The 41,719-nt window shown below is 70.8% G+C and carries 42 protein-coding genes and 2 tRNA genes; 22 read left to right on the forward strand and 22 right to left on the reverse strand.

From position 1 onward, the window contains the following. On the forward strand, positions 1 to 772 hold a 772-nt coding region (locus Q0R63_RS07335; RefSeq protein ID WP_295695835.1), incomplete at its 5' end, for a site-specific integrase. Positions 773 to 779: 7 nt separating this feature from the next. On the opposite strand, the gene Q0R63_RS07340 is transcribed toward Q0R63_RS07335, so the two are convergent. Continuing rightward, positions 780 to 853, reverse strand: a tRNA-Ile gene (locus Q0R63_RS07340). A gap of 141 nt (positions 854 to 994) precedes the next feature. On the opposite strand from Q0R63_RS07340, the gene Q0R63_RS07345 reads away from it, so the two are divergent. After that, positions 995 to 3,094: an acyltransferase family protein gene (locus Q0R63_RS07345; RefSeq protein ID WP_295695837.1), complete on the forward strand. Its 2,100-nt coding sequence runs from the start codon at positions 995 to 997 to the stop codon at positions 3,092 to 3,094. Positions 3,095 to 3,141: 47 nt separating this feature from the next. On the opposite strand, the gene Q0R63_RS07350 is transcribed toward Q0R63_RS07345, so the two are convergent. Beyond that, positions 3,142 to 5,040 carry a glycoside hydrolase family 15 protein gene (locus tag Q0R63_RS07350; RefSeq protein WP_295695839.1) on the reverse strand — a complete coding sequence of 633 codons (1,899 nt, stop codon included), beginning with the start codon at positions 5,038 to 5,040 and terminating at the stop codon, positions 3,142 to 3,144. A 222-nt stretch (positions 5,041 to 5,262) separates the two neighbouring features. Here Q0R63_RS07350 and Q0R63_RS07355 point away from each other — a divergent pair, with 222 nt between their 5' ends. The 7 genes from Q0R63_RS07355 to Q0R63_RS07385 all read left to right on the forward strand — a co-directional run bounded on the left by Q0R63_RS07355 (position 5,263) and on the right by Q0R63_RS07385 (position 10,921). Next, on the forward strand, positions 5,263 to 5,796 hold the full coding sequence (locus Q0R63_RS07355; RefSeq protein WP_295695841.1) for a CAP domain-containing protein: 534 nt from the start codon (positions 5,263 to 5,265) through the stop codon (positions 5,794 to 5,796). Between the two features lie 67 nt (positions 5,797 to 5,863). Further along, a complete protein-coding gene (locus Q0R63_RS07360) occupies positions 5,864 to 6,577 on the forward strand; it encodes a hypothetical protein (protein ID WP_295695843.1) in 714 nt (237 codons plus the stop codon). A 243-nt stretch (positions 6,578 to 6,820) separates the two neighbouring features. Next, on the forward strand, positions 6,821 to 7,549 hold the full coding sequence (locus tag Q0R63_RS07365) for an amino acid ABC transporter ATP-binding protein (protein WP_295695920.1): 729 nt from the start codon (positions 6,821 to 6,823) through the stop codon (positions 7,547 to 7,549). A 94-nt stretch (positions 7,550 to 7,643) separates the two neighbouring features. Beyond that, the gene (locus Q0R63_RS07370; RefSeq protein WP_295695846.1) at positions 7,644 to 8,483 is read left to right on the forward strand and encodes a glutamate ABC transporter substrate-binding protein; all 840 of its coding nucleotides are present in this window, start codon (positions 7,644 to 7,646) and stop codon (positions 8,481 to 8,483) included. A 99-nt stretch (positions 8,484 to 8,582) separates the two neighbouring features. Then, complete coding sequence (locus tag Q0R63_RS07375) at positions 8,583 to 9,248, forward strand: amino acid ABC transporter permease (RefSeq protein ID WP_295695848.1); 666 nt, start codon at positions 8,583 to 8,585, stop codon at positions 9,246 to 9,248. Then, positions 9,245 to 10,165: an amino acid ABC transporter permease gene (locus Q0R63_RS07380; RefSeq protein WP_295695850.1), complete on the forward strand. Its 921-nt coding sequence runs from the start codon at positions 9,245 to 9,247 to the stop codon at positions 10,163 to 10,165. Before Q0R63_RS07375 ends, Q0R63_RS07380 begins: the two co-directional genes overlap by 4 nt. A 228-nt stretch (positions 10,166 to 10,393) precedes the next feature. After that, the gene (locus tag Q0R63_RS07385; RefSeq protein ID WP_295695852.1) at positions 10,394 to 10,921 is read left to right on the forward strand and encodes a flavodoxin/nitric oxide synthase; all 528 of its coding nucleotides are present in this window, start codon (positions 10,394 to 10,396) and stop codon (positions 10,919 to 10,921) included. 39 nt (positions 10,922 to 10,960) lie between these two features. On the opposite strand, the gene Q0R63_RS07390 is transcribed toward Q0R63_RS07385, so the two are convergent. The 4 genes from Q0R63_RS07390 to Q0R63_RS07405 form a co-directional block, all read right to left on the reverse strand. Further along, a tRNA-Asn gene (locus tag Q0R63_RS07390) sits at positions 10,961 to 11,033 on the reverse strand. 127 nt (positions 11,034 to 11,160) lie between these two features. Then, on the reverse strand, positions 11,161 to 11,679 hold the full coding sequence (locus Q0R63_RS07395; RefSeq protein WP_295695854.1) for a hypothetical protein: 519 nt from the start codon (positions 11,677 to 11,679) through the stop codon (positions 11,161 to 11,163). Beyond that, positions 11,679 to 13,634, reverse strand: coding sequence for a DNA primase (dnaG, locus tag Q0R63_RS07400; protein WP_295695856.1), 1,956 nt, complete (start codon positions 13,632 to 13,634; stop codon positions 11,679 to 11,681). The genes Q0R63_RS07395 and dnaG overlap by 1 nt, the downstream gene beginning before the upstream one ends. A gap of 221 nt (positions 13,635 to 13,855) precedes the next feature. Beyond that, a complete protein-coding gene (locus Q0R63_RS07405) occupies positions 13,856 to 14,500 on the reverse strand; it encodes a TetR/AcrR family transcriptional regulator (protein WP_295695858.1) in 645 nt (214 codons plus the stop codon). A 156-nt stretch (positions 14,501 to 14,656) separates the two neighbouring features. Here Q0R63_RS07405 and Q0R63_RS07410 point away from each other — a divergent pair, with 156 nt between their 5' ends. Beyond that, complete coding sequence (locus Q0R63_RS07410) at positions 14,657 to 16,111, forward strand: MFS transporter (protein ID WP_295695860.1); 1,455 nt, start codon at positions 14,657 to 14,659, stop codon at positions 16,109 to 16,111. Between the two features lie 111 nt (positions 16,112 to 16,222). On the opposite strand, the gene Q0R63_RS07415 is transcribed toward Q0R63_RS07410, so the two are convergent. The 5 genes from Q0R63_RS07415 to dusB are packed head-to-tail and all read right to left on the reverse strand — an operon-like array spanning position 16,223 to position 20,628. Beyond that, entirely contained in the window at positions 16,223 to 16,918 is a 696-nt protein-coding gene (locus Q0R63_RS07415) for a hypothetical protein (RefSeq protein WP_295695863.1), read from the reverse strand. Positions 16,919 to 16,920: 2 nt separating this feature from the next. Continuing rightward, positions 16,921 to 18,156, reverse strand: coding sequence for a deoxyguanosinetriphosphate triphosphohydrolase (locus Q0R63_RS07420; protein WP_295695865.1), 1,236 nt, complete (start codon positions 18,154 to 18,156; stop codon positions 16,921 to 16,923). Positions 18,157 to 18,174: 18 nt separating this feature from the next. Continuing rightward, entirely contained in the window at positions 18,175 to 18,702 is a 528-nt protein-coding gene (locus tag Q0R63_RS07425; protein ID WP_295695867.1) for a DUF3806 domain-containing protein, read from the reverse strand. A gap of 23 nt (positions 18,703 to 18,725) precedes the next feature. Continuing rightward, positions 18,726 to 19,391 carry a YdeI/OmpD-associated family protein gene (locus tag Q0R63_RS07430; protein ID WP_295695868.1) on the reverse strand — a complete coding sequence of 222 codons (666 nt, stop codon included), beginning with the start codon at positions 19,389 to 19,391 and terminating at the stop codon, positions 18,726 to 18,728. A gap of 1 nt (position 19,392) precedes the next feature. Then, positions 19,393 to 20,628, reverse strand: coding sequence for a tRNA dihydrouridine synthase DusB (gene dusB, locus Q0R63_RS07435; RefSeq protein WP_295695869.1), 1,236 nt, complete (start codon positions 20,626 to 20,628; stop codon positions 19,393 to 19,395). Between the two features lie 157 nt (positions 20,629 to 20,785). Between dusB and Q0R63_RS07440 the strand changes: the two genes are divergently transcribed. The 5 genes from Q0R63_RS07440 to Q0R63_RS07460 are packed head-to-tail and all read left to right on the forward strand — an operon-like array spanning position 20,786 to position 26,033. Beyond that, positions 20,786 to 22,375 carry an ABC transporter substrate-binding protein gene (locus Q0R63_RS07440; RefSeq protein WP_295695871.1) on the forward strand — a complete coding sequence of 530 codons (1,590 nt, stop codon included), beginning with the start codon at positions 20,786 to 20,788 and terminating at the stop codon, positions 22,373 to 22,375. Continuing rightward, a complete protein-coding gene (locus Q0R63_RS07445; protein ID WP_295695873.1) occupies positions 22,359 to 23,456 on the forward strand; it encodes an ABC transporter permease in 1,098 nt (365 codons plus the stop codon). Before Q0R63_RS07440 ends, Q0R63_RS07445 begins: the two co-directional genes overlap by 17 nt. Beyond that, positions 23,453 to 24,325 carry an ABC transporter permease gene (locus tag Q0R63_RS07450; RefSeq protein WP_295695875.1) on the forward strand — a complete coding sequence of 291 codons (873 nt, stop codon included), beginning with the start codon at positions 23,453 to 23,455 and terminating at the stop codon, positions 24,323 to 24,325. Before Q0R63_RS07445 ends, Q0R63_RS07450 begins: the two co-directional genes overlap by 4 nt. Next, positions 24,322 to 25,260: an ABC transporter ATP-binding protein gene (locus tag Q0R63_RS07455; protein ID WP_295695877.1), complete on the forward strand. Its 939-nt coding sequence runs from the start codon at positions 24,322 to 24,324 to the stop codon at positions 25,258 to 25,260. The genes Q0R63_RS07450 and Q0R63_RS07455 overlap by 4 nt, the downstream gene beginning before the upstream one ends. Next, positions 25,257 to 26,033, forward strand: coding sequence for an ATP-binding cassette domain-containing protein (locus Q0R63_RS07460; RefSeq protein WP_295695879.1), 777 nt, complete (start codon positions 25,257 to 25,259; stop codon positions 26,031 to 26,033). The genes Q0R63_RS07455 and Q0R63_RS07460 overlap by 4 nt, the downstream gene beginning before the upstream one ends. Positions 26,034 to 26,192: 159 nt before the next feature. Here Q0R63_RS07460 and Q0R63_RS07465 read toward each other — a convergent pair whose 3' ends face one another. The 7 genes from Q0R63_RS07465 to Q0R63_RS07495 form a co-directional block, all read right to left on the reverse strand. Beyond that, positions 26,193 to 27,056 (reverse strand): alpha/beta hydrolase, encoded by an 864-nt coding sequence (locus Q0R63_RS07465; RefSeq protein WP_295695882.1) that lies wholly within the window; start codon positions 27,054 to 27,056, stop codon positions 26,193 to 26,195. Next, the gene (locus Q0R63_RS07470; protein WP_295695884.1) at positions 27,047 to 27,655 is read right to left on the reverse strand and encodes a response regulator transcription factor; all 609 of its coding nucleotides are present in this window, start codon (positions 27,653 to 27,655) and stop codon (positions 27,047 to 27,049) included. Before Q0R63_RS07470 ends, Q0R63_RS07465 begins: the two co-directional genes overlap by 10 nt. Beyond that, positions 27,652 to 28,950 (reverse strand): histidine kinase, encoded by a 1,299-nt coding sequence (locus Q0R63_RS07475; RefSeq protein WP_295695886.1) that lies wholly within the window; start codon positions 28,948 to 28,950, stop codon positions 27,652 to 27,654. Before Q0R63_RS07475 ends, Q0R63_RS07470 begins: the two co-directional genes overlap by 4 nt. Positions 28,951 to 29,008: 58 nt before the next feature. After that, on the reverse strand, positions 29,009 to 29,848 hold the full coding sequence (locus Q0R63_RS07480; protein ID WP_295695889.1) for an ABC transporter permease: 840 nt from the start codon (positions 29,846 to 29,848) through the stop codon (positions 29,009 to 29,011). Beyond that, positions 29,845 to 30,813 carry an ABC transporter ATP-binding protein gene (locus Q0R63_RS07485; RefSeq protein ID WP_295695891.1) on the reverse strand — a complete coding sequence of 323 codons (969 nt, stop codon included), beginning with the start codon at positions 30,811 to 30,813 and terminating at the stop codon, positions 29,845 to 29,847. Before Q0R63_RS07485 ends, Q0R63_RS07480 begins: the two co-directional genes overlap by 4 nt. A 68-nt stretch (positions 30,814 to 30,881) precedes the next feature. Further along, on the reverse strand, positions 30,882 to 31,457 hold the full coding sequence (locus Q0R63_RS07490) for a HEAT repeat domain-containing protein (protein ID WP_295695893.1): 576 nt from the start codon (positions 31,455 to 31,457) through the stop codon (positions 30,882 to 30,884). 37 nt (positions 31,458 to 31,494) lie between these two features. Then, the gene (locus Q0R63_RS07495) at positions 31,495 to 32,901 is read right to left on the reverse strand and encodes a glycine--tRNA ligase (RefSeq protein WP_295695895.1); all 1,407 of its coding nucleotides are present in this window, start codon (positions 32,899 to 32,901) and stop codon (positions 31,495 to 31,497) included. 107 nt (positions 32,902 to 33,008) lie between these two features. On the opposite strand from Q0R63_RS07495, the gene Q0R63_RS07500 reads away from it, so the two are divergent. From Q0R63_RS07500 to Q0R63_RS07520, 5 genes are read left to right on the forward strand one after another with little or no spacing between them, the layout of a single operon-like run. Beyond that, the gene (locus tag Q0R63_RS07500; protein WP_295695897.1) at positions 33,009 to 33,296 is read left to right on the forward strand and encodes a DUF6703 family protein; all 288 of its coding nucleotides are present in this window, start codon (positions 33,009 to 33,011) and stop codon (positions 33,294 to 33,296) included. A gap of 57 nt (positions 33,297 to 33,353) precedes the next feature. Then, the gene (locus Q0R63_RS07505) at positions 33,354 to 34,310 is read left to right on the forward strand and encodes a metal ABC transporter substrate-binding protein (protein WP_295695900.1); all 957 of its coding nucleotides are present in this window, start codon (positions 33,354 to 33,356) and stop codon (positions 34,308 to 34,310) included. Next, the gene (locus tag Q0R63_RS07510; RefSeq protein WP_295695902.1) at positions 34,301 to 35,155 is read left to right on the forward strand and encodes a metal ABC transporter ATP-binding protein; all 855 of its coding nucleotides are present in this window, start codon (positions 34,301 to 34,303) and stop codon (positions 35,153 to 35,155) included. Before Q0R63_RS07505 ends, Q0R63_RS07510 begins: the two co-directional genes overlap by 10 nt. Next, complete coding sequence (locus Q0R63_RS07515) at positions 35,148 to 36,125, forward strand: metal ABC transporter permease (protein WP_295695904.1); 978 nt, start codon at positions 35,148 to 35,150, stop codon at positions 36,123 to 36,125. Before Q0R63_RS07510 ends, Q0R63_RS07515 begins: the two co-directional genes overlap by 8 nt. Continuing rightward, positions 36,125 to 36,517, forward strand: a complete 393-nt coding sequence (locus Q0R63_RS07520) for a Fur family transcriptional regulator (protein ID WP_295695906.1) — start codon at positions 36,125 to 36,127, stop codon at positions 36,515 to 36,517. The genes Q0R63_RS07515 and Q0R63_RS07520 overlap by 1 nt, the downstream gene beginning before the upstream one ends. 21 nt (positions 36,518 to 36,538) lie before the next feature. Here Q0R63_RS07520 and Q0R63_RS07525 read toward each other — a convergent pair whose 3' ends face one another. Continuing rightward, positions 36,539 to 37,000, reverse strand: a complete 462-nt coding sequence (locus tag Q0R63_RS07525; protein WP_295695909.1) for a MarR family transcriptional regulator — start codon at positions 36,998 to 37,000, stop codon at positions 36,539 to 36,541. A 70-nt stretch (positions 37,001 to 37,070) separates the two neighbouring features. Here Q0R63_RS07525 and Q0R63_RS07530 point away from each other — a divergent pair, with 70 nt between their 5' ends. Then, positions 37,071 to 37,529, forward strand: coding sequence for an SgcJ/EcaC family oxidoreductase (locus Q0R63_RS07530; RefSeq protein ID WP_295695911.1), 459 nt, complete (start codon positions 37,071 to 37,073; stop codon positions 37,527 to 37,529). A gap of 17 nt (positions 37,530 to 37,546) precedes the next feature. Here Q0R63_RS07530 and Q0R63_RS07535 read toward each other — a convergent pair whose 3' ends face one another. After that, complete coding sequence (locus Q0R63_RS07535; protein WP_295695913.1) at positions 37,547 to 39,040, reverse strand: NAD(P)/FAD-dependent oxidoreductase; 1,494 nt, start codon at positions 39,038 to 39,040, stop codon at positions 37,547 to 37,549. 151 nt (positions 39,041 to 39,191) lie between these two features. Between Q0R63_RS07535 and Q0R63_RS07540 the strand changes: the two genes are divergently transcribed. Beyond that, positions 39,192 to 39,911 (forward strand): hypothetical protein, encoded by a 720-nt coding sequence (locus Q0R63_RS07540; protein WP_295695915.1) that lies wholly within the window; start codon positions 39,192 to 39,194, stop codon positions 39,909 to 39,911. 2 nt (positions 39,912 to 39,913) lie between these two features. On the opposite strand, the gene Q0R63_RS07545 is transcribed toward Q0R63_RS07540, so the two are convergent. Together Q0R63_RS07545 and recO are read right to left on the reverse strand one after the other, a co-directional pair. Beyond that, positions 39,914 to 40,711, reverse strand: a complete 798-nt coding sequence (locus Q0R63_RS07545) for an isoprenyl transferase (protein WP_295695917.1) — start codon at positions 40,709 to 40,711, stop codon at positions 39,914 to 39,916. Further along, positions 40,708 to 41,598: a DNA repair protein RecO gene (gene recO / locus Q0R63_RS07550; RefSeq protein WP_295695919.1), complete on the reverse strand. Its 891-nt coding sequence runs from the start codon at positions 41,596 to 41,598 to the stop codon at positions 40,708 to 40,710. The genes Q0R63_RS07545 and recO overlap by 4 nt, the downstream gene beginning before the upstream one ends. Positions 41,599 to 41,719: the final 121 nt, after the last annotated feature.

Here is a 41,719-nt window from a genome sequence, read left to right on the forward strand (position 1 = left end):
CTCGAGCGTTCGTCAGGCGCACCGGGTGTTCTCCCTGATGCTGACTCTGGCCGTCCGTGACGGCCGGATCATGCGGAACCCAGCCGAGGGTGTGCGGTTGCCGCGAGCGCGAAAAGTCGAGAAGAGGTTCCTGACGCACGAGCAGGTGACGGAGCTTGCCGATGCCGCGGGAGAGTACCGGCTCGTCGTCCTGATCCTGGCCTACTGCGGCCTGCGGTACGGCGAGCTGGCCGCGCTCCGGGTCGGCCGTGTCGACCTGTTGCGGCGCCGGCTCGAGGTCGGGGAGTCCGTGACCGAGGTCGGTGGTCGCCTGGTGACCGGGACACCGAAGTCTCACCAGCAACGGTCGGTCCCTGTCCCCCGGTCCCTGGTCGACGACCTCGCCGTGCACATGGCCGGCAAGGCACCCGACGAGTACGTGTTCACGAGTCCGACCGGTTCGGTGCTGCGCCTGATGAACTTCCGCCGACGGTGTTTCGACCGAGCGGCCGTCGTGGCGGGACTCGAAGGACTCACACCGCACGAACTGCGCCACACGGCGGCGTCGCTCGCGGTGAGCGCCGGCGCGAACGTCAAGAGCGTCCAACGGATGCTCGGCCACGCCAGCGCTGCGATGACGTTAGACGTCTACTCAGGCCTCTTCGACGACGACCTCGACGCGGTGGCCGAGCGGCTGGACGAGGCCGCGGCTTTTGCTCGTGTGCCCCGAGTGTGCCCCGAGGCGTCCGTGGCGGACCTAGCCGAGAGGCGCATAGGCCTCTCACCTGCGTAAACATCCGTGGGGCAGGTGGGGCTTGAACCCACGACCGACGGATTATGAGTCCGCTGCTCTGACCGACTGAGCTACTGCCCCAGCGGCGAGCACGCGGCATACGGCTTGAGGGTCGTATGCCGGGGGGCACGGCGCCGGGGTGAGCCTATCGGGCCCTGACACGCATCGCGGGCGGGCCTCGGGTGCCCAGGACGCCCGGGTCCGGCCGTCTACACTGTGCCGGTGCACCAGCCCCTCCCGACGACCGAGGCTGCCGCCACGGGTCCCCACCGGGGGAAGGGATTCCGGCCCGACGTGCAGGGGCTGCGCGCAGTCGCCGTGGGCTTGGTCCTGCTCAGTCACGCGCACGTGCCGGGGGTCGCGGGAGGCTACGTCGGGGTCGACGTGTTCTTCGTCATCTCGGGCTTCCTCATCACCGGGCTGCTGCTCGGTGACGTGGCGCGCGGGCGGGTGCACTTCACGACCTTCTACGCCCGCCGGGCCCTGCGGATCCTGCCAGCGGCGACCCTGGTCATCGTCGCGACCGCGATCGCGTCCATGCTCGTGCTCAACCCCCTGCGGGCGCGGGCAGTCCTGCTCGACAGCGTCTGGGCGGGCTTCATCGCCGCCAACCTGAAGTTCGGCAGCGACGGCACCGACTACTTCGGCACCGCCGACACCTCACCCCTGCAGCACTTCTGGTCGCTCGCGGTGGAGGAGCAGTACTACCTGGTCTGGCCGGCCGTCCTCGCCCTCGCGGTGACGATCGTGCCCACCGTGTGGGCGCGCCATCGCAGCACCTATCCCGGGCTCTCGTCCGGCAGCCGACGGGTGGGGAGCCACCGACCGCAGTCGGGCGGGGACGGGGTGCCCCGGGTGCGGGTCGTCGTGCTGCTCGTCGTCCTCGGCGGTACGTCGCTCGCCTGGTCGGTGCACCAGACTCCGCTCGAGCCGACGACGGCGTACTTCTCGACCTTCGCGCGGGCGTACGAGCTCGTGCTGGGCGCACTCCTCGCCACCGTGGCGCCGTACCTCGAGCGGGTGCCCGAGCGGGTGCGGGCCGCCCTCACCTGGCTCGGCCTCGCCGGCATCGTCGTCGCCGCCCTCGCCTTCACCGACACCACGCCGATGCCGGGCACCGCCGCACTGCTCCCGACGCTCGCCACCGTCGCCGTGCTGGCCGGTGGGGTGGGCACCCCCCGCGCGGGCGCGCACCGGCTCCTCGGGTCGACCCCCTTCCGATTCGTCGGCGACATCTCCTACTCGCTCTACCTCTGGCACTGGCCGCTCCTCGTGCTGGGCGCGGCCTACGTCGGTGGTGAGCTGCGACTGCGGCAGTCCGCGCTGCTCCTGGTCGTGGCAATGGTCCTCGCGACCCTCTCCTACCACCTCGTGGAGAACCCCGTGCGGCGGCTGCCGCTCGTGCGCGGGACGGCTCGGCGCCGCCGCTCGCTGCTGCTCTGGCCGGTGGCGCTCGTGCTCGTCGTCGCGACCGCTGCCTCCGGCAACGCCAGGCTGCCGCAGCAGGCCACTGTAGGCACCGGGCAGGCCGCGACGGCAGACCCGCCCGGAGGGGCCGAGGTACGCAAGGCCGTGCTCGCGGCCCGCGCGGGCGAGCCGATCCCCGCCAACCTCTCCCCCACCATCGCCAAGATCCCGACCGAGCAGACCACCATCGGCGACTGCAGCGGCTACCACAAGGAGTCCAACACCATCTGCCAGTTCGGCGACGCGTCGTCGCACCGGACGATGGTGCTCTTCGGCAACAGCCACGCCGTCGCCTGGGTCCCCGCCTTCCAGTCCGTGGCGAAGCAGCAGGGCTGGCAGCTCTTCCCCGTCGTCAAGGAAGCCTGCGACTTCGGGGAGTACCTCGGCAGCGACCGCAACGCCCAGTGCGGGGTCTGGTACACGTGGGCGCTCGGCCAGCTCGCGACGATCCATCCTGACCTGCTCGTCGTCAACGCCTACGACCAGGGTCCCGGCTGGGAAGCGGCGACGGAGCAGATGCTCACCGACCTGTCGAAGGTGGCTGGCCGGGTCGTCGTTCTCGCCGACGCTCCCGGGCAGGCGAAGAAGCCGGTCGACTGCCTGCAGCAGGATGGCGCGACGCTCGCCACCTGCACCTCCGCGGAGAGTGACGCGATCGTCACCAGCCGCGCTGCCCAGAAGGCGATGGCCGCCAGGCACGGTGTCGCGTTCGTCGACGTCTCACCGTGGTTCTGCTGGGACCGCTCCTGCCCATCGGTCGTCGGCAACCGCGTGGTCCTGGTCGACATCGGCCACATGACCCGCACCTACTCCCTGCACCTCGCCCCGCTGCTCGTGCCAGCGCTGCGGCTCTAGCCGCTGCCCGCGGCCCCAGCGAACCGGGTCAGGCGAAGCTGCGGTCGTCATGACGGGCTCTCGTTCTCCTCGTCCCGGATCACGTGCAGGACGGCATTGATGAGGGCGAGGTGGGTGAAGGCCTGCGGGAAGTTGCCCAGGTGCTGGCCGGTGTTGGCGTCGATCTCCTCCGCGTAGAGCTCGAGCGGGCCGGCGAAGGCGAGCAGCTTGGCGCAGAGCTCGTGCGCCCGCTTCGTCTCCCCGATCTCGGAGAGCGCGGAGACCAGCCAGAACGAACAGATCGTGAAGGTGCCCTCGTCCCCGGTGAACCCGTCGTCGGTCTCCTCGACCCTGTAGCGCAGCACGAGCCCGTTGTCGGTGAGCTCGTCGGCGATGGCCAGCACCGTGGCCCGGACCCGCTCGTCGTCCGGCGGGAGGAAGCGCAGGAGCGGGGCGAGCAGCAGCGACGCGTCGAGGGCGGTACTGCCGTAGTACTGGGTGAAGACCCCCCGCGAGTCGACGCCGTGCGTGAGGATGTCCTGCTTGATCTCCTCGGCGGCCTGCTCCCAGATCGCTGCCTCGGCCGACTGCCCGATCATCGAGGCGAGCTTGGCACCGCGGTCGACGGCGACCCAGCACATGATCTTCGACGACGTGAAGTGCTTCAGCTCGCCGCGCACCTCCCAGATGCCGGCGTCCGGGTCGCGCCAGTTCTTCAGGGCGGCGTTCACCTGGTTGCCGAGGATGGGCCAGATCCGGCTGTCGAGGTGGTCGGCCGCGCGCGAGTGGAGGTAGACGGAGTCCAGGAGCGCGCCCCAGACGTCGTGCTGCTGCTGGGTGCTCGCGGCGTTGCCGATGCGGACGGGGCGCGAGTTGGCATACCCGGGCAGGTGGTCGAGCTCGGACTCCACGAGGTCCCGCTCGCCGCCGACGCCGTACATGATCTGGAGGTCCTCGTCGCGTTCGGCGAGGTCGGCGATGAAGGAGAAGAAGTCGACCGCCTCCCAGTCGAAGCCGAGGGAGTACATCGCCCAGAGCGCGAAGGTGGCGTCACGGATCCACGAGTAGCGGTAGTCGTAGTTGCGCCCCCCACCGAGCGTCTCGGGCAGTGACGTCGTCGCGGCTGCGGCGATCGCGCCGGTCGGGGCATAGGTGAGCCCCTTGAGCGTGAGGGCGCTGCGCTGCAGGTGGCTGCGCCACGGGTGATCGGGGAACTGCCCGCGGGCCAGCCAGTGCTGCCAGTGGTGGGCCGTCCACACCTGGCGTGCGTAGGCATCGGCGTAGTCCAGCGGCGGCTCCTTGCTCCCCCACGAGAGCGCGACGTAGCGCACGTCACCCTCCTTGAGCATGGTCCGGGCCGTGGCCTGACCCCCCTCGAAGCCCAGCCGCAGGTCCGTCGTCAGGGTCAGGGTCGGGAGTCCCTCGATCGCGGCCACCGTCCGCGCCTGGTGGTACATCTTGTCGGTGTACTCCCAGCGCACCTTCTCCCGGCCGTAGTCGAGCACCGGCTCGCACTCCATAACGATCTGCACGTCGCCCGAGACGCACCGCAGCGTGCGGAGCAGGATGTGCTCGGCGTCGTAGTCGGTCGGGGTGCGCCGGTGCGTGTGCGACATCTCGTCCTCGTGGCGCCACGGCCCGATGAGCAGGGCGTCCCGCACGATGACCCAACCGCTGCCCGAGCCCCAGCTCGTCTCGAGGATCATCGTGCCCGGCAGGTAGCGCCGGGCGGCCGGCACCATCGTGTCGGCCGGAGCGATCCGGAAGTGGCCTGCGTGACCGCCGAGGATGGCCCCGAAGACGCTCGGCGAGTCCATCCGGGGCAGGCACATCCAGTCGATGGACCCGCCGGGGGCGAGCAGCGCGGTCGCCTCGCCGTCGGAGAGGAACCCGTAGTCGCCGATGGGGACCGTCCGCGAGCTGCCGAGGGTGATGCCGTCGTGCGCAGGGCGCGTGGATCCACTCATGCGTCGATGATCCCCTCCGGCTGGGGCACCCGCCACAGGGCGTCCACGGACGGTGAAGGATCGGTCAACGGAAGGTATAGAGAAGGTGAAAGAGACGGAGATCACCAGCGATGTCCGATTCAACCGATTCGGCATCATCCGTTTGGCCGCACCACGAAATCGTTCGCCCCACTTCACCCAGAACAACCGATCCGTCGGGCGGAGGGGTCCGAAACTAGTTACATGATCAACTTCCCGAAGTCCCGAATCGCTTCCGTCCTCCTCGCCTCCACGGCCCTCGCCGCGACCGCCACCGCCCTGACCGTGGCCCCTGCCGCGGCCGCCGCGTCGCCGAAGGCCAGCTCTGCCTACAGCGCGTCCACCGCGTCCTCCGTGCGCGTCGTCTCCCCCACCTCGTATGCCGCCCGCCTCGTCACCCTCACCAACCAGGCCCGCGCCAAGGCTGGGCTCCCCGCCCTCAGCACCTCCTCGTGCCTGCCTCCCGTCGCCACCCGCTGGGCCGGCTCGATGGCCAAGAGCCAGCAGATGACCCACCAGAGCCTCGACAACCTCGCGGCGGCCTGCCCCGGATGGCGCACCGTGGGCGAGAACATCGCCAAGGGCAACGTCTCCGCCGACGTGCTCTTCACCGCCTGGATGAACTCGCCGGAGCACAAGGCCAACATCCTGCGCTCCAAGTTCAACCAGCAGTCCGTCGCCGTCGTCCGTGACTCCAAGGGCTTCTACTGGGTCTCCGTCGAGTTCGCCCTGCGCTGACTCCGACCTGACTGCCTGCCGGGTCGGTTTTAGGTTAGGCTTACCTAACTACCGACGAAGGGGAGTCATGGACACGTCCTCCCGGACAGGCAGCGTGCCTCGCAGCCTCGCCGAGCTGGCCCGCACGACCCTCTCCAGCGCGAGCTCCGCCTCGCTCTTCGTGACGGGCATCGCCCAGGCCCCCGCCGGGCAGGACGTCATCGACCTGCTCGAGCAGGACGGGACGCCGACCTTCCCGTGCCTCCCGGACTCCGCGCTCGCCGGCGCCGTGGGGTCCCCGGCCCGGCTCACCGTCGAGGACGCCCGCGCCCACCCGGCCACCGTGTCGGTCGTCCTCACCGGCCGGCTCGTGCTGGCCGGCGGCGGCCGCGCTCACGCCGACGGACACCTCCTCGTCGCACTGGCGGTCACCAGGGTCGTCGTGGAGTACGACGACCTTTCGTCGCCCACCGTGGTGCAGCGCGAGCTCCCCGTGGACGCCTACCTCGACTTCGAGCCGGACCCGCTGGTGACGAGCGCGAGATCGCTGATGGCCCACCTCACGCACTGCCACCAGGCGGACCTGCGGGCGTATGCCGCGACCGTGGCCGACTGCTCCGTCGATGACGTCGCCGGCGCCTGCCTCAGCGAGCTGGACCCGTGGGGGGTCCAGCTCGCCTGGGTCGACGTCGACGGTGGTGGCCGGGTGGAGCTCCTCTTTGCGCGGCGGGCAACCACCCCCGACATGCTCATCGCGCTGCTGCGCCAGCGGCTCGAGGAGACTCGCCCGGCGGCATACTGAGGTCCTCGGGGTCGTGAGGTCCTCGGCCGCCGGGGCCCGTGCGCCGGAGCAGCTGCGGCGTCGTCCGGCGGTCGCCGTAGCGCGACTTGCTCACAATTCGATGACCGTTGGCTGACAGTTGCCCGAGAACGTGGTCCCGGCAGGTAGGTTGCCGGAATGAGCGACGCCCCGTGGGACCACAGCCCGGCTCCGGCGACCCCGCCGTCCCCCGCGCCCTCCCACTCCGTCGTGACCCGCGCACCGATGGTCGAGATCGTCGGGGTCGACAAGTACTACGGCGACCTGCACGTCCTCCAGGACATCGACCTCACCGTCGGCAAGGGTGAGGTCGTGGTCGTCCTCGGCCCGTCCGGCTCCGGCAAGTCGACGCTCTGCCGCACGATCAACCGGCTCGAGACCTTCGAGTCCGGGTCGATCAGGATCGACGGCCAGGAGCTGCCCGAGGAGGGCAAGGCCCTGGCCCAGCTGCGGGCCGACGTGGGGATGGTCTTCCAGAGCTTCAACCTCTTCGCGCACAAGACGATCCTCGAGAACGTCACGCTCGGCCCGATCCGGGTCCGGAAACGGAGCAAGGCCGAGGCGGACAAGCGCGCCACGGAGCTCCTCGAGCGGGTCGGTGTCGCCCATCAGTCGGAGAAATATCCCGCCCAGCTCTCCGGTGGTCAGCAGCAGCGCGTCGCGATCGCCCGCTCCCTCGCGATGGACCCCAAGGTGATGCTCTTCGACGAGCCCACCTCGGCACTCGACCCCGAGATGATCAACGAGGTCCTCGACGTCATGGTCGAGCTGGCCAGGTCCGGGATGACGATGATCGTCGTGACCCACGAGATGGGGTTCGCGCGCCGGGCGGCCGACCGGGTCGTCTTCATGTCCGACGGTCAGATCGTCGAGGCCGCCGAGCCCGAGGTCTTCTTCACCCACCCCCGGTCCGAGCGCGCCAAGGACTTCCTCGGCAAGATCCTCTCGCATTGAGGGATGCCGATCCGACTGTCCTGCAAGCACATTCACCCCCGATGTTCGCCGATCGGTGCCGGACGGGGCCGCTCGCACAACCAGGAGGAACCAGATGAAGTTCGGACGCATCAGCGCCATCGCCGTGGCGGCCCTGACGGCCACCAGCCTCGCGGCCTGCGGTAGCGGCAGCCCCGGCACCGGGTCGACAGGAGGGGCCGCCGGCGGTGCCGGACAGACCGTGAAGGTCGGCATCAAGTTCGACCAGCCGGGTCTCGGACTGAAGAGCGGGTCCACCTACGAGGGCTTCGACGTCGACGTCGCCAACTACGTCGCCAAGGAGCTCAACTACACGCCGCAGTTCGTCGAGGCCATCTCCTCGCAGCGCGAGACGCTGATCTCGACGGGCCAGGTGAAATACATCGTCGGCACCTACTCGATCACCGACACGCGCAAGGCGAAGGTCTCCTTCGCCGGCCCGTACTTCGTCGCCGGCCAGGACCTGCTCGTGAAGTCCGACGAGACGGCGATCACCGGCCCCGACACGCTGACCGGCAAGAAGCTCTGCTCGGTCAAGGGCTCGACCTCGGCGTCCAACCTGCAGAAGAAGTACCCCGGCGTCCAGCTCCAGGAATACAACACCTACACGCTGTGCGTCGACGCCCTCAAGGCCGGAAACGTCGACGCGTTGACGACCGACAACACCATCCTCGCCGGGTATGCCGCTCAGGCCGCCAACAAGGGCCAGCTCAAGGTCGTCGGCACGACGTTCTCGACCGAGAACTACGGCGTCGGCCTGAAGAAGGGCGACACCGCCTTCTGCACGCAGGTCACCACGGCACTGGCCACGTTCATCAGCTCCGGCGAGTGGCAGAAGTCGGTCGACAAGTGGCTGGGCCCGGCCGGCTTCAAGCCGGGCGCGGGCAACCCGCCCACCGCGGCTGCCTGCTCCTGACTCAACGGCCGGCGGTGTGCCGGGTGCTCGGCCGAGCACCCGGCATACCCCGCACTGGGCTGACCTGTCCCACCACCACCCCTTGCGGAAAGGCACTCCATGGGTGAGCTGTTCGCGACCTACCCGATCCTTGCGGCATTCGGCATGACGCTCCTGCTGACGTTCTTCGCGGCCATCGGTGCAGCCGTGCTCGGCACGCTCGTGGCGGTCCTGCGGGTCTCGCCGGTGCCGCTGTTCCAGAAGGTCGGTGCGCTCTACGTCAACGTCTTTCGCAACACCCCGCTGACGCTGATCATCATCGCGAGCAACATCGTGATGATCGTCAACCTCGGCTTCAGCTTCACCGAGGACATCGCTCGCGACAACGTCTACTGGGCGATCATCGGGCTGACCGTCTACCACGCCGCGTTCGTCTGCGAGTCGCTGCGCAGTGGGGTGAACACCGTGCCGGTCGGCCAGGCCGAGGCCGCCCGGTCCATCGGGCTGACCTTCGGTCAGAGCCTGGTCCAGGTCCTGCTCCCCCAGGCCGTGAGGGGCGCGATCACCCCGCTCGGCAACACCCTCATCGCGCTGGCCAAGAACACCACCGTCGCGACGGCGATCGGGGTGGCCGAGATCAGCGGCCTGCAGAAGACCATGACCGAGGACCGTATCGACCTCATCCTGCCGATCATCCTCGTCGTGGCCGCCGGGTTCGTCGTCATCACGCTGCCCATGGGACTCGCCACGAGCTGGCTGTCCGGCCGGCTGGCGGTGAAGCGGTGACCGACTCCATCCTGTTCGACGCTCCCGGCCCGAGGGCGCGGGCGCGACACCGGATCGGCGGCGTGGTGGGCGGCCTCGTGGTCCTCGCCTTCCTCGCCTTCGCCCTCTGGAAGCTCGGCGAGAAGGGCCAGCTGCAGGCGGACAAGTGGAAGCCGTTCATCGGGGTGAGCGTCAACGACATCGACGCCAACCTCTGGGTCGACTACATCGTGCCCGGGCTCCTCAACACCCTCAAGGCGGCGGCGATCTCGATCGTCCTCGCCCTCGTCTTCGGGCTGGTCTTCGGGATCAGCCGGATGTCGCACGTGGCGGTGGTCCGCTGGGTCTGCACCGTCGTGATCGAGCTCTTCCGGTCGGTGCCGGTCCTGGTGATGATGATCGCGGCCTTCTACTACTTCAGCTTCAACAACGTCTTCGTCAGCGACGTCAACGCACTGGCCGCGGTGGTCACCGGCCTGACGCTCTACAACGGCTCGGTCGTGGCGGAGCTGCTCCGGTCGGGTGTCGCCAGCCTGCCCCGAGGGCAGTCCGAGGCCGGGCTGACGATCGGCCTGACGTCGGGCCAGACCCTGCGGCAGATCGAGCTGCCGCAGGCCGTCACCGCCATGCTCCCCGCTCTGGTGGGCCAGCTCGTGGTCGTCCTCAAGGACACCGCGCTCGGCCAGATCATCACCTATCCCGAGCTGCTCAACACCTACCAGCAGATCGGCTCGACCTGGTCCAACATCGTGCCCGCGATGTTCGTCATCGCGCTGATCTTCATCGGCATCAACTACACCCTCTCCGTGGTGGCGGGTCGCGTCGAGCGACGACTGCGGGGACGGGGCCGGGCGACGGTCAAGCGAGTCGGCGGAGTCGGCGGCGGCGGCGCCGTGCCGCCGCTCGTCCTCGAGCGGGCACCCACCCGGAGCGCCTGAGCCGCCGTCAGCGCCTCGTTGGTGAGGATCGGGTGGACATGACCACGCCCTGACGGGGTGATCTCCACCCGATCTCTTCCGGCCCCGATCCCCCCGCGCCGCCGCCGTGGGATCCGGGACAGGCGGTCCGGTCGAGGGCCCAAGGTCCCTGTGGGGGCGGGACGATCCTGACCATGCTGGAGAGGAGTCCGACCGTCGGTCGTGACGCGCTCAGGAAGGGATCAGGTCATGAAGGCACTCGTCGTCGACGAGTCTCTGTTCGGCAACAGCGAGAAGGTGGCCCAGGCCATCGCTACGGGGTTGGCCACGACGCTCGAGGTCGAGCTGGTCGAGGTCACCGCCGCTCCCCCGGTGATCGACGAGCAGCTGGATCTCGTGGTCGCCGGCGGGCCGACGCATGCCTTCTCGATGACCAAGCAGTCGACCCGCGAGGAGGCCTTCAGCAAGGGCGCCACCCACGGGACCGCCGCGGTGGGACTGCGCGAGTGGCTGGGTCACCTGGAGAGGGGGCGACACTCCGCGCCGGTGGCGACGTTCGACACCCGCGTCGGCAAGGTCCGCCATCTCCCGGGTTCTGCGGCGAAGGGAGCGGCGAAGCTCGTCCACAAGCTGGGCTACCGCTCGGCCGGCCCACCCGAGAGCTTCTACGTCGAGGGCGTCGAGGGCCCGCTGGTCGACGGCGAGCTCGACCGGGCCCGCGCCTGGGGCGAGGGCTTGGGGGCCGATGTCTCCGCAGGCAGCAGAGCCCCGTCGTGAGCCGGTCGACCTGGCTCAGGCCAGTGCCCTCTGACATTGCTCCCCCGACTGGACTCGAACCAGTAACCTGCCGATTAACAGTCGGCTGCTCTGCCAATTGAGCTACAGGGGAACGGCCGTGAGGCCGCGCGCTGGTGCGCCGGGCAAGGTTAGCAAAGGTCCGGGGCCAGAGTGAAAACGACCGGGCGTGCGGTCGGGGCGGGCTTGGGCAGCACGTCGGTGAGGGGCGCGCCGACCGGTCAGGACGGCATACCGACCTGTTCGCGCAGGAAGGCGAAGGCGATCGCGCAGGCCGCCTCGACCTCGGGGTCGTCGCCCACTCCCCGGCCGAGGACCACCTGCTCGATCAGGTCGCCGGTCGCGAGGTCCTGGCGGATGACAGCGCGGCCGGTGCGGCGGCCCGACAGCGGCAGCTCCTGGGTGAGGACGACGCTGGCCTGGACCCGCTCGCGCAGCGTCTGGAGGAACAGCGCCTCGTCGCCGAGCCGCCACTGACCCGGCCGGCCGCGGTCGGCCCACGTCACGGTGAGCAGGCTGCTCTCACCGTCCCACGACCCTCGGTCGACATCGTGCCAGGGCCGCCGCCAGACGACTCCGTCGCTCGGGTGCACCAGCACGAGCGCGTGGTTGGTGCAGACCAGCCACACGCCGGAGTCGGTGTCGCTCGCGGCGGAGAGGAGCTTCTCTCCCCTACCGAGCTCGAGTGCCGCCGTGATCTCGTCGGGGGTGGTCGCCTTGCGGCCGAAGGGCAGGCGCATCAGTCCTCTTCCTGGGTGCGCAGCACGGCGAGCTCGCGCTGGAGGGTCTGGAGCTCGACACTGAGCTCGCGTTGGTGGGCGGGGTCGGCCTCACCGGACGTCCCGAGCCGGCGCAGCTGGCTCAGCGCCTCGGAGATGCGGCGGGTCAGGGACATCTCGCGCAGCCGCATCGTCAGCGACGCGACGTAGCGCCGCCCGGGCTGCCCGGTCGTCTTGTCCATCATCACCGGGAGGGTGGCCACGGCGAGCTCGGAGACGAGCCCGTGCACCGCGCTCGGCGCCGCCTGCGTCACCGCCGCGGTCCAGGCCGCCGACGAGAGGTCGCGCGGCAGCAGTCCGGCTCCGACGACCCCGTCGAAGACCGCCCGGTGCGCCGGTGCGCCGAAGGCCGACGGGTCGACAGCCTCCAGCTCGGCCTGCGGGACCAGGTGGGGGAACTGGAGGATGACCTGGAGCAGCTGCCGCTCGAGCAGGACCACGGGGTCGTGCAGGTCGGGCCGCGGCAGGAGGCCGGCGAGCTCGGCCGCGGTCGGCTCGAGGGTGGCCTCGTTGGGCTCCGGGTGGCTGCGTCTGTCCCGACCCTGCTCCCCCGCCCCGTATGCCGGCTTGGCACCGGCCTTGGCCGCCCGGCTGACCTCTCCGGTGACCTGCTCGACCTCGACGCCGAGCAGGCCGGCGAGCACCCGGGAGTACTCCGGCCGGAGCGACCGGTCGCGGATGCTGGCGACGATGGGGGCGGCGGCCCGCAGGGCCTGGATGCGCCCCTCGGCTGTGTCGAGGTCGAAGCGCCGCAGCGTGGTCCGGACGGCGAACTCGAACATCGGCACGGCGTCCTCGACCAACGCACGGACCGCGATCTCGCCCTGCGCCTGGCGCAGCTCGCACGGGTCCATGCCCGACTTCTCGACGGCGACGAAGGACTGCGAGGCCCAGCGCTGGTCCTCGCCGAAGGCCCGCATCGCCGCCTTCTGCCCGGCCGCGTCCCCGTCGAAGGTGAAGATGACCTTGGCCGGCGCGAGATCGGCCTCGTCGCGCATGATCCGGCGCAGCGTCTTGATGTGGTCGACGCCGAAGGCCGTGCCGCAGGTGGCGATCGCGGTCTCCACGCCGGAGACGTGGCAGGCCATGACGTCGGTGTAACCCTCGACGACGACGGCGGTGCGGTCGCGGGCGATGGCCTTCTTGGCGGCGTCGAGACCGTAGAGGACGGTCGACTTCTTGTAGATCGTCGTCTCGGAGGTGTTGAGGTATTTCGCCTCGATGCGGTCGTCGTCGAAGAGGCGCCGGGCGCCGAAGCCGACGCAGTCGCCGGTGATGTCGCGGATCGGCCAGACCAGCCGGCCGCGGAACCGGTCGTAGAGGCCGCGGCTTCCCCGCCCGGCAAGGCCGCCGAGGACGATCTCGTCGTCGGTGAAGCCCTTGGCCCGCAGGTGACGGGTGAGGTCCTCGCCACCTCGGGGGGCGAAGCCGACGCCGAACAGCTTGGCCGCCTCGCCGTCGAAGCCACGCTCGCGCATGAAGTCGCGCCCGGCGCGGGCGGCGGCGTTGGTCGTGTCCAGGAGCTGATCGGCGTAGTACTCCTGGGCGACCCGGTGCTCCTCGATCAGCCGCGAGCGCTTGCCGAGGCCCTCCTCGCGGGAGCCGACGCCGTCCTCGTAGGTCAGCGTGAAGCCGATCTTGTGCGCGAGCCGCTCGACGGACTCGGCGAAGGTCAGGTGCTCGAGCTTCTGGACGAAGGAGATGACGTCGCCGCCCTCCCCGCAGCCGAAGCAGTGATAGGCCCCGACGGCTGGCCGGACGTTGAAGGACGGGCTCTTCTCGTCGTGGAAGGGACACAGCCCCTTGAGCGAACCCGGGCCGGCGGAGCGCAACGTGACGTGCTCGCGCACGACGTCCTCGATGGAGGAGCGCTCTTTGACGGCGGCGACGTCGTCCGCCCTGATCCGTCCCGCCACGCGCGCTCCTCTTCGGTGCCCTCCGGTCGTCCCGAGTCTAGGTGCTGGCTACGACACCCCGCTTCTTGCTTCACGAGTGACCGAATCAGGGCGTCCGAGCCATGATTCGGGTACGTCAGAAGCAACAAGCGGGGTCGTATGCCGTCCCGACCGGGCCGCGCGGCCCCCCTCGGCGGCAGTGGGTCCGGTAGCGGGTCCGGTAGCGGGTCGTCAGCGGGTCGTCAGCGGGGGCGGAGGCCGTCGATCGCGAGGTCGACGACCTTGTCGCGCTGTGCCTCGTCGGGAAAGGCGACACCGGCGACGCCGGAGACGAGGCGGACGACCTCCTCGATCTCGACGTCGGCGCGCACCACCTCGGCGGCCTGGGCGCGCACCAGCAACGGACGGCCGGCGGCATACAGGAGGGTGCGGCACTGCAGGAAGACGCCGGAGCTGCCGGGGTCGCGGTTGAGGCCCTCGATCAGCGCCTTCTTGGTGCCGACGTAGGCGACGTAGCGGTGCAGCCACTGGACCAGTCCCGGCCAGGCGTCGGCGGTCAATGCCTCGCGCGCGGCCTCGACCATGGCCTCGACCTCGCCCACGTAGACCGCCTCGATGAGGTCGTCGCGGGTCGGGAAGTTGCGGTAGAGCGTCCCGATGCCGACCCCGGCGCGCTTGGCGACGTCCTCGAGCGAGGTGTCTCGACCGTCGGCGGCGAACGTGTCGCGGGCGGCGGCGAGGAGCGCGTCGAAGTTGCGGCGGGCGTCGGCGCGCTTGGGGCGCTGCACTCCGGCCGTGATGACGAGGGCGTCGAGCATCGCCAGCTCGTCCTTCTCGTCCTTCTCGTCGGGCTCGGCGGGCTCGGCGGCCTCGCGGGTGGTCGTCATGAGAAAGATCCTCGTCAGGTGTTGCTAAGCGGAGGTAACCTCCGATATGTGGTTAACCGGAGGCTTCCTCCGATCGGAGACTTCCTCCACTATACCGCTTCCCACCGGCCACGGGCGTCCGATGGGCGGCACCGCACCCTTGCCAGAAGGACACCCATGTTCCGCACCACCCGACCTTCGGTCGCCTTCGCCGCCGTCGCCCTCAGCGTCGCGTCGTTCTCCACTCTCCAGTCCCTCCTCGTGCCCGTCCTGCCGATGATCCAGGCGGACCTGCACACCACCCCCGAGGCGACGACCTGGACCCTCACCGCATGGCTCATCACCGCCGCCGTCGCGACGCCGGTGCTCGGCCGGGTCGGCGACCTCGCCGGCAAGCGCCGCACGATGCTCGTCGCCCTCGCCGCCATCACTCTGGGCAGTGTCATCGCCGCCCTCGCCCCGACGATCGGCGTCCTCATCGGCGCCCGCGTGCTCCAGGGGCTCGGCGGCGCGATCTTCCCCCTTGCCTACGGCATCCTGCGCGACGCCCTCCCGGCCGAGCGCGTGCCGTCGGCCATCGGCGCGACGTCGGCCGTCCTCGCGATCGGCAGCGGCATGGGCATCGTCCTCGCCGGCCCGCTCTCGCTCGTGGTCGGCTGGCGTGGCCTCTTCCTCGTCCCGATCGTGCTCGTCGTGGTGGGAGCGGCCCTCGTCGTCATCGGGGTCCCCGAGTCCCGAGGACACGCTCCGGGTCGGATCAGCGCCTCCTCTGCCCTGCTGCTCTCGGCGTGGCTCGTCGCTCTGATGCTCCCGCTCAGCTCCGGCGCGCGCTGGGGATGGACCGCACCCAGCACCCTCGGCCTGCTTGCCCTCGCGATCGTGCTCCTCGTCCTCTGGGTGCGCCACGAGGCCCGCTCCGACAGCCCGCTCGTCGACATGCGGCTGATGCGCCGGCGGGCGATCTGGACGACGAACCTCGCCTCGCTCCTCATCGGCGCGTCGATGTTCGGCGTGTTCGCGTTCCTGCCGCGGTTCGTCCAGACGCCGGCTTCCTCGGGCTACGGCTTCGGCGAGAGCATCCAGTCGTCCGGACTGATCATGCTGCCGATGCTGGTGATGATGGCCGTCGCCGGGTTCTCGAGCGGGCCGCTGACCCGGGTGCTCCCGATGCGGGGTCAGCTCGGCGTCGGCGCACTGCTCATCGCCGGCTCGGCCGCGGCCATGGGCCTGTTCCACCACGCCCCGTGGCAGGTCGTCACGGCCGGCGCCACCTTCGGCCTCGGCCTCGGCATCGCGTATGCCGCCATGACGACCCTCGTCGTCGCGGCGGTCCCCGCCTCCCAGACCGGTATCGCCACGGGCATGAACACCAACCTGCGCACCATCGGCGGCGCCCTCGGCAGCGCCGTGATGTCCAGCCTGGTCTTCGGCTCGCTCGACCCGGCGGGACTGCCGTTGGAGCCCGGCTACACCGCCGCGTTCCTCGTGCTCGCCGTCCTCGCCCTGGGCGCCGGCGTCGTCGCCCTCGGTCTGCGCGTCCCGGCATACGAGACCCAGCCCGCCCGCGGCACGGAGCTCGACCAGCGCGAGGGAGTGACGCAGCCCGTCAGCGCCCAGGCCCTCGTCGCCTGACCCGCGCCCCACCCCCCTCACCCCCGCTTGTTGCTTCCGGTGTGCCCGTTGTCGCCCTTCGGACGGCGGAAACGGGCCATCCGGAAGCAACAAGCGGAGGGGTTGTGTCAGTCACGGGTGGCGGGCGGGGCGCCAGGTCTGGGCCGAGGCCACGACCCGGAAGCCGGCCGACAGGAAGACCCCCAGCGCCCGGGCGTTGCCAGGAGCGACCTCGGCGACCAGGGGCTCGCTCGGCGGCACGAGGCGACGCACCGCGTGGACCACCTCGACGGCGCGGCCGGCGCCGAGCATCGGCCCCTGCAGCTCGATCCCGACCTCGGTGAGCAGCCCGATCCCCCGGCCGAGACTGACGACGACGTGCTCCCCGGTCGGCATACCGAACGCCCGCACGTCGCGTCGCAGTCGTTGCGCGTGGGCGACCCGCGGGTGGGCCATGAGGTCGGACCGGGGGAAGAGCTCGAGCACGTCAGACGCGAGCAGCGCTCCGGGTATGCCGCTGCTGCCGCCGAGCGGGTCACCGGTGCCCCACGCCATCAGCACTCCGTCGAGGCTGTCGACCCAACCGCCGCCCACCAGGGCAGCCACGAGCCGCGGATCGTGCACTCCCCCATGGCCGTTCGCGCCGAGACGGGTGAGCTCGGCGTCGTCGACGTCGTCACCCAGGACCAGGAACCCGTGACCGGTGAAGGCGACCGCGGCCTCCACCCCCGGCGTCCACGGGGCCACGCGGGTCCAGCCGCCGTCGACCGGCGGGAAGCGCCCGTCGAGCGCCGCCCGCAGGAGGGTCGCGACGGGGTGCTCGCTCACCGTCAGAGGTCCCACTCCCGGGCGAGGGCGGTGGCCCGTCGATCGGTGAGCGAGGCGACCTGGTCGACGACGACCCGCAGCCGCTCGTCGTCGTCACCTGCGCCGGCGAAGTCCGCCCGGAGCTCGACGTCGAGCCGGGTCGGATCCCGTTGGTACGCCTCGGCGAGCGCCGCCACGACGTCGCGCTGACCGCGCATGACGCTCACCCGCTCGTCGGCGAACATCACGAAGTGCGCGGCCACCGCCTTCAGCACCGAGCACTCAGCGCGCACCCCGTCGGGCACCACGAGATCGGCGGCATACCGGGTCAGCTGGCCGTCGCCGTGCTTGGCCCGGGTCGCCTGCTCGACCACGAGCACGAACCGCCCGACCAACCGGCTGGTCATGTCCTTGAGAGCGGCGAGGTCGGCGCGCGAGCCGGTGTAGGTCGTGGGGATGGTGCCCGTCCCGAGCAGGCGCTCCAGCGAGGCCTCGAGCGCGGCCGTGTCGAGGTCGGGCGCGTAGGTCGTGCGGGCCACCTCGTAGACCACCGCCATCTCGTCCCGGCTGTGCAGCGCGCGCGGGTCGACGCGGCCCGAGGCGATGGCGTCCTCCACGTCGTGCACGGAGTAGGCGACGTCGTCGGACCAGTCCATCACCTCGGCCTCGAGACACCGGACGCCGTCAGGCACGCCCTCTCGAAACCATTGGTAGACATCGAGATCCGCAGCGTAGACGCCGAACTTCACACCCCCGGGAGACCGCTGCCAGGGATATTTCGTGGTCGCGTCGAGGCTGGCCCGGGTGAGGTTGAGACCGGCCGACCGGCCGTCGGGACGGACCCGCTTGGCTTCCAGCCGCGTCAGCACGCGCAGGGTCTGGGCGTTTCCCTCGAACCCTCCGATGCCCGCCGAGACGGCGTCGAGCGCGGCCTCGCCGTTGTGCCCGAAGGGCGGGTGCCCGAGGTCGTGGGCGAGGCAGGCGGTGTCGACGACGTCGGCGTCGCAGCCCAGCGCGGCACCGAACTCCCGCCCGATCTGCGCCACCTCGAGCGAGTGCGTGAGTCGGTTGCGGATGAAGTCGTCGCTGCCGGGCTGCACCACCTGCGTCTTCGCCGAGAGCCTGCGCAGCGAGGCGGAGTGGATGAGCCGGGCCCGGTCACGCGCGAAGTCGTCGCGGTCGACACGCTTGTGCGCCGGGTCCTCGGCGACCCACCGCTCGCGGTCGCGCGCGGCATACCCACCCTCGACCCTGCTCACGACGGAAGTATGCCGTGGTCAGCGGCTCGCGCGCACGCGCACCAGGTGCCCGACGACGCCAGGGAGCCAGCCACTCTCGCCGTTGAACCAGCGTGCGGTCACGAGATTGCTTGGGACGACGACGAACTCGTCGCGCCCACCGGCCACCGCGAGGTCCGTGCCGAAGGCGTCGCGGACCAGCGACCAGCCGAGATCGGTATGCCGCGCGAGGTGCTCGCCGATGCCGATGGCGAAGCGCTCGGTCACGACCGCGTCGTCCTCACGGTGCCGCTTCGAGGTCGCGTGCCACGCGGCCAGCGCAGCGTCGTAGGCGGCACCCAGCGACGCGAGGTCGTCGACGTCGACGCCCTCGGCGGCCAGGGCGGCGAGCCCGGCGGCGATGCGTTGCTGCTCCTCGTCGCCGACCGGGTTGATGCGCGGTCGCAGCGGCACGCCGGGGTCGTACTCCGGCAGATCCGGGTCCGCCCCCTCCGGAGCGGCAGAGCCGGGACGCTGCTCGTCGCGGTCGTCGACGGCGCCCTTGTCCTTGCGCGAGAACCAAGCCACGTCGCTCACTTTAGTGGCCCGACCTAGGGGCCCGACGTCGCGTCGGCGGCAGCCGCTGCCGCCGCCGCCCGCCGGAGCCAGCCGGGCTCGGTACCGTAGCGCTGGCTCGGGATCAACGCACCGGAGGCACAGCAGTCGACGAGCTGCGCCATCCGCTTGTCGTTGGTGAGCACCTGCTTGGCCGTGGTGACCCAGGAGACGCAGACCTTGCGGTAGCTCTCAGTGGACTCTGCCCAGAAGGCCGCCGCGGCCGGGTTCGCTTCCAGCAGAGCGGCATACGGGCCGGGGAGGGCGAGGGCGCCACCCTGCTCGTAGGCGTAGATCCCGGAGCGCTCGGGCTTCCGCAGGGCGTGCGCGGCCAGACCCATCGGGAGCATCCGACCCTCGGCCGTGAGCCGCTCCACGAGGTCGAGGTTGACCGTGCTCCACACACTGGTCGAGCGGCGCGGGGTCCAGCGCTGGCGCACGACGTCCTCGTCGATGCGCTGCACCTTCGAGTCGATCCAGCCGAAGCACAGGGCCTCGGGCACGGCCTGTTCCCAGGTCAGCCCGCGGTCGGCGACGTGCTTCTTGCTGAGCCCCATCCAGAGCTCGTCCGCACTCTCGTGGTGCTCCTCGAGCCAGGCCCGGAAGTCTTCGGGCCCGTCGAAGAAGACGGCCGGACGCTCGGGAGTGCCGCCCTCGCGCACGTCAGCCGCCGGACACCGACTGCTCGGCCTGCGCCACCATGGCGGCCTGCTCGGGGGTCAGCTCGCGGGTCGTCAGCCAGCCCTCCGGCAGGACGACGTGGCGTGAGGTGCCGGCGCGGCCGCGCTGGCCCTCCGCCGCCTCGCCAGGCCACGGGGCCGAAGGGTCCAGCGTGGCCAGCAGCCGGTCGAGGGAGGCCAGCGAGTCGACCAGCGCCAGCGAGCTGCGCATCTCGGATCCGGCAGGAAAACCCTTGAGATACCACGCAATGTGCTTGCGGATGTCGCGGCAAGCACGACCCTCGTCGGCATAGAACTCCGCGAGGTATGCCGCGTGCCTCCGCAGCGTCCCGGCCACCTCTCCGAGGGTCGGGCTCACCCGCACCGACGAGCCGGCGAAGGCGGCCGCGAGGTCGGCGAACAGCCAGGGTCGGCCGAGGCAGCCGCGGCCGACGACGACACCGTCGCACCCCGTCTCCGCGACCATCCGCAGGGCGTCCTCGGCCGACCAGATGTCGCCGTTGCCGAGGACGGGCACGCTCGTCACCGTCTCCTTGAGCCGCCGGATCGCCGACCAGTCGGCGGTGCCCGAGTAGGCCTGGGCCGCCGTGCGGGCGTGCAGCGCGACGGCCGCCACCCCCTCGGACTCGGCCGCCAGTCCGGCGTCGAGGTAGGTCTCGTGGTCGGCGTCGATGCCGATCCGCATCTTCACGGTGACCGGCACGTCGCCGCGAGCACCCTCCTCGACGACGGCGCCGACGATCGCACGGAAGAGGTCGCGCTTCCACGGCAGGGCCGAGCCACCACCCCGGCGGGTCACCTTGGGCACCGGGCAGCCGAAGTTGAGGTCGATGTGGTCGGCGCGGTCCTCGCTGACGAGGATGCGCGCCGCCGCCCGGGCCGTCGCCGGGTCCACGCTGTAGAGCTGGATCGAGCGCGGGTCCTCCTCGGGGTCGTGCTCGATGAGCCGCATCGTCTCGGCGTTGCGTTCGACCAGCGCGCGGGTCGTGATCATCTCGCTGACGTAGAGCGCCGACCCACCTGCGGCGCCCGAGGCGCCGGGTGCACCGTCCGAGCCGTACTCGCGGCACAGCCGGCGGAACGCGCGGTTGGTGATGCCGGCCATCGGGGCCAGGACGACCGGCGAGCCGATGACGTGCCGTCCGATCCGCAGCGGGGGCAGGACGGCAGAGCCCTCCGGCGGGCCGGCGGACGGGGTACGGGTGGCGGTCGCGGTCATGACGGGGTCCAGTCTCCCACCGGGAAACCCGGGCCACGAAATGCGTGGCGCGGTCCGGGAACAACTGCGTCACGAACTACCGGAACGTCACGCCCACGAAACATGCGGAGGTCTACTGTGGCGCCAACGTCGAGCCCCGGGAGTGGCCTTGAGAAGAATGACCATCAGTGGAGTCGCGGTCGCAACGGTCGCCTTGGGGCTCGCGCTCGCAGCGTGCTCGTCCTCGGGGAGCACGGCTACCTCGACCAGCGGCGGTGGAGCCGACAAGACGCTCGTCGTCGACCAGACCTTCGACCTCAAGACGTCCGACCCCGCGCGGGCCTTCGAGCTCACCGGGTCGATCGTCGACAAGGCGATCTACGAGACGGCGCTGACCTTCGACGGCGGCGACCTCACCAAGCCGGTGCCGCAGCTGACCACCTTCGCGGAGTCGCCCGACAGCAAGGTCCTCACGCTGACCCTGGCCGGCAAGCACACGTTCACCAGCGGCAACCCCGTGACCATCGACGACATCGTCTGGTCCTTCCAACGGGTGCAGGGCATCGCCGGCAACCCGTCGTTCCTCCTGCAGGACCCCTCGACCAGCAACAACCTCAAGATCGCCAAGACGAGCGACACCACGATGACGCTGACGAGCGAGACCGCCAACCCCGCGCTCCCCTCGATCCTGCCCAACCCCTCCCTCGGCGTGCTCGACTCGAAGACCGTGATGGCCAAGGGCGGGACCACGACCAAGGACGACAAGGCGGAGTCCTACCTCAACGGCGCTTCGGCGGGCTCGGGTCCCTACCAGCTCGAGTCCTACGACGTCACGACCAAGGTCGTCTTCAAGACCAACCCCAACTACGCCGGCACCAAGCCGGCATACGGGCGCGTCGTCCTGCAGAACATCACCGGCCCGTCGCAGAAGATCGACATCCAGGGCGGCCAGGCGCAGCTCGCCACCGGGCTGAACTCCCAACAGGTGCAGGGGCTGGCGTCCGACTCGATCAAGGTCGTCAAGACGGTGTCGGCCAACGTCGGCTACATGTGGCTCAACCAGGACCCGAAGCACTCCGGCAGCATCACCGACAACCCGAACTTCATCACCGCCATGCGCAAGGGGATCGACTACGCCGGGCTGCTCGCGGTCGCCGGTGAGGGCTCGACCCAACCGGGCGGGATCGTGCCGTCGCAGTTCCTCGGCGCCATCAAGCCCGACGCGACGACCAGCTTCGACCTCGCGGCCGCGAAGACGGCCCTCGCGGCCAGCGGCTACAGCGGTCAGGAGGTCAAGCTGACCTACCCCACCGACGCCACCCTCGACGGCATCCAGTTCACGACGCTGGCCCAGAAGGTGCAGGCCCAGCTCAAGGACGTCGGCATCACCACCAAGCTCGACGGGGTGCCGATCGCGACCCTCCTCGACGCCTACCGGGCGGGCACCCTGCAGGCCGGCCTCATGTACTGGGGCCCGGACTACCCCGACCCGGCCGACTACACGACGTTCAGCCCCGGTGACTCGCTCGGCAAGCGCGCCGGGTGGGCGGCGGGGATGGCGCCCGAGGTGACGACGGCGAAGAAGGCCGCCATCGCCTCGACCGGCGACGCCCGGGCCGCGGCCTACGCGGCCTGGCAGGAGGCGGCCAACAAGGTCGGGCCCTTCATCCCGCTCGTCCAGGCGGCGCGCTACTACGTGACGTCGGGCAGCATCTCCGGCGTCGTGCCGAATGCCGTCTGGACCGTCGATCTTGCCCTCATCAAGTAGCACCCTCGACGAGCGGACGGAGGCGTCGGAGCAGGCCACCCGGCCCGGCCGGCGCCTCCGCCACCCGCTCGTCCGCTACCTCGCGATCCGCGTCGGGGTCTCGCTGCTGCTCGTCCTCGGCGTCACCGTCGTCACGTTCGTCCTGACCAACCTCGTCCCGGCCAGCCCCATCACCGCGGCGCTCGGCGAGCGGGCGTCGAGTGACCCGAGGATCGTCGAGGCGTTCAAGGCGGCGCAGGGTCTCGACAGGCCCAAGGTGGTGCAGTACTTCATCTATCTCGGGCACCTCTTCCAGGGCAACCTCGGCACCTCGATCCAGACCCACAACCCGGTCGCGACCGACCTCGGCCGAGCCTTTCCCGCGACCGCCGAGCTGGCGCTCTTCGTCATCGTGCTGTCGATCATCCTCGGGCTGGGCCTCGGACTGGTCGCAGCGTTGCGGCACAACAGGTTTGCCGATCAGCTCATCCGGGTCGTCAGCCTCATCGGCATCTCGGTGCCGACGTTCTGGCTCGCCGTCGCGATCTACTTCGTCTTCTTCTTCCAGCTGCACTGGGCGCCCGGAGCCGGTCGACTCGACCCGGCGAGCACGGCCCCGCCGAAGGTCACCGGGATGTATACCGTGGACGCCCTGCTCGCCGGCCAGCCGACCAGCTTCGTCGACGCCCTGCGCCACCTCGTCCTGCCGGGCGTCGTCCTGACGCTGTTCACCACCGGCCTGCTCATCCGGTTCTCCCGGTCGGCGATCCTCGACGTGCTCAATCAGGACTACGTGCGCGCGGCCCGGGCCAAGGGCCTGCCGGCGCGGAAGGTCGTCTTCGGCTACGTGCTGCGGGGCTCGCTGACCCCCATCCTCACGGTCGTCGGCCTGGCGTTCGGCTCGCTGCTGTCGGGGACGGTGCTCACCGAGCAGGTCTTCGCCTGGGGCGGCATCGGCCAGTATGCGTTCCGCGCGTCGACCGCACTCGACCTCCCGGCGGTGATGGGCGTGGGACTCGTCGTCGGTGTGGTCTACATCGCCACGAACCTCGTCATCGACGTGATCTACGGCGTCGTCGACCCACGGGTGCGAGTCGGGTGAGCACCCGTGCTACCGGCCGGATCCGGCGTCCGCGACTGCCCGCGGTGTGGCGTCGTCCGCTCACCGTCACCGGTCTGGTCTTCGTCCTCTTCTGGGTCGTCGTCGCGCTCGTCGTGCCGATCCTGCCGCTGCCCGACCCTCTCGCGCAGACGTCGGCCACCCTGGTCGCACCGGGCTCGGGCCACCTGTTCGGCACCGACATCCTCGGCCGCGACCTCTTCTCCCGCACCCTCTGGGGCTCCCGGGTCTCGCTGCCGCTGGCGGTCATCCTCGTTGCCGCGTCGCTGGTCATCGGCTCGGTCCTCGGCGCGGTCGCGGGCTACCTCGGCGGGGTCGTCGACGAGGTCATCATGCGCTTCGCCGACCTCGTCTTCGCCTTCCCGACGATCATCCTCGCGATGGTCGTCGCGGCAGCGCTCGGCCCCAGCCTGACCAACGCGGTCATCGCGCTCGCGTTCATCACCTGGCCCAACTACGCCCGCGTCATGCGGGCGCTCGTCGTCGGTGCCCGCGGCCAGGAGTACGTCGTCGCCGGTCGCCTCCTCGGCTCCGGCCCGTTCACCTCGCTGCGCCGCGACGTGCTGCCCAACGTCGCCGCCCCCATGCTCGTCCTCGCGATGCTCGACTTCGGCAGCCAAATCCTGCTGCTCTCGGGCCTGTCGTTCCTCGGCCTCGGCGCCGTACCACCGGCGGCGGAATGGGGCTCGATGGTCGGCGACGGGGTCCAGCAGTTCAGCAGCTGGTGGCTGGCGACCTTCCCCGGCCTGGCCATCCTCACCGTCGTGATGGGCTTCAACTTCATCGGCGACGCCCTGCGTGACGTCCTCGACCCGCGCACCGCGAACGCCGTCCAGCGGGTGTCCACGTGAGCGCTGCGGCCGGGCGGGGCACCACCGCCCGCCACGCGGGCAGCCTCGAGGTGCGGGGGCTGACCCTGTCCATCGGGGGGAGCGAGATCCTCAGGGGGGTCGACCTGTCGGTGCCGGCGGGCGAGATCACGGGACTGGCGGGCGAGTCCGGATCGGGCAAGACGATGACCGGTCTCGCGGTCTGCGGGCTCCAGCCGGCGGGCTCGCGGCTCGGCGGGTCGATCGAGTTCCGGCAGGGGGACGAGCCACCTGTCGAGCTGCTGTCCCTCGCACCGAAGGCGATGAACCGGCTGCGCGGCCGCCGGATCGCGATGATCTTCCAGGACCCGTCGGCGAGCCTGCACCCCATGCTCTCGATCGGCGCCCAGCTCACCGACCACGTGCGGCACCACCTCGGCCTCAGCCGGTCGGCGGCACGCCGGCACGCGATCGAGCTCCTCGAGCGCGTCCAGGTGCCCGACCCGGCGTCGGCCGTGCAGCGCTATCCGCACCAGTTCTCCGGTGGCCAGCTCCAGCGCATCGCCATCGCCGGCGCGATCGCCTGTGACCCCGTGGTCCTCATCGCCGACGAACCGACCACCGCCCTCGACGTCACGGTGCAGGCCGGGATCCTGCGGCTGCTGCGTCAGCTCTGCGACGACCTCGACCTCGCTGTCGTCCTCGTCACCCACGACCTCGGCGTGATGTCGGCCGTCGCCGACACGGTCGCGGTGATGCGCACCGGAGAGGTCGTGGAGCACGGCACGCGCTACCAGGTGATCCGCGAGCCGGTCACGGAGTATGCCCGTGAGCTCGTCGCGTCGTTGCCGCACGTCCCGCCGCCGGGAGCCGGGGTGGTGGGTCCCGACTCGGGCGAGGGACCGGCTGGGCCGACCGGCATACCGGCTGATGCGCCCGTCGAGGTTGCGCCCCACGCACCCGAGGAGGCCTCGTGAGCGCGGGGCTCGTGGTGGCGGGCGCCAGCGTGACCTACCGCCAGCGAGGCCGGGACGACCTCACGGCCGTCGATGCGGTCGACCTGACCGTCGCGCCCGGCGAGGTCCTCGGTCTCGTCGGCGAGTCGGGCTGCGGCAAGTCGACGCTCGCCCGCGCGGTCTGCGGTCTCGAACGCCTTTCCGCCGGCACGATCTCGCTCGACGGCGAACCGATCCGCCCCCTCGGACTGCGGCGCCGGCCGAAGAGCCTGCTGCGGATCCAGATGGTCTTCCAGAACCCCTACGCGTCGCTCAACCCCCGCCGTCGCGTCGGCGACCAGATCGAGGACGGTCGGCGGGCCGCGCCGCGCGAGACCGGTTCTGTCACCGAGCTGCTCACCGACGTCGGCATGGAGGCGTCGGCCGCGCGGCGCTATCCCCACGAGTTCTCCGGCGGCCAACGACAACGGCTGGCCATCGCGCGGGCCATGGCGGCGGCGCCGGACATCCTCATCGGGGACGAGCCGATCGCGTCGCTCGACGCCAGCCTCCAGTCGCGGGTGGCGGCCCTGATGCGCGACGTCGCCCTGCGCAACGGCGCCTCGCTCCTCTTCATCAGCCACGACCTCGCCGTCGTGCGCCAGATCGCCGACCGCGTCGCCGTGATGCGGGCCGGGCGCATCGTCGAAACCGGCCCGATGGCCGACGTGTGGAGTGCGCCGGTCGACGCCTACACCCGGCGGCTGCTGGCCGCGATCCCCATCGCCGACGGGCTCGGGCGGCTTCCCGGCTGACGCAGGCCGTGGTCCGGCGACGCCAAAGGTGACCACTGGTGCGGTGACGCCAAAGGTGACCACTGGTGCGGCGACGCCAAAGGTGACCACTGGCGCGGCGACGCCAAAGGTGACCACTGGCGCCGCCTCACCGCCGGGCCCGGCCCACCTCGCGAGAGGTCAGGAGTGGTCGATTTCAGACGTCCAGAACGACCGATCATGACCACTGGACGAGGCGGGGCCAGATTCTGATCGCGAGAGGTCACCTTTGGCCGACGTTGCTGCCCGGGCCACCTCCGCGATGAGCTCAGCGAGCCGCCCGGGCTGGTCGAAGCCCACGAGGTGGCCCGCCCCGCGGATCCGCACCACTCTCCCATCGGGTGCCGCGCGCGCGAACCGCGTTGCCTGGATGGACAGCTGGTCCCAGCGCCCGCCCGCGACGACCACCGGGCAGGTGACGCGTCGGAGCATCGCCGGGCGGCAGTAGGCCATCACGTCACGCCAGGCGGCGGGCGTGGGGTCGAAGTAGTAGCCCCCGGCGATGGCCTCGTCCACGACCTCCAGGGGATACAGCCGGCGCAGGACCCGGTCGTTGACCCGGGTCATCCGCTCGGGTCCGGCCCGCTCGGTGAGCGCCCCCACCATCCGGTATGCCGCGGCCCCCACCCCCGTGGGCACCGCGGCGCTCCCTACCAGCACGAGTCCGGCGAGCCGGCGCGGGAAGCACCCGGCATACGCCATCGCGACGTAGCCGCCGAGTGAGTGCCCGACGAGGACCACGGGCGGGACGGGCGCATCGGCATCGCGCGCGGTGTCGCCCTCGACTGCCTCGGCCACCGCACCGATCGCCCGGTCGAGCGTGAACGCTTCACCGGCCCGGCTGCCGTGCCCCGGCAGGTCGGGCGCGACTACCTCGAACTCCGGTGTCAGTGAACGGATCTGAGGCGCCCACTGCGTGTGCGAGAGCCGCGACCCGTGCACGAGGACGACGCGCGTCCGCTGGCCGTCGACGCCGGGCACGATCTCGGTGGCGGTCAGAGCCAACCGTTGTCGTCCGCGATGCGCACGGCGTCGGCCCGGTTCCGCGCGTCCGTCTTGCCGATCGCCGCAGACAGGTGGTTGCGCACCGTGCCCTCGGAGAGGAAGACGGCGGCGGCGATGTCGGAGACGCTTCCACCGCCGCGCGCCGCACGCAGCACCTCGGTCTCCCGCGTGGTCAACGGCGACTCCCCTACGGCCAGGCTGTCGGCGGCCAGCCCCGGGTCGACGACCCGCAGCCCGGCATGGACCCGGCGGACCGCGTCGGCGAGCTGCCGGGCAGGGGTGTCCTTGACGACGAACCCGCTGGCCCCGGCCTGCAGAGCGCGGCGCAGATATCCCGGGCGGCCGAAGGTCGTGACGATGAGGACCTTCACGTCCGGCAGGGCGGACCGCAGCTCGCGCGCCGCCTCGATGCCGTCCAGGCCGGGCATCTCGACGTCGAGGAGAGCCACGTCGGGGAGGAACTCCTTCGCGGCGGCCATCACCTCGTCACCCCGGCCGACCTCCACGACGACCTCCATGTCGTTCTCGAGGTCGAGCAGGCTCGCGAGCGCCCCACGCACGAGGGCCTGGTCGTCGGCCAGGAGCAGTCGGATCGTCACGACCTCACGGCCCGACTGGTCTGGCCGGCCGGGCTCGCGTGGCTCGCCTGATTCTCGGCGAGGTTCTGCTCGTGGTCGTCCACCAGACGCTCCGGCACCAGGCGGTCGTCCACCAGACGGTCCGGCACCAGACGGTCCGGCACCAGACGGGCCGGTACGACGACGGCCAGCGAGAAGCCGCCACCCTCCGGGAGCTCGACGATCAGCCGGGCCCCGGCGGCCGCCGCCCGCTCCCGCAGCCCGATGAGGCCGTTGCCCCCGTCGGCGCCCACGCAGCCCCGGCCGTCATCGGTGATGCGGACCGATGTCTGGGACAGCGACACGGTGCAGTGCTGGGCGGCGCTGTGCCGCACCACGTTCGTGACGCCCTCCCGGATCGTCCAGGCGAAGAGCTCGCGCCACTCCGTGGGCACGTCGTCGGTCGAGCCAGGAAGGCTCGCACTGATCTCGGCCGCCTCGAGCGCGGACTTGGCCCGGGAGATCTCCACCGGCAGGGTGAGCTCGCGGTAGCCCTCGACCGTCTTGCGCACGTCGGCCAGGGCGTCGCGCGACAGTCGCTCGATGTCGGCGATCTCGGCGCGCGCCCGCGCCCGGGCCTCCTCGGAGTCGGCCTCCAGGAGCCGGCCGGTGAGTTCGGCCTTGACCGTGATCACCGTGAGTGAGTGCCCGAGGATGTCGTGCAGGTCGCGCGCCATCCTCGCCCGCTCCTGACCGATCATGAGCTGGGCGTTCTCGTCCTTGGCCCGCACGAGGTCCATGCTGCGACGCATCGCCTGCCAGATGCCCCATACGGCGAAGGACCCCAGGCCGACCGACAACCCGATGCCGTTGGCCCCCTCCCAGCCCGGCACCGTGCGCGAGAGCAGCTCCGACCCGGCGGCAAGCACGACCGCCTGCCCCACCGCGAACCGCGTCGGGAGCATCATCACGCCGGCGATCGAGAGGTAGACGGCAGCGGATAGGCCGGCCGAGTGGAGGCTGAGGACCATGACGGCGCCCAGGAGGAGCAGCGCGAGGTAGAGGCGGAGCGACTGGGCGGTGACCCTCGTCAGGCTCTCGCCGCGGGAGCGTTTCGGGCGGGCGAGCAGGAACGACACCATGTAGAAGACGGCGAAGGCGACCGTCGACACGAGCCCGACCCAGCCCACGAGCGCGCCTCGCTCCCGCCATCCTTCCTGGATGGCGGGAGCGAGGAAGATGAGCCAGACACCGGCAGCGGCCAGCGCCCACCCGCTGAACCGACGCTCGTAGGTCGCGACCGGGTCGGTCAGCGGCTGGTCGGGCGAGTCAGTCATGGGCACGACGCTACTCCGGGTTCGTTGCGGTGGACCGGCTTGCCGGTGAGGTGGGCGGTCAGACGCGGTCGGTGTCGCCGCGCAGGCGCCAGGCAGCGCCGCCGACGAAGATCGCCAGCCAGACCACGACGTTGGCGACCCACCACCACTGCACGGTGTCGCCGGTGAGCGGTGCGTGCGCCAGCTTCGAGATCCCGTACATCGGGGTGAAGCGCGCGAAGATCTCGAAGGCGCTGCCGTCGGTGAGCGGGATGAAGAGACCGCCGCCGAAGGCGAGGAGCGCGAGCCCCGGGCCGAGGATCTGCATGACGTTCTCACTCGGGAGCAGGTAGCCCATGAAGAGACCGAATGCCGCGAAGACCAGTGAGCCGGCCCAAGCGATCGCCGCGGTGGCGACGAACAGCCACGGGCTGTCCATCTTCGCGTGGGTGAAGAGCCCGCAGATGTAGACCACGAGGATCGAGAGCAGCCCCAGCACCATCGCGACCGCGACCTTGATCGTGACGTAGGCGATGGGCGAGAGCGGCGTGAGCCGGAGCTGTCGGCTCCACCCCTGGGCCCGTTCTGTGGCGACCATCGCGCCCCCACCGGTGGTCGAGATCATCGCGCCGTAGAGCGCCATCGAGATCATGATGAAGGCGCCGACGTTGCCGCGGCCGGCATTGTCGTTGGTGTAGGTCTGGCCGACCCCGAACAGGAAGTAGAACGCCGCCGGCACGACGAGGCTGAAGATCATCGTGCGGCGGTTGCGCAGGACTCGCTTGAGCTCGATCCACGCGAGGGTCCTGTTCAATCCGCCCATGGGCGGGACCTTGCGCAGGGACCGGTCGACCACCCCGGCAGCGGGCACGCTGGTCGTTGCGGATGCGGTGGACGCGGTCGAGGCGGACGTGGTCATCGGGCACTCTCTTCGGTCTGGGCTTCGGTGTGGGACGAGGTCAGGGCGATGAAGGCGTCCTCGATGCCGCGGGCCTCGATCTCGAGGTCGTGAGCGGTGGTCTCGGTCAGCAGGTAGCGGGCCACCGCGTCGGTGTCGTTGCTGTGGATCAGGACCGTCTCGCCCCGGATCTCGATGCTGTCCGCAGAGGGCACGGCCGACTGCAGCGACTCGGTGGTCGCACCCGGGAGGGTGGCCCGCACCGTGCGGCCGGCCGACATCGCCTTGATCTCGGAGGCCGTGCCGTCAGCGACGATCTCGCCCTGTCGCACGAGGATGATCCGGTCGGCGTAGGCGTCGGCCTCCTCGAGGTAGTGCGTCGCGAAGACGATGGTGCGGCCCTTGCCGGCGTCCTGGCGGATGGCCGCCCAGAAGTCGCGGCGGCCCTCGACGTCCATGCCCGTCGTCGGCTCGTCGAGGACGAGGACCTCGGGGTCGGAGAGCAGCGCCATCGCGAATCGCAGCCGCTGCTGCTGACCGCCGGAGCACTTCTGCACCTTGCGGTCGGCGATCTCGGTGATGCCGGCCCGCTTCATGACGGAGTCGACCGAGGCGGTGTGGGTGAAGAGCGAGCCGGTCAGCTGCAAGGTCTCCCGGACGCTGATGTCCTTGAGCAGCCCCGCGGTCTGCATCACCGCGGCGACGAGGCCGTGGGCGATGGCGGTGCGGGGCGCCTCGCCGAGGATCGTGACCTCCCCCGCGGTGGGCTGGGAGAGGCCGAGGACCATGTCGATGGTCGTCGTCTTGCCCGCGCCGTTCGGGCCGAGGAAGGCCACGATCTCGCCCGGCTCGATGTCGAGGTCGATGCCCCGGACGGCGTGCACCGATCCGAAGTCCTTGCGCAGCCCACGGATGGAGATGGCAGGCGCCGAGGTGCCTGACCGGGCCGAGCCGAAGGCCCGGGTTGGAGAAGCTGTGGTTGTCATGGCCCAACCCTCGTGCTCGCCCCGCCCGGTGTCACCCCACAGGCGTCACGAGTCACCCGTGACGTCCGTCAGGGGTATGCCGCGTCGAGGCGCTCGCGGAGCCGGCTCACGGCCCGGTCGGCGGCCGTTCGCACCGCCGGCTCGTCGTCGTCACGGGCACGCTCGGCGGTGGCCAGGTGCTCGTGCTCGCCGACCACGGCGAGGGCCCGTAGGGCAGCCACCCGGACCCGCAGGTTCTTGTCGCGAAGCAGGTCGGCGGCGACGTCCGCAGCCTCACCGACCTCCCAGCGGATGACGACCTTGGCGCACGTCTCGCGGACGCGCCACGCGGGATCCTGCAGTCCCGCAACGATGTCCGGCGCGCACTGCTCGTCCCAGACGTAGAGCAGGGTCCGCGCCGCCCACGTCCGCACCCAGTAGTCGTGGTCGCTGCCCACCAGACGAGCGGGCGAGCCCCACGTCAGCGCCGCCCGGCCCGCGAGCCACCCCGGGTCGGGCTCGGCCACGTCGCCGTATGCCGCCCGCCCGGCCAGCAGGTCGCCGCACCACCGGGTCAGCTCGTCGTCGCCGAGGGCGTCCGCTGCTGCGCGGGCGCGCTCCGCGGGCGTCGCGGCCAGCACGGCGTCCGTGATCGTGGTGGTCACGACCACCACTCTCCCGGACGTGGGCGGCATACCGGGGTCAGCAGCCGACGAGCCGCTGGGCGAGCCACCCCTCGACGTGGTCGAGGCCGATCCGCTCCTGCGCCATGGTGTCGCGCTCGCGGATCGTCACGGCCTGGTCCTCGAGGGTGTCGAAGTCGACGGTGATGCAGTAGGGCGTGCCGATCTCGTCCTGGCGGCGGTAGCGCTTGCCGATGGCCCCGGCGTCGTCGAAGTCGACGTTCCAGTGCTTGCGCAGCGTGGCGGCGAGGTCACGCGCCTTCGGTGACAGGTCGGTGTTGCGCGAGAGCGGCAGGACCGCCGCCTTGACCGGCGCGAGCCGTGGGTCGAGACGCAGGCTGACCCGCTTGTCCACGCCGCCCTTGGTGTTGGGGGCCTCGTCCTCGGTATAGGCGTCGACGAGGAAGGTCATCAGCGAGCGGGAGAGACCGGCGGCCGGCTCGATGACGTAGGGGGTGTACTTGTCGCCGGAGAGCTGGTCGAAGTAGAGGAGGTCGGTGCCGGAGGCCTCGGAGTGCGTCTTGAGGTCGAAGTCGGTGCGGTTGGCGATGCCCTCCAGCTCGCCCCACTCGGAGCCGGTGAAGTTGAAGCGGTACTCGATGTCGACGGTGCGCTTGGAGTAGTGCGACAGCTTCTCCTTCGGGTGCTCGTAGTGCCGCAGGTTGTCGGCCTTGATGCCGAGGTCGACGTACCAGGCCGTGCGCGCGTCGATCCACGTCTGGTGCCAGGCCTCGTCCTCGCCCGGCTTGACGAAGAACTCCATCTCCATCTGCTCGAACTCGCGGGTGCGGAAGATGAAGTTGCCCGGCGTGATCTCGTTGCGGAAGGACTTGCCGATCTGGGCGATGCCGAACGGCGGCTTCTTGCGCGAGGAGTTCATGACGTTGAGGAAGTTGATGAAGATGCCCTGGGCGGTCTCGGGGCGCAGGTAGTGCAGGCCCGCCTCGTCCTCGATGACGCCGAGGTAGGTCTTCAGCATCATGTTGAAGTCGCGCGGCTCGGTCCACTGGCCACGGGTGCCGCAGTTGGGGCAGGCCACCTCGGTGAGCAGGACGGAGTCGGGGTCGACCTGCTCGCCCTTGAGGGCCTTCTTCTCGGCGACCGCCTCCTGCAGGTGGTCGGCGCGGAACCGCTTGTGGCACGACAGGCACTCGACGAGCGGGTCGGTGAAGACCCCGACGTGGCCCGAGGCGACCCATGTCTGGCGCGGCAGGATGATCGAGGAGTCGAGCCCCACGACGTCGTCGCGCTGGGTGACCATCGACTTCCACCACTGCCGCTTGATGTTCTCCTTCAGCTCCACGCCGAGCGGGCCGTAGTCCCAGGCCGATCGCGTCCCGCCGTAGATCTCACCGCAGGGGTAGACGAACCCTCGGCGCTTGCAGAGGCTGACGACGGTGTCGACGGTGGAGGTCTCCTTGGCCATGACACCAAGGTTATCGGTCGCCGCGACCTGTTTTCGCCGTCGGTATGCCGCGCGGCCCCGCCCGGTGCGCGGCATCGCCCGGCGCGCACGCGGCATACTCTGGTGACGTGAGCCTGCCCTTCCGATCCCGTGTCGAGCACAAGACCTACCCGGTGGTCGAGCGCTTCAACAGGCTGCCCCGGCCGGTGGTCTTCCTGGCCGTGCTCGCACTCGTCATCATCGGGATCTTCGTGCCGCACGTCGGCTTCCTCGCGACTCTGCTCGTCGCCCTTCTCGTGGCGTTCCTCGTGTGGTCGACGTGGCCGCTCTGCACACTCCCCGAGCGGGTCATGCGGATCGCCGTGCTCGCGATCATCGTCGCCCTGACGATCGTCCAGGCCTTCCCGCGGTCCTGACCCCGGATCCGTGAGAGTGGTTTTGACAATCATTCTCACTCGGGCCAGACTGGGGACATGTCGAACCGCCACCTGCCTCGAGCCCGCCCCCGCCATCTCGTCGGGCTCGCTGTCGTCACCCTCCTCGGCGCGACCGCCCTGGCGGGGTGCTCCGGTTCGTCGGCAGCGAGCAGCAGCAATGGCTCGGGCGGGACCCTCGACGTCGTCGCGTCCTTCTATCCCATCGAGTTCGCGATCGAGCAGATCGGCGGAAGCCACGTCCACGTCACGAGCCTGACCAAGCCGGGCGCCGAGCCGCACGACGTCGAGCTCACCCCGAAGGACGTCGCGACGGTCACCGACACCAAGCTCGTCGTGTATGCCACGGGCTTCCAGCCCGCGGTCGACGAGGCCGTCTCGCAGCAGGCTGCCGACCGCGCTTTCGACGTCGCGCCGACCGCGCACCTCGACCTCGCCGCCCCGGCCGAGGGGGGCAAGGCACCCGCCGCCGGCGCGAAGGACCCGCACTTCTGGCTCGACCCCGAGCGTTACCAGGCGGTCTCGAAGGCCATCGGCGCCAAGCTCGCCGAGGTCGACCCCGGCCACGCCGCCGACTACGCGAAGAACACGACCGCGTTCGTCGCCAAGCTCGTGGCGCTCGACCAGGAGTTCGCCGCCGGCACGAAGACCTGCACCAACAAGGACCTCGTCACGAGCCATGCGGCGTTCGGCTACCTCAGCACGCGCTACGGCTTCACCCAGGTGCCGATCACCGGGCTGGACCCCGAGGTCGAGCCCTCCGCCGCCGACCTCAGCCGGATCGCCGACTTCGTCAAGGCCCACAGGGTGACGACGATCTACGCCGAGACCCTCGTCGAGCCGAAGTTCGCCCAGACCGTCGGCGACGCCACCGGCGCCAGGGTCGCCACCCTCGACCCCATCGAGGGCCTCACCAGCAAGTCCGTCGGCAAGGACTACCTTGAGGTCATGCGCTCCAATCTCGTGACCCTGCAACAGGGACAAGGGTGTTCGTGACGGCGTCGGCGCCGGAGGTCGACGGCGCGAGCACCGCTCCCCCGATCATCTCCCTGCGGTCGGCCTCCTTCGGGTATGCCGACCGCGCGGTCGTCTCCGACGTCACCCTCGACGTGCGGGCCGGGGAGGTCGTCGCCGTCCTCGGACCCAACGGGTCGGGCAAGTCGACCCTCGTCCGCGGGCTGCTCGGGTTGACCCAGCACCTCGGTGGTGACCTCGAGCTGTTCGGTGTCCCGCGGGACCGGTTCCGCGACCACGCCAGGGTGGGCTACGTGCCCCAGCGGCATACGCTCTCGACGTCGGTCCGGGCGACGGTCGAGGAGATCGTCGCGACCGGCCGGTTGGTGCGCCAGTCGTGGTTCGACCGACCGAACCGCACCGACCAGTCCGTCATCGACCGGGCCCTCGACGTCGTCGGGCTCGCCGACCGGGCCCGCGCCGACGTCACGACCCTGTCCGGGGGCCAGCAGCGCCGGGTGCTCATCGCCCGCGCCCTCGCCTCCCAGCCCGACGTCCTGATCATGGACGAGCCGACGGCCGGCGTCGACACGGCCAACCAGCACGTCCTCGCCGAGGTCCTCGGCCGGCTCGCCGCCCAGGGCGTGACGATGGTGATCGTCACCCACGAGATGGACGCCTTCGTCGACGTCGTCACCCGAGTCGTCGTCATCGACAACGGCCGGGTGTCCTTCGACGGCCCCGCGGACGACTTCGGCCGACAGTCCGGGGCCGTCCTCCACGAGCACCACACCCACCATCACGATGACGAGATGCGCAGGGCCGCAGGGCTGCCCGGCACACCGGGGGCCGGGCCCCTCGACCGCTCGGGTGGTCGTCGTGCTTGACCTCCTCGCCTACGGCTTCATGCAGCGCGCGCTCCTCGCGGCGCTGCTCGTCGGCCTCGTTGCGCCGCTCGTCGGCATCTTCCTGATCCAGCGGCGCCTTTCGCTCATCGGTGACGGGATGGGCCACGTCGCCCTGGCCGGCGTCGCCATCGGGCTGTTCACCAACACCTCGCCCGTGTGGTCGGCCCTCGCCCTCGCGGTCGTCGCCGCGGTCGTCATCGAGCTCATCCGCGCCAACGGCCGGACCAACGGCGACGTCGCCCTGGCGATCATCTTCTACGGGGGCATCGCCCTCGGCGTCGTCATCATCGGCAAGGCGCCAGGGGGCACCCCGGCCAACCTCACGGCATACCTCTTCGGGGCGATCACGACGGTGCGCGAGAGCGACCTCTGGGTCTTCGGCGTGCTCGGACTCGTCGTCATCGTCGGCACCTGGCTGCTGCGGCCCCGGTTGTTCGCCGTCGCCAACGACGAGGAGTATGCCCGGGCGAGCGGGATGCCCGTGCTCGCCCTCAACATCGCCCTCGCGATCCTCACCGCGGTCACGGTGGTCGTCTCGATGCGCATCGTCGGTCTGCTGCTCATCAGTGCGCTGATGATCGTGCCCAACGCCGCGGCGCAGCTGCTCGGGACCAGCTTCCGCACGTCGATGCGCCTGGCCATGCTCATCGGCCTGGTGTCCGCGGTGGGCGGCGTCGTCGTGTCCTACGAGGCCGACACACCCTCGGGCGGCACGATCGTCATCCTCGCGATCGGCTTCTTCCTCGTCGCCGCGATCGGTGCGTCGCTCCGGGGCCGACTGGCCGCGCGGCGGCACGAGCGCGCCGAGCGGCACGCCCACGAGCACGGGGTGCAGTGCGGCCACCCGGCGGTCGCGCACGGCGACCACGTCGACTACCTGCACGACGGACACCGGCACGCGCCCCACGAGGGCCACTACGACGAGCACGACCAGGAGGTGCGGCGCTGATGGTGCAGACCCCCAAACGGCTCACGCGGCAGCAGAGCGCCGTCGCCGAGGCGCTGCGGTCCGGCGAGGACTTCACCTCGGCCCAGGACCTGCACGCCCGGCTCCGCTCGTCGGGCAACCCGATCGGTCTCGCCACGGTCTACCGGACGCTGCAGACCCTGGCCGGCGACGGCGACGTCGACGTGCTGCGCACCGACGACGGCGAGTCCGTCTACCGGCACTGCAGCACCGGCCACCACCACCACCTCGTCTGCCGGGCGTGCGGGAAGACCGTCGAGGTCGAGGGACCGATGGTCGAGAAGTGGGCCGACAAGATCAGCGCGCAGAACGGTTTTCGCGACGTGCGCCACACCCTCGAGATCATCGGCACCTGCTCGGAGTGCCCGGCCTGACCTGCATGGAATCGGCACGCTCTATCCGGCGGCCGAGCCGGCGCGGGCCCGGGCGCGCAGGTCCTGCGCCGACGCGGCATACGTCTCGCCGGCGGCCCTGAAGTAGGTCGCCAGGCCCCTCTGTTGGGGCGCGCTGAGACCGGTCACGACCTCGGCGATCGGCACGCGCACCGATTCGAGGATCTCGGCGAGCCGGTCGGGGACGTGTCCCGTGTGCTCGACGAGCACCCGCCGGCGGTCGTCCGGGTCGGCGACCCGCCGCACGTAGCCGGAGTCGACGAGCCGGTCGATGAGGCGCGTCGTCGCGCTCGTGGTCAGCCCCATCCGCTGCGCGAGCGCACCGGTCGTCATCGCTCCCTCGACGTCCAGCAGGCTCGACGCCTGGTAGTCGGTCGGACCCATCCCGACCGCGTCGGCCGCGGCGAGGTGGAAGAGCACGAGCGAGGCGAGGTAGCGGCGGTAGTCGGCGGAAGCTTCAGTCATCGTCCCGCTCGACAATCATGTGTATCCATGCAACTATTGCGTTCACACACCCAACATAGCAGGAGGAGTCATGGTCATCACCGCACCGGACCTCGAGCTGGACATCGGGATCCGCACCTGCCTGGACCGGATCACCGCCGCCTGGGACGCCGGCGACGCGAGGGCGTATGCCGCGCAGTTCACTCCCGACGCCAGCTACGTCATCTACGTGGGAGACGCCTCCCTCGGTCGCGACGCGATCGAGCGCGCGCACGCGCGGCTGTTCGCCAGCTGGCTCAAGGGAACTCGGATGGACATGCGCATCATCCAGGCCAGGCACATCGCGCCCGGGACCGCCGTCGTCCTCACCGAGGGAGGCATCGGCAAGGGCAGGACGATCCGCCGCGACAAGCTGCAGACCTTCACGCTGGTCGAGGAGGAGGACGGCGCCGGCGACCCGCTATGGAGGTGCGCCGCCTTCCAGAACACCAGGCGCAACCGGCTGCTGCTGCGCGTCCAGCGCCTGTTCGACCGCAACCGCAGCGCCTGACCCCAGGACGACCTTCCTCAGCCCTGGCGACGCGTCTCCAGCAGCCGCAGCCAGATCTCGCTGACCGTGGGGTAGGAGGGCACCGCGTGCCAGAGGTCGGCCAGGGTGACGTTGCCGATGATGGCGACGGTCGCGGAGTGGATCAGCTCCGCCGTGCCGTTGCCGACGAACGTCGCGCCGACGAGGGTGTCCTTGGCACGGTCGATGACGAGCTTGGCCCGGCCCGTGTAACCGTCCTCGAGCAGCGCGGCCCCGGCCACCCACGAGAGGTCGTACTCCACGGTCTCCACGTCGATCCCCGCGTCGCGGGCCGCGGCCTCGGTCAGCCCGACGCTGGAGACCTCGGGCGATGTGAACGTCACGGATGGGACTGCGCGCTCGCTCGCGAGGTCGCGGTACTCGCGACCGGTGGCGCGCTCCCCCGCTGCCCGGGCACCAATGACTGCACCGGCGATGCGGGCCTGGTACTTGCCCATGTGGGTGAGGAGCGCGCGACCGTTGAGGTCACCCACGGCATACAGCCACTGACCCGGCACCCCCTCGACCTGGAGGCGGTCGTTGACCTCGACGTAGCCGCGATTGCCGGCCACCCGGTCGGCGATGCCGAGGGTCTCGAAACCGAGCTCGGCAGAGTTCGGCGTGCGGCCGGCCGCGACCACGACCTCGTCGACGACGAACCTCCGCCGCCGGCCGAGGTGCACGGTGACCGGCCCACCGCTGATGTGGCCGACTCCCTTGTCCAGCGGCCCTTTTCGGTCGACCGCGGTGACCGCCGAGCCCAGGATGATCCGCGCCCCACGGTCCTTGAGCGACTGGCGCACGAGCTCACCGGCGAACGGCTCGGCCCGACCGAGCAGGCGTTCGCCGGGGTCGATCACCGTCAGCTCCTCGACGCCCATGCCGAGCAGCCACGTCGCCGCCTCGCAGGCGACGACACCACCGCCGATGATGGCCACGCGACGCGGCACCTGGTGGAGGTTGGTCACGTCGCGCGAGGTCCACGGCAGGGCCTCGGCCAGACCTGGGAGGTCGGGGACGGTCGCGCCGGTGCCGGTGGCGAGGACGACGGCCTGACGGGCGTGCAGCATCCGCGGAGGGTCGTCGCCCGCCGCGACCTCGACCGTCCGAGGGCCTCGCAGCCGACCGACACCGCGGACCACGTCGATGCCGGCGTCGTTGGCCCATTTCACCTGACCGGAGTCGTCGAGGTGCGAGGTGAAGGAGTCGCGGCGACCGAGCAGGCCTCTCACGTCGATGCCCCGGGCGCTCGTGCGACCGACGAGCCCGGGCAGGTGGCGCGCCGACTCGAGGACCTCGATCGGTCGCAGCAGCGCCTTGCTCGGCATGCAGGCCCAGTAGGAGCACTCACCGCCGACCAGCTCGGACTCGACGATGACCGCGGTCCGGTCGCTCCCCCTGATCGCGTAGTCGGCCGCGTTCTCGCCTGCCGGGCCGCCGCCGATGACGATGACGTCCCACGTGTCCTGTCCAACCCCTGCATCCGGTGCCATGGGCTCAGCGTAGGACGCCTGTGACCGCCCTCCCCGCCGGAGGAACCGAACTCACTCCCCCGCCGTCCATGTCAGCGGCATCGTTAAACTCGTGCCCATGGCGGGCCGACCGCGGCGCCGACGCCCATCCACGTCAGGAACAGGGGAACCCATGCACCGCAACGTCACCGCGATGGTCTGCGGCGCCACCCTCGGCGCGCTCGTCCTCGGCGGCTGCTCCGTGTCGAAGAGCGCCACCAGCACGACCAGCACGTCCTCGTCGTCGTCCTCGTCGTCGTCCTCCTCCGACACGAGCGGCGACTCGTCTTCCGGCACCTCGACGACCGCCGCCGTCGCCGCCGTCCCCTTCGACACGAGCACACTGCCCACCTCGACGGCCACTCTCGGCGCCGACCTGCCCTATCTCGCCCTCCCCGCGACCATCAAGCTCCAGACGGAGGACAAGCTCGCCGACTTCGACACCCCGTTCTGGGTCGGCACGGGGTTCCACGTCGTCACCGGTACGACGTGGCAGTCGTTCCTGCGCAAGGCGGACACCGCCGACACGGTGCCCAACTTCCCCAAGGAGGTAGCCAAGGCCGTCACGGCACTGGGTGGCACGGTCGTGGTCCAGGACAGCACGGCGTCCTCCGCCTACCTCGACGCATTGCCGGAGACCACGACCAGCGCCCTCAACACCGGCTACGGATCGATCAAGTCCTCCCCCGTGACCACCTGGGTCATCAGGACGCCCAGCAAGACCGTCTGGGTGCAGCTCTGCCTCGCGGCCGCGGACAACGGCTCACTGCTCGTCACCGACGAGAACCTCAGCAGCTCGACGACCACGACGACCACGACGACCGGCGCGTCGGGCACGAGCACCACCGGCTGACCTCAGGCCGACGGCGTGTCCACCGCTCCGCCGTACCTCCGGTCGCGGGCGACGTACGTCTCGATCGCCTCCCAGAGATGGCGCCGGTCGAAGTCGGGCCAGAGGGTGTCGAGGAAGACCATCTCGGCGTAGGCGGACTGCCACAGCAGGAAGTTCGAGGTGCGCTGCTCCCCGGAGGAGCGCACGAAGAGGTCGACGTCGGGCATCGACGGCACGTCGAGGTGCCGCTGGATCGTCTTCTCGTCGATGGACGAGGGCTTGAGCCGACCGGCCTTGACCTCCTCCGCGATGCGCACCACCGCGTCGGCGATCTCGGCGCGTCCGCCGTAGTTGACGCAGAAGTAGAGCGTCAGCCCGGTGTTGTCCTGAGTCAGCTCCTGGGCGACCTCGAGCTCGCGGATCACCGAGCGCCACAGCCGCGGGCGACGGCCCACCCAGTGCATCTGCACGCCCCACTCGTCGAGCTGGTCGCGCCGACGGCGGATGACGTCGCGGTTGAAGCCCATCAGGAACCGCACCTCGTCGGGCGAGCGGCGCCAGTTCTCGGTGGAGAAGGCATAGGCCGACAGGTGGGTCACGCCGATCTCGATGGCGCCGGCGACGACGTCGAGCAGCGAGGCCTCGCCGGCCTCGTGACCCTTCGTGCGCGGGAGCCCCCGGGCGTTGGCCCATCGGCCGTTGCCGTCCATGACGATCGCGACGTGCCGTGGGACGAGCTCCCGGGGGAGGGCCGGCGGGGTCGCCCCGCTCGGGTGCGGAAACGGTGCTGCGTATGCCGCGCCCGGCTCGCGAGGGGTCACACCGGTTCTCTCACGTCGGGTTGTGTCGCGCCGAGGTGGCGGTCGAGGGCCGGGTGGCTGCCCAGCGGCGGCACAACGGCGGCGAGGTCGACGCCGTCCTCGTGCGCGCCAGCAGCCTTGAGCGGCAACGTCCGTCGCGGCGGGGCCGGTGGCCGGGTGCCGTCGCGGTCGACGTGGCGCAGGGACCGGACCCCTCGCTCGAGGTGCCACTGCAGGAACGCGCTGACCAGCCCGCTGCCCTCTCGCCGGTCGCGCGCTTCGGAGCCGTCGGCGATGACCCAGTCGCCACTCAGCAACGAAGCCAGGAGCCGCATCGTCTCCGGCGCCGGAGCAGCGGAGCCGGGCGGGCGGCATACGGTGCAGACAGTGCCGCCGGCAGCGATGTTGAAGGCGCGGTGCGGGCCAGGCGCGCCGCACTTCGCGCAGTCGTAGAAGCTCGGCGCCCAGCCGGCGATCGCGATCGAGCGCAGCAGGAAGGCGTCGAGGACGAGGCTGGGGTCGTGCTCGCCGCCGGTGAGCGAGCGCAGCGCGCCGACGAGCAGGAGGTGCTGCTGGGTCGCCGGCTCGTGCTCCTCGCAGAGGCGCTCGGCGGTCTCGACCATGACCGTCGCCGCGGTGTATGCCGTGTAGTCGCGGCAGATCGCGTCGCCGTAGACCGCGAGCGTCTCGACCTGGGTGACCGTGTCGAGGTTGCGGCCCTCGTAGCACTGGATGTCGATGACCATGAAGGGCTCGAGCCGGGCGCCGAAGCGCGACCGCGTGCGCCGGACCCCCTTGGCGACCGTGCGCACGAGCCCTCGGTTGCGGGTCAGCAGGGTGATGATGCGGTCGGCCTCACCGAGCTTGTGCGTCCGCAGGACGACCGCTTCGTCTCGGTAGAGGGGCACGCTGGCATTCTCCCCCACCAGCGGCCCGGGTTCGCCATGACACGCACCCACCGCCCATCCCACCCCGCGGGGGTTGACGCTGCGTCAAGGGGGTTGACGCCCGTTATAGCGGGCGTCAACC

The organism is Lapillicoccus sp., assembly GCF_025353065.1.
Lineage (GTDB): Bacteria > Actinomycetota > Actinomycetes > Actinomycetales > Dermatophilaceae > Lapillicoccus.

Excerpts from the sequence above, each read along its gene's own strand:
- Q0R63_RS07350 (WP_295695839.1), bottom strand. The coding sequence starts at position 5,040 with ATGAGTGGATCCACGCGCCCTGCGCACGACGGCATCACCCTCGGCAGC.
- Q0R63_RS07355 (WP_295695841.1), top strand. The coding sequence starts at position 5,263 with ATGATCAACTTCCCGAAGTCCCGAATCGCTTCCGTCCTCCTCGCCTCC.
- Q0R63_RS07360 (WP_295695843.1), top strand. The coding sequence starts at position 5,864 with ATGGACACGTCCTCCCGGACAGGCAGCGTGCCTCGCAGCCTCGCCGAG.
- Q0R63_RS07365 (WP_295695920.1), top strand. The coding sequence starts at position 6,821 with ATGGTCGAGATCGTCGGGGTCGACAAGTACTACGGCGACCTGCACGTC.
- Q0R63_RS07370 (WP_295695846.1), top strand. The coding sequence starts at position 7,644 with ATGAAGTTCGGACGCATCAGCGCCATCGCCGTGGCGGCCCTGACGGCC.
- Q0R63_RS07375 (WP_295695848.1), top strand. The coding sequence starts at position 8,583 with ATGGGTGAGCTGTTCGCGACCTACCCGATCCTTGCGGCATTCGGCATG.
- Q0R63_RS07385 (WP_295695852.1), top strand. The coding sequence starts at position 10,394 with ATGAAGGCACTCGTCGTCGACGAGTCTCTGTTCGGCAACAGCGAGAAG.
- Q0R63_RS07395 (WP_295695854.1), bottom strand. The coding sequence starts at position 11,679 with ATGCGCCTGCCCTTCGGCCGCAAGGCGACCACCCCCGACGAGATCACG.
- Q0R63_RS07405 (WP_295695858.1), bottom strand. The coding sequence starts at position 14,500 with ATGACGACCACCCGCGAGGCCGCCGAGCCCGCCGAGCCCGACGAGAAG.
- Q0R63_RS07410 (WP_295695860.1), top strand. The coding sequence starts at position 14,657 with ATGTTCCGCACCACCCGACCTTCGGTCGCCTTCGCCGCCGTCGCCCTC.
- dusB (WP_295695869.1), bottom strand. The coding sequence starts at position 20,628 with ATGACCGCGACCGCCACCCGTACCCCGTCCGCCGGCCCGCCGGAGGGC.
- Q0R63_RS07440 (WP_295695871.1), top strand. The coding sequence starts at position 20,786 with ATGACCATCAGTGGAGTCGCGGTCGCAACGGTCGCCTTGGGGCTCGCG.
- Q0R63_RS07475 (WP_295695886.1), bottom strand. The coding sequence starts at position 28,950 with ATGACTGACTCGCCCGACCAGCCGCTGACCGACCCGGTCGCGACCTAC.
- Q0R63_RS07480 (WP_295695889.1), bottom strand. The coding sequence starts at position 29,848 with ATGACCACGTCCGCCTCGACCGCGTCCACCGCATCCGCAACGACCAGC.
- Q0R63_RS07485 (WP_295695891.1), bottom strand. The coding sequence starts at position 30,813 with ATGACAACCACAGCTTCTCCAACCCGGGCCTTCGGCTCGGCCCGGTCA.
- Q0R63_RS07495 (WP_295695895.1), bottom strand. The coding sequence starts at position 32,901 with ATGGCCAAGGAGACCTCCACCGTCGACACCGTCGTCAGCCTCTGCAAG.
- Q0R63_RS07505 (WP_295695900.1), top strand. The coding sequence starts at position 33,354 with ATGTCGAACCGCCACCTGCCTCGAGCCCGCCCCCGCCATCTCGTCGGG.
- Q0R63_RS07520 (WP_295695906.1), top strand. The coding sequence starts at position 36,125 with ATGGTGCAGACCCCCAAACGGCTCACGCGGCAGCAGAGCGCCGTCGCC.
- Q0R63_RS07525 (WP_295695909.1), bottom strand. The coding sequence starts at position 37,000 with ATGACTGAAGCTTCCGCCGACTACCGCCGCTACCTCGCCTCGCTCGTG.
- Q0R63_RS07530 (WP_295695911.1), top strand. The coding sequence starts at position 37,071 with ATGGTCATCACCGCACCGGACCTCGAGCTGGACATCGGGATCCGCACC.
- Q0R63_RS07535 (WP_295695913.1), bottom strand. The coding sequence starts at position 39,040 with ATGGCACCGGATGCAGGGGTTGGACAGGACACGTGGGACGTCATCGTC.
- Q0R63_RS07540 (WP_295695915.1), top strand. The coding sequence starts at position 39,192 with ATGCACCGCAACGTCACCGCGATGGTCTGCGGCGCCACCCTCGGCGCG.